Genomic DNA, 57671 nt, shown 5'->3' on the forward strand with positions numbered 1-57671 from the left:
CCGATGCCCAGGCCGCCGCGGTGCCTGTGACCGTGCTGGGCCGCGCTGACATCGAGCGTTCCGGCGCACGCACCACCACCGAGCTGTTGCAGCAACTGCCGGTGATGCAGGGCATGACGCAGACCACATCGGTGGTGGGCAATGACTCGCGTGGCTACGCCAGCGTGTCCATCCACAACCTGGGTGATGCCTACACGCTGGTGCTGCTCAACGGCCAGCGCGTGGCGCCCTTTGGTGGGCAGCTGAGCAACGGGGCCTTGTCGGGTGTGGACATCAACACCATCCCGCTGGCCATGGTCGAACGCATCGAGGTGCTGACCGATGGCGCTTCGGCGCTGTATGGCGCCGATGCCCTGGGTGGTGTGGTCAACATCATCACTCGGCGTGATGGCGATGCCAACGAGGCCACGGCCGGTGTGACCTGGCCGCGTGGCGGTGCCCGTGAATGGCGGCTGAGCGCCTTCAAGAGCGTGGGCAGCGTGGAGGATGCCGGGCAGAACCTGAGCCTGGGCGTGTCGGCCATGCGCCGCAGTGCGTTGCGGGCCACGGCGCGGGACTATGCGCGTGATGCCATCAAGGACTTCAACTTCGAGGGGCAGCGTTATCGCTTTGCGGATGTGCAGGATGCGGGTGCCCCTGCAACGATCTACGACTTCACCGGCACTTTTGGTTGGGCCAACCCCATGCTGAAACTGACGGGGCGGTGCCCAAGTGGTTCGTATGTCTATGACAACCCTTATGCCCCCTTTTTCTCGTATCAGTTTTTTCCGCTCTGCTCCTACAACTACGCGGGCGATCTGGACCTGGTGCCTGAACAAGCTCAGCACAGCTTGATGACCAGCTTTACCCGGCAATTCACGCCGGACAACAAGCTGCAGCTGGACCTCTTGCTCTCACGCAGCGTGGTCACCTCTCACCTGGCGCCAGTGGCGACGGGCTTTTACGGGCTGGATGTGCTCAGCAGCTCGCCGGCTTTTGCTGGTCTGGGTGTGGGCGACAACCCCGTCAATCTGAGCTACCGCTTCGTCGACCTCGGCCGACGCGGCTTCGAAGACACCTCCGACCTGGCTCACCTGGCTGCGCGTCTGGAAGGGCGTTTGCATGGCTGGTCCTGGTCGGCCGGCCTGAGCTATTCAGCCAGCTACCAGCGCAGCGACATCGAGCACGCCCTGAGCACCAACGCGGCCAAGCACCTGTTTGACGATGGCCTGGTCAACCCGGTGGTGGCACCCGGCCAGCAGACGGCTTCAGACCTGGCTGCGCAACGCGCCGCCAGCTACAACGGCGAATGGCTCAGTGGGCGCTCAACCCTGGCCGAACTGCAATGGCTGGCTTCACGCGAGCTGATGCCCTTGCCGGGCGGCCCGCTCAAGTGGGCGGTGGGCGCCAACCTGCGGCGTGAAGGCCTGCGCTTCCAGCCCAGCCTGTTTGCGCAAGGCATGTTGTCAGACCTCGGTGCAGGTACCATGGCCTCGTCCTTCGACGCCGGCAACCTGCGCCTGGGGGATACCGTGCCCATGCAATCTTCCAGCGCTTCTCGCTATGTGTGGGGCCTGCTCAGCGAATGGCAGGCACCTGTCGCCCCCGCGCTGACCCTGGGCGCGGCCGTGCGCACCGACCACGATGAATTCGCGGGCCAGGCATGGACGGGCAAGACCAGCGCACGCTGGCAGGCCGCGCCCAACCTGATGTGGCGCGCGTCGCTCGGCACGGGTTTTCGCACACCCACGCTCAACCAGATGCGCTCGCCCGGGCGCTCCGATGGGGTCACCAGCAAACCATATGACTGCACGGCCGATTTACAGGCTGTCGCGGTGTCTCTGGGGGCGGCGCCTTGCAGTGCCGCGGCCATCTACCCCCTGGTCGTCGGCGGCAATGGTGACTTGCAGCCCGAGAAGTCGGTGCAGGCCAACCTGGGCTTGAGGCTGGCGCCCGCAGCCGGTTATGTGCTGGGTGCCGACTTGTGGGCCGTGCACATCCATGACCGCATCGGCTCGGTGGACGAAGCCGTGGCCTTCGAGCACCCTCAGGCCGTGCCGGCTTCGACCTGGACCACGGTGGACACCGGCAGCGGCCCGCAACTGGCGCTGCAAGGGCGCCCGACCAATCTGGGCACGCTGATGTCATCGGGGCTGGACCTGTTGGCCAGCGCACGGCGCCCCACTGCCATTGGTGTGATCGACACCCAGATGCGTGCCACCGTCATGCTGCGCGAAGACAGCCAGGTCTACCCCGGTGGTCCCTGGTTCAGTGCGATCGACGACGGGCGCTACGGCGCCGCCACCTTGAAATGGCGTGCCAACTGGCGCACCAGCCTGATCCGTGCGGGCTGGACACACACCCTGACGGCGCGTTACCAATCCGGCTATGACGACGCGCCCATCACAGCCTACCCCGTGGACGCCAATGGCCAGGTCACCGGGCCGGGGCAGCAGATCCGCCTCAAGGCCGCGGATCAGGTCCTGTGGGACTGGCAGACCAGTTGGCAGCTCGATGGCACCCTGCAACTGACGGCTGGTGTGGTCAATATCTTTGACACCAAGCCGCCCTTGTCGCTCAACCAAGGCGGCGCAGGCAAGGGCCAGATGCTGGGTTACGACGAGCGCTACTTCGATGCCCGCGGCCGCATGTTGATGCTGGAAGCGCGGCTCACCTTTTAGGGCCACATCGCCTGCATGCGCCTTGCGGCGTCTGTGCGACGCATGCGTTACATGTGCACGGCGGTACCGCTGATGCCAGCGCGGGCACGCCCTTGACAGCCGCCATCGGGGCGCGCAAGGTGGCCACACAGGAGGCCTCTCATGCAGCCTTTGTCCCGCGTTGAACACGACGCCATGGGCGAGATCCTGGTGCCCGCATCGGCCCTGTGGGGCGCCCAGACGCAGCGCTCGCTCCAGCACTTCGCCATTTCCATCGAACGCATGCCCATGGCCCTGATCATGGCGCTGGCCCGCATCAAGCGAGCGTGCGCCCTGGTCAATGCCGGGCTCGGTTTGCTGGACGCCCGTGTGTCGGCCGCCATCGTGCAGGCTGCCGACGAGGTGCTCGCCTGCCAGCATGACGAGGCCTTCCCCTTGTCGGTGTGGCAGACCGGTTCGGGCACGCAGACCAATATGAACATGAACGAGGTGCTGGCCAACCGCGCATCCGAGCTGCTAGGCGGCGGCCGGGGCCCGGCGCGCCTGGTGCACCCCAATGACCACGTCAACCTGGGCCAGTCGTCCAACGACATCTTCCCCACGGCCATGCACGTGGCCGCGCTCTCGGCCTTGAACCTGGCGCTGCTGCCTGCCCTGAGCGCGTTGAAAGACACGCTGGCCGACAAGGCCGATGCGTATGCCGACATCATCAAGATCGGCCGCACCCACCTGCAGGACGCCACGCCTCTGACCCTGGGCCAGGAGATGTCGGGCTGGGTGGCGCAGCTTGCGCACGCGCAAACCGCCATCACCCACAGCCTGGATGCCCTGCATGCCCTGGCGGTGGGCGGCACCGCCGTGGGCACGGGCCTCAACACGCACGCGCAGTTTGGTGAGCGCGTGGCGAGCATGCTGGCCGAGGAGCTGGGCTGGCCGCTGTACACGGCACCCAACCGCTTTGCGGCCCTGGCCTCGCACGAACCGCTGGTGAGCGCGCATGGGGCGCTGAAGACCCTGGCCGTGGCCTTGAACAAGATCGCCAACGATGTGCGCTGGCTGGCCTCCGGCCCGCGATGTGGCCTGGGCGAGCTGCACCTGCCGGAAAACGAACCCGGCAGCTCCATCATGCCCGGCAAGGTCAACCCCACGCAGTGCGAGGCGCTCACCATGGTGTGCTGCCAGGTCATGGGCAATGACGTGGCGCTCGGCATGGGCGCGGCATCGGGGCACTTCGAGCTCAATGTCTACAAGCCGCTCATCGCGCATGCCTTCCTGCAAAGCGCGCGCCTGCTGGCCGATGGCATGGCCAGCTTCGATGTGCACTGCGCCCGCGGCATCGAGGCGGACCGCGCACGCATGGCCGAACTGGTGGGGCGCTCGCTGATGCTGGTCACCGCGCTCAGCCCGCACATCGGTTATGAGCGCGCGGCCCACATGGCGCAATACGCCCATGCCAAGGGCCTGAGCCTGCGCGAGGCCGCGCTGGAACTGGCTTACGTCACCGCCGAAGAGTTCGACGAATGGGTGCGCCCGCAGCGCATGGTGTGACCCCTTGTTCCCGGGGGTGATGTTTGTTCAATCGCGCACACAATGCCTGCGGGGAGGGCCGCTGCATCGCTGGATGCAGGCCTGGATGTCCATCAATTGAACTGAACTCGAATGACTTTCTCGAAGAGCCAGCGTGCCTCAACGCTGATGAGCTTGGCCGTTTTGTGGGGACTGTCGGCCTCTCAAGCCCATGCCGACAACAAGCTGTTTGTGACCGATACGCTGGACCGCGGCCAACTGGACCTGCGCATTTCCACGTATCACGGGGCTGCAAAGGGCGACATCACCCTTTTGTCCGATGGCAGCACCATCAGCAGCAAGTCACAAGGCAATGAGCTGGACGCGGCGGTGAGGTATGGCCTGGGAGCATCCACCCATATCGGGCTGTCCACGAGCTATGGCGTGAATCGCTCGCACCAGCTGGATGAATCCTCGGGCAACACGGGGGATTTCAAGGCCAAGGGCTTTCAGGGCGGCAGTGTCTGGGTCAGACATGGCTTCCTGACGGGCTCGGATTCGCCCTTGACCTTGTCTGGCGAGTTGGGTGTTGATGTTGCCACCGACAAGAACCTCTCCAACAGCTCATACAGCACGGCTTCATTGAGCGTGGCTGCCGGGTGGGACTTTGGTCAAGGTGTCAAAGGCTATACGGCGCTGGAATACACGGCAACCGAGCATGCTGATCAGGCCCGAAGCGTGAAAGTGAATGCAGGTGTGTGGCTGCCGTTGAACCGTCAGGTGACCATTGCGCCTGGCTTGACTTACCGGCGCCAGATGGAGACAACCTACATCAATGCCTATTCTGACTACACCTTGGGGTTGGCGGCCATGGTGCAAGTCGCACCTAGAACCTACATCAACCCGTCGCTGTTGTGGATGCGCAGTGAGGCGGTGGAGAGCAAGAACGGGCTGGCCCGGTTCAATGAAACCAACGGGCATACCGTGGGGGTGCAGCTCTATCAGTTGTTCTGATCCAGCAGGCACACACATGACAGTGTGGCGCTTCAAGCCACGAAGCGCCACACCGTGAAGAAGTGGCTGGCCGTGCCGCCCAGCACGAACAGGTGCCAGATGCCGTGCGCATGGCGCAGGCGTTTGTCCAGCACGTAGAACACGATGCCCACCGTGTAGAGCAGGCCACCGGCCAGCAACCACATCCAGCCATCGCCGCGCAGGCCGTTCATCAATGGCGTGGCCGCGGCGATCCCGCACCAGCCCATCAGCACGTACAGCGGCACCGAGGGCACCGTCTCGCGGCCCCACCACAGCTCCTTGCCGATGCCCACCAGCGCCAGCGTCCATTCAAAGGCGAAGATGCTCCAGCCCAGCTGGCCATGCAGCGTCACCAGCGTGAACGGCGTGTAGGTGCCGGCAATCAAGAGGTAGATGGCGCAGTGGTCCACCTTGGCCCACAGGGCCTTGCTGGCCCCGCGGATGCTGTGATACAGGGAAGAGGCGGCGTACAGCACGATCATCGTCAGCCCGAACACGCTGAAGCTGAGGATCTTGAGCAGGTCGCCGCCCTCGATGGCCTGGGCCACCAGCACGGCCGAGCCCACGATGGCCAGGGCCAGGCCCAGCAGGTGGGTGACGCTGTTGAGTCGTTCGCCGTGGTACATCGTGTGGGGCCTGTGTTGGAGCGTGGTGCGGTGGCAGATGGGCAGCCATGCTGGCAGGGCTGCAATACAACATGATGACGGCAGCAGCCTGACGTCTCCCTGTGCCAGATCAGGTGTGGGAACGGTTTTTCGCCAGATGGTTCCGGATGGTCTTCGTAAAGCTGCCGATTTCGATGGGTTTGGCGATGTAGCCATCGCAGCCCGCTTCCAGCATGCGCGCTTCGTCGCCTTTCATGGCGTAGGCCGTGAAGGCCACCACCGCCATGTGGCGGGTGCTGGGGTCGGCTTTGAGCTGGCGTGTGAGGGTGAGCCCGTCAATGTCGGGCAACTGGATGTCCATCAGGATCAGCTCGGGCTGGAAGCTGCGGATGTCACGCAGGGCCGAATGGGCATCCGGCACGGACACCACCTCGATACCGTCTGCCTCGAGCAGAAAGCTCACCAGCTCCAGGTTCATGAGGTTGTCGTCCACGATCAGGACACGTGGCATGTTCATGGTGCGTCCGTCCTTGCCGTGTCAATGTGCCGCGCGGGCCGCCAGCGGCGCAGGTGGTCGAGCAGGGCTTGCAGCGTACCGCCCCCTTTGCTCAAGATGGCTTGCGCCGATCGCGCCAGCAGCGCGAACTCCTCATCGGACAGGATCATGCTGGTCCAGATGAAGACGGGCGTGTCGCGCCAGCGTGGCATGCTGCGCAGCGCATCGAGCGCGGCGAAGCCATCGAACTCGGGCATCATCAGGTCCAGGATGATGGCGTCAGGCTGGTGCTGGTCCAGCGCTTGCAACGCCAGGCGGGCATCGCTCAGGCAGATGGCCTCCAGCCCGATTTGCTGCAAGGTTGCTTGCATCAAGGCCAGCGCGGCGGGGTCGTCATCGATCACCATGATGCGCCCGCCGGGCTGTTGCCCCAGCCCGATCTGCCTGAGAGCAAGCCCCACCTGCGCCGTCTCGATGGGCTTGAACAGCACATCCGTGATCTGGAAGTTGGCCGTGCCGTGCGGTGGGCTGGGCATGGTCATGGCCACCACGGGCGTGCGCTGGCTCAGGCCCTGGCGCCGGATCTGCCCCAGCACGTTCAGCCCATGATGATCGGGTAGCCGAAGGGCCAGCGTGATGGCGTCATACGGGCGTTGCTGCACGCAGGCCAGGGCCTGTTCACCGGTGGTGGCGGCGTCCACCAGGAAGCCGGCATCACGCAAGGCATTGCGGATGTGTGCCTGTTCCTGGCTTGCATCGTGGATGAGCAGCACACTGTGCTTGTCGTGCACATCGTGCCTGGTCGTGTGGACGCGCGGCAGGATCAGGTGGAACACGCTGCCCTGCCCGGGCGTACTGCGCACACCCACGTGGCCGCCCTGGGCCGTCACCAGTCGGCGGGTCAGCGCCAGGCCCAGCCCGGTGCCGGCGTGCTTCTTGGTGTAGACACTCTCCAGTTGCTGGAACTCGGTGAACAGCCTGGGCAGATTCTCTGCGGCGATGCCGATGCCGGTGTCCTCGACTTCAATGCGCATGTGCTCAGGCCCATCGGGCAGGGCGCGGATGGTGACCAGGCCGTTGGCCGGGGTGAACTTGATCGCGTTGGACAGGTAGTTGTAGAGCACCTGCCTGAGTCGCGCCGGGTCCAGCACCAGATGGGCGACCTCGGGGTCGAGTTCCGTGCGGATGCTCACCTGCTGTTTGCTGGCCGATGCATCCAGGATGTCGCACACCTCCTTGATCAAGGTGGGCAGGTGCAGGGCTTCGGGATGGAACTCGAACTTGCCCGCCTCCACCTTGGACAGGTCCAACACGTCATTGATCAGCTGCAGCAGGTGCCGCCCGCTGGTGCTGATGTGGCCCAGGAAGGCGGCGTACTTGGGCGAGTCCACCGGCACGGCACCCGTTTGCAGCAGATCGGCAAAGCCGATGACGGCGTTGAGCGGCGTGCGCAACTCGTGCGACATATTGGCCAGGAACTCGCTCTTGAGGCGGCTGGTCTCCTGGATCTGCCGGTTCTCTGCCGCCAGTTGCTCGCCCTGGGCACGCAAGGCTTCGGCCTGCTTGCGCTCCGTGATGTCGCGGGCGATCTTGGAGGCGCCGATGACCTGGCCCCGCGCATCGCGGATGGGCGAGATGGTCACCGAGACGTCAACCAGGCTGCCGTCCTTGCGCTGGCGTACCGTGTCGAAGGCCGGGATGCGCTGCCCCATCGAGATGCGAAACAGGATGCCCATCTCTTCGAGCGCCCGGTCGGGTGGCAGCAACATCTGTATGGGCCGGCCGATGGCTTCGGCCGCCGTGTAGCCAAAGATGGCTTGCGCCCCCTTGTTCCAGCTGGTGATGTGGCCGTCCAGGGTCTTGCTGATGATGGCATCGTGCGAAGACTCGACGATGGCCGCCAGCCGGTTGCTGTCAGCATGGGCTTCGTACAGCCGCGTCATGTCTCTGAACACCACGGCCATGCCCCGCTCGACCCCTTGAGGTGAGCGGATGAGTGAAGCCTGGCATTCAATCGGTATCTTCTTGCCGGTGCGCGAGATCAGCGTGAGGTGGTGAACCTGCTCGATGGAGCCCCCTTGCGCGATCAGCACATCCACAGGGTTGCGATCCGTGTGGCCCGCCGGGCGCTCCTGCGGGAAGAACACCTCCCAGTAAGAACGGCCTTGCGCTTCGGCCTGCGTCCAGCCCGTCACGGTTTCGGCGGTCTTGTTCAATCGGGTGACGTGCCCTTGCCGATCTGTGGCGATGAAGCCCGCATCAATGCTGGCCAGCGTGATGAACAAGGCTTCCTGGGTGTCTGCCAGATCGGTTTCGGCCGCGCGCCGTTGTGCCACCTCGGCTTCCAGCGTGGCGATGACCGCGGTCAACTGCGACACCGAGGGGATGGTCAGCGCCTTCGGGATGAGCTTCCACAAGAGGATGGCGGTGCCGACCGAAATCACCGCGGTCACGATCTTGCTGAGGGCTTGCAGGCTGTAGTCGGGTTGCCAGATGGTCCACACGTCCATCACATGGGTCAAGCCGCACGCGAAGATGAATGCACCAAACAGGGTCACCAGGCCGTGAAGCGAGGCGTCGCGCCGCTTCAAGGCAAAACGCCACAAGGCCAATGGAATGGAGAAGTAAGCCAGCGCGATCAGGGCGTCTGACGCCACCATGGACCACAGCAGGCCGGGTTGCCAGGTGAAGCAGTAGCCGTGCGGCAGGTAGCCATGTCGGCCCAGCAAGGATGCGATCTCGTCCACGTCAGCCCGTCCTTTCTTGTCTGGCGCAGCCCATCTTGCGAGCGATCTGCGCAATCAAGAAGCAGAGACATTGGTCCTCAGAGGGTTGAGGTGTGACAGATGCCGCGCGGTTTCGTTGCCTGTGAGCAACTGTTGAGGCCCGCTGTCACCAGGCCCCATCGACGATGTGCGGCGATGGCGGGCGACGCGGGGAAACCCTGTCGTCAGGCGCCGTCCAGCACGTCAGCCAGATCGACGCAGAGACGCAGACGCGGTGCTGACGCAGGCGGCTGACGCAGCACATGGCCACCAAACTGTGCCGTCAGACCATGCGCAAACGTGAACTTCTGTTGATCAACAGGGCGAGGAACATTGAGGCAGAACACCTCAAACAGCCCATCAATACTGCACAATAGCTTGCCCGACGATTGCGGGTGCAACTCGAACTTCGACTTATGAACAAGACCGATCTGATCCAGCACCTGGCTGACAAGCACACCCTGACCAAGGCTGAAGCCGGCCGCATCCTTGACACCCTGCTCGACGTGGTCGTGGCCAGTGTCAAGAAGGGCGACGCCGTCGTGATTCCTGGTTTCGGTTCTTTCAAGCAACACGCACGCGCAGCGCGCAACGGCGTGAACCCCAGCACCGGCGCCAAGATCAAGATCGCCGCCGCCAAGCTGCCCAAGTTCACTCCTGGCGCCACCTTCAAGGCTGCTGTGGACCCCAAGGCCGCTGCTCGCAAGGCTGCTGCCAAGCCCGCCGCCAAGCCTGCCAAGAAGGCCGCCAAGCCTGCTGCCAAGAAGGCCGCTGCCAAGAAGAAGTAAGCCGGTGTGTGCCGCACCATGCGGCCGCCAGTTCAACAGGGCCTTTGGGCCCTGTTTCTATTTGGGGCGGGCGCGCTCGGGTACTGCTCCTCCACCCAGTCGGGGTGCTTCCACAGGATGCGCAAGTCTTTGTGGCGCCAGACATCGGCCCACATGGCGAACCACTCGTCCAGGTTCAGTCGCAGCGGGTTGAGCGTGGTGGGCTGGCGCATGCTGATGCCATACACGATCGGGCCGGCATCACGCTCGTCCACGAAGGTGCCGAACAGGCGGTCCCAGATGATCAGCACGCCGCCGAAGTTGGTGTCGATTTGCGCGGGGTTGCGGCCATGGTGCACGCGGTGGTGCGAGGGCGTGTTGAAGATGGCTTCGTACCAGGCCGGCAGGCGCTTGATCGTCTCGGTGTGGATGAAGAACTGGTAGAACAGGTTCAGCTCGATCGCGGTCACCACCGCCATCTTGTCAAAGCCGATCAAGGCCAGGGGCAGGCACCACACGAACACCAGGCCACTGAGGTCGAACAGGAAGTTCTGGCGCAGCGCCGTCGAGAAGTTGTAGCGCACCGAGCTGTGGTGGGTGACATGCGAGCACCAGGCGTAGCGCAGCTTGTGCATCAGCACGTGCGCCACGAAGAACATGAAGTCGGTCGCGACAAACAGCAGCGCGTACCCCACCCACTTGTTGGCCGGCTTGTACTGCAGGCCCAGCCTGACGACGTCGTCATAGAACCGCGTGATGAATACGGCCACCACGGCGGCGTCCACCATCTTGTACATGAAGCCCGTGCTGATGTTGGCCAGCGACTCGCGCAGCTTGTAAGCGTCGCGCTTGCCCTGCCGGCGCAGGTAGGCGGCCTCGGTCAGGATGACGAGCAGGAAGGCCGTACCGGCGATCAGCACGAAGCCCAATGCGTGAAGAATGTCTTGCATGACGGCTGACTCCATCGACGTGATGGCATGCAATGTAAAGACGGGGGGTGCCCTTCGCATCGACAATCGATGTCGGCTTTTTAACGATCCATGACATATGAGCATGCTGGTGCGCGTCACAGGAGCCTGGACGCAATTGCTGACGGATTGGCTGGATGCGCAGCGCCTGCCCGCGCCGGCGATCAGGGCGCGCCTGGCTGCCTTCGCGCCCGACGACGCGGTGCCGCTGGCTGTCTGGAGCGAGGCGCTGACACAAGCGGCCGCGCTGCGCCCGGACCTGGTGGCGCCGGGGCTGTCGATCGGCGCAGGCGTCTTGCCCCGCCACGTGGGCGTGCTGGGCTACCTCGTGCTGGCCAGCGACAACCTGGCTGGCGCCATGGCCGCCTACCAGCGTTATGAACGCCTCTTCTACGGCGTGGACCTGGCCGAGGTCGTGATGCACCGTCAGGAGGTCGAGATCCGCTGGCCATCGCGCGCCAGCACCGGCATGCTGGCCGATGAAACCGCCATCGCCGCCCTGGTCACCTTCCTGCGCAAGCAGATCGACAACCCGCCGCCGCCCTCGCGCGTGGGCTTTGTCCACCAGGTGCCCGGTGATCGCGTCCAGGCCTGCGAGGCCTTCTTCGGCTGCCCGGTCGATTTTGGTGCCAACTACACGCGGGTGCGCTTTCCGATCTCGTACATGAGCATCCCGATGCCGCACCGCGAGCCCGGCTTGCGTGCCCTGCTCGACCGCCAGGCCCAGGCTCTGCTCGATGCGCTGCCCGACCCGAACGTTTTCGACAAGGCCGTGCAAGAGCTGCTGGTGCGCCTGCTGCCCGATGGTGAGGTCTCGGTGGACAAGGTCGCGCAGGCCTTGCACCAGTCCACCCGCACCTTGCAGCGCCGCCTGGCCGACAGCGGCATGACCTGGCAGCAACTGCTGGACCGCACGCGTGAACAACTGGCCCGCCAGTACCTGGGCGACCGCGCTTTGTCACTGGCTGAAATCGCCCTGCTGCTGGGCTACAGCGAGCAAAGCGCCTTTACGCGTTCTTTCAAACGCTGGACGGGGCAAACACCTTTGGCCTTCCGGACACAATCTGTTCATCTTTAAGGGCTCAGTCGGGGTGACAATCGAGGCTTACCGTTTTCACACGCCTGACTCATGTCCTCGACCTCCCCGGCGCCCGCCGACCAAGCTGCTGTACCCACCACGCCCGAAGCCCTCACTGCGCCTGCGGTGGCCGATGGCGTGGCCTCGCCCGTTGACGCGGCTCAGCAGCCCGGTTCGGCTGGTGCGGCCGACAAGCCTGCCGAAACGCCTGCGGCCACGGCCGCCCGCCTGGCCGAGCTGTTTCCCGCCCTGTTCAAGGGCCAGCCCAAGCCGCTGAAGCTGCGCATCCAGGTCGACATCCAGGAGCGCGCCCCCGGCGTGTTCAGCAAGCAGGCCCTGTCGGCCTTCTTCCGCCGCTACACCGGTGCCACGTCTTACCTGATTGCCGTCTCCAAAGGCGTGCAGCGCTTTGACCTGGACGGCCAACCAGCAGGCGAACTGACCGAAGAGCACCGCAAGGTGGCCGCCGATGAGCTGGCCCGCCGCCGGACCCTCACCAACGCCAGGCGTGAGCAGGATCAGGCCGAGCGCCGCAACCGCGCTTCGTTGCTGCGTGATTTCGAAACCACCAAGCTGACCACGGCCAACTTCTGCGCCCTCAAAGGCGTGGCACCTGAGGCCCTGGAAGGCCTGCTGGCCCAGGCCCGTGCCGAAGCACTGGAAGACGCGCAAAGGCCGCAACGCCCGCACCATGGCCATGGTGGGCGCCCCGAGCACGGCCGCCGTGAAGGCCAAGGCCGACCGGGTGGACAGCCCGGCCGCCCCGGCAACGGTGGCCCGCGTCGCGAAGGCCAGGGCCCCCGCCGTGAAGGCCAGCCGCGAGGTGATGCCCCCCGTGGCGATCAACGCCGCGCAGGCGGCCCCCGCGAAGGCGCGCCACGTGAAGGGGGGCGCCGTGAGGGTGGCCCGCGTGGCCAGGGTGGTGGTGAGCAGACCAAGGGCTGAGGATGTCGCTGGACGAGGCCAACGCCGCGCCCCTGTCGCGCTTTGCTGATCTGCTGACCCAGGCGCTGGCGCAAGGGCGCTGCGACAAGCTGGTGCTGGCCAACTACCAGGGTGACGACGCCCAGCTCGGGCCGGATCTCCAGCGCGTGCTGGCACGCCCGGTGCAGCTCAAGGGCGCGCCTCACCTGTCGCTGGTGCTGCGCTACCCCACCAAGGACATCACCAGGAACCTGCCGCTGGCCAACGGCATCCAGCAGGTGATGGCCTGGGCTCAGGCCCGGTCGTTCCGCAACGCCCACCTGCACACGCCCACCGAGGAGGTGCAGCTGGCCTTCAGCAAGAAGGGCAAGGCCAGCGTGCGCGTGGGCAAACCATCGAACGCCGAAGCCGCGCAAGCGCGTGCGGAGGCGGCTGCAGCAGGGCGCCCGGGTTCGGCCGCTGTCGTGTCGGCGCCTGTGGATACGACCAGCGCCGGCCACAACCGCGACAAGCACCGCTTCCTCGAACTCTCGCGCCCCTTCCTGCACGAGCTGGGCGTCACCGATGCCAATGGCCAGCTGATCCCGGCCATGTCGCGCAAGTGGAAGCAGATCAACAAGTTCGTCGAGGTGTTCGCCGCGGCACTGGCGCGCTCACCCCTGGCCGATCAGCAAGAAATCCACGTGGTGGATTTCGGCTCCGGCAAGGGTTACCTGACCTTTGCCATCCACGACTGGTTGCGCCACAGCATGGGCCGCGATGCCCGCGTGACCGGGGTTGAACTGCGCGACGAGTTGGTCCAGCTCTGCCAGCGCGTGATCGGCAAGCTGAAGCTTGACGGCATGGACTACGAGCAAGGCGACGTGCGCGACTACCACCCCGCCGCACTCAACGTCATGATCGCCCTGCACGCCTGCGACGTGGCCACCGACTACGCCATCCACCTGGGCATCCGCGCCGGCGCCGAGATCATCATGTGCTCGCCCTGCTGCCACAAGCAGATCCGCCCGCAGCTGTTGAGCCCGCACCCGCTGCGCCCCATCCTGCAGCACGGCATCCACCTGGGCCAGGAGGCCGAGATGCTGACCGATGGCCTGCGTGCCTTGCTGCTGGACGCGGCGGGTTACGACACCCAGGTCTTCGAGTTCATCTCGCTGGAACACACCAACAAGAACAAGATGATCCTGGCCGTCAAGCGCGCCAAGGCCAAGTCGCCCGACGAGGTCATCAACCAGATCCGCGACATCAAGGCCTTCTACGGCATCCACGAGCAGTGCCTGGAAAGCCTGCTCAAGGCGGATGGGCTGCTGCCGGCTTGAGTGATGGACAGCCTGCCTGTGCGCCCGCGTCTGCTGCTGCTGGAAGACGATCCGGCCATCGCGCAGACCGTGGTGTATGCCTTGACCCGTGAGGGCTTCGATGTCGAGCACGTGATGCTGGTGAGCCAGGCGCGCAGCCAGCTCATGCCGGGCGAACTTGCTTTCGCCGCAGCCATCCTGGACGTGGGGCTGCCCGATGGCAATGGCCTGGATCTCTGCCAGGCCTTGCGGCAGGCGGGCGGGCCACAGGCGGCTTTGCCGGTGCTGATGCTGACCGCGCGCAGCGAAGAGATCGACCGTGTGCTGGGCCTGGAGCTGGGCGCCGACGACTACCTCACCAAACCCTTCAGCCCCCGTGAGCTGTGCGCGCGGGTGCGGGCCTTGCTGCGCCGCGCCAGACTCACGGCATCACAAGCTGTGCCGGCGGTGCCCGCGGCAGCGGCCGGGCCACGCCTGGTCTGTGACGAGCCCGGCCAGCGCATCCGCTACGGCGAGCAGTGGCTGGCGCTGACCCGCCGTGAGCTGGGCCTGCTGATGCTGCTCTTGAAGTCGCCCGGCCGTGTCTGGCCGCGCGAGGCCTTGCTGGACGCCGTCTGGGGGCAGGACGCCGACAGCACCGACCGCACGGTGGATACCCACATCAAGACGCTGCGCGCCAAACTGCGTGATGCCGGCGCGCACACCGACCTCATCGTTACCCACCGAGGCCTGGGCTACGCCCTGGACCCCGCGCTGCTGTGAAGCTCGGCCTGCGTCTCCTGCTGGGCTTCTTCCTGATCACGGGCATCGCGGCCTTCTTCGTGATGCGTGTCTTCGTGTTCGAGGTGCGGCCCAGCGTGCGCGAGGTCATGGAAGACATGATGGTCGACACGGCCAACATCCTGGCCGAGCTGGCGCAGGACGACCTGGCCGCCATGCCGCCCACGGGCGATCTGCAGCAAAGCCGTTTTGCCCGGCGCGTGCTGGATTACGCGGCGCGCCCCATCGACGCGCAAATCTGGGGCCTGAGCAAGCGCTCGCTGGATTACCGCGTGTACGTCACCAACGAGCAGGGCCGGGTGGTGTTCGACACGGGCTTGCCGCAAGGGGGCAACGCGGTCGGGCAGGACTACTCGCAATGGCGGGATGTGGCGCGAACCTTGTCAGGTCAATATGGTGCCCGGGCCACCCGCTACGTGCTCAAGGACGACAGCTCGGCCGTGATGTATGTGGCGGCGCCCGTCAAGCAAGGCGAGCGCATCCTGGGCGTGCTCACCGTGGCCAAGCCAATGAGCGCGGTGCAGAAGTTCGTGGACCGGGCCGAGCGCGACATCCTCGTCAAGGGCCTGTGGTTGCTGGGTGCCTCGCTGGCCGTGGGCGTGCTGGTGACGGGCTGGATCGTCTGGTCCGTGCGGCGCTTGCGCCACTATGCCCAGCACGTGCAGTTCGGCCAGCGGCAACCGCCGCCGGTCTTGTCGGGTGAGCTGGGTGAACTGGCCCTGGCCATGGAGGCCATGCGTGATCGGCTGGATGGCCACGAGCATGTCGAGCAACTGGTGCGCGCCTTGACGCATGAGCTCAAGAGCCCCTTGACCGCCATCGAAGGCGCCGCCGAGCTGCTGCAGGATGCGCTGCCCGATGCCGACCGGCAGCGCTTCACCAGCCAGATCAAGGACCAGGCAGACCGCCTGCGTGAACTGGTCGAGCGGCTGCTGGAGCTGTCCAAGCTGGAGCACCGCCACAGCCTGGATCACCAGGTGCGGCTGGATCTGCGTGACTGCGTTCGGCGCGTGGTGGAAGGCATGCGGCCCCGGCTGCAACAACGCCAGATTCAGCTGGACCTGGAGCTGGGTGACCCGGTCATGGTCAAAGGTGAGCCGGACCTGCTGGACATGGCCATCAACAACCTGCTGGACAACGCGGTGGCGTTTTCGCCCAGAGGGGGCCGCATCGTGATCACGCTGTCCATGACCACAGGTCAGGCGATGCTGCAGATCCGCGACCATGGCCCTGGTGTGCCTGACTTTGCCCTGGCGCGTCTGGGTGAGCGTTTCTATTCCACGGCCCGCCCCGCGCAGCAAGGTGAAGTCCTGCGCAAGGGCTCCGGCCTGGGGCTGGCCATCGTGCGCCAGATCATGGCCCTGCACGGTGGGCGCCTGCACATCGAGCCGGCCGAGCCAGGCCTGTGTGTGCAACTGTGGTGGCCCAGCCCCGACTTCACACCCACTTCACACAGCTCATCAAGGCCTCACAAGGCGTGAGCACAGTGGCCCCGTTGACATTTCCAACGGGAGCCTGAAGATGAAATTTCCCCTCTTGAGCAAGGCGATGGCGCTGGCCGCCGTCGTGCTGGGCCTGCTGTGGGCGCTGTGGTCGGTGCAGTCCATCGTGCACGAGCGCCAGCAGCGCCAGAACGAAGCGCAGCGCAGCGTGGCCAACAGCCTGGCCGAAAGCCAGACCCTGATGGGGCCGGTGCTGACCCGTACCTGCACGGAGACCTGGGTGGCGGGCCAGACGGCAGGCCCCGAGCCCAGGCCCATCATGGACAGCAAGACCTACAGCGTCAGGCTGCCGGCCAACCAGCTCAAGCTGGATGCCCAGGTGGACATGACACCGCGTTACCGCGGCATGTTCAAGGTCAATGGCTACGGCATGAAATCCCAGATCGCCGCGCAATGGAGTGACGCGGCCTTGCTGACCGTGCGGCCGCAGAACGCCTCGGGCAAGGTGACCTGCGAGGCCCCGGTCCTGTCGGTGGCGCTGAGCGATGCACGCGGCATCCGCGTGGCCGAGTTGATGGCCAATGGCCAGCTGGTGCCGGTGCAGCCAGGCAGCGGCCTGGCGCATCAGCCTCGTGGCTTCCAGGCTCGCCTGGAGGGCGACAGCTGGCCCGGTACAGGTGCGGTGTCCGTTCAACTGACGCTGGAACTGGTGGGCACCCAGGCCTTGTCGCTGGCACCGGTGGCCAACACCACCCTGGTGCACATGCGAGCTGACTGGCCCCATCCTTCCTTTGGTGGGCGCTTCTTGCCCAGCGAACGGCAGATCGGCGAACAAGGCTTTGACGCCACCTGGAAGGTCACGTCGCTGGCCAGCACCGCCCAGCAGGAATGGGTCAAGGACGCGCCCTTGTGCCCCAGCATGAGCGGCGGGGACCAGACCTACGCCACCCGAGGTGACAACGGTGAGATCAAACAGACAGGCTGTATCGAGTCCTTCGGCGTGGACTTCATGGACCCGGTCAACCCTTATGTCCTGAGCGACCGGGCCACCAAGTACGGCCTGCTGTTCATCGTGCTGACTTTCGTGGGCGTGGGCCTGGTCGAGGTCTTGCGCCAACTGCGTGTGCACCCGATCCAGTACCTGCTGGTGGGCGCAGCGCTGGCGGTGTTCTTCCTGCTGCTGGTGAGCTTGTCGGAACACATGCTGTTTGCTTATGCCTATGCCGCGGCCAGCCTGGCCTGCACCGTCTTGCTGGCCTTCTATGGCAGCTTCGTGCTGCAAGGCTGGCGGGCGGGCCTGGGCTTTGGGGGCGGCATCGCCGGCCTGTTTGGCACGCTCTACGCCCTGCTGCAGATGGAGCAGCGCGCCCTGATGCTTGGCTCCGTGCTGCTGTTTGTGGTGCTGGCGGTGGTGATGATCAGCACCCGCAAGCTGGACTGGTATGAGCTGGTCGGCCAGATGCGCGGGCGGGATGACCGGCTGCCGCCCGCTGCGATGGACGCCTGAATGCGACCCGGTGGCCTCTCCCCTATACGGGTGAGGCCACTGTGTAGACGGGCGCCGGCCGCCAAAGATCAGGCACCATAGCGGATGGCCTGCAAACAGGCCACAGAAAATGAACAGGGAGATGGGTCATGTTGACCGTCGTGAACCAGAAGATCGGTGCGTTGTGGGGTGCTTGCGCGACGGCGTTGGCGCGTGTGGCAGGGCCCTTGCTGTTGGTGCTGCGTGCGGCATTGCAGTTTGCCTTGGGCGAGTGGCGTGCGCCGGCCTGGTTGCGTCTGGTGGGCCGGGCCCTGGCGGCGGTGCTCAACTGGTGCCGCTGGCACGGCGCACAGGTGCTCATCCTGCTGGCCTTGGGTGCGGCCATCTGGTTCAACCTCCCCTTGCTCAAGCGCTGGTGGCAGGGCCTGATTCCCGACCAGGGCGCCACGGCCGAACTCAGCTTCAAGGTGCACGAGCCCAGCCGCACGCGCATCGAGGACCAACTGCCGCCCGAGCCGCTGGTGGTCAGCTTCTCCGGCCACGCGGCCCCCTTGATCAAGGTCGGCAAGCCGGCCACCGACATCGAGATGGACCCGCCCGCCGCGGGCCAATGGACCTGGTCCGACGCCGATCACCTCAGCTTCCAGCCCAAGGAGGACTGGCCCGTCGGGCAGCGCTACACCGTCAAGCTGGGCCGCAAGGCGCTGGCGGCCAACGTCAAGCTCAAGGAGCGTGAGTTCAGTTTCAGTGCGCCCGCGTTCGAGATCACGGTCGACAGCGGCGAGTTCTACCAGGACCCGGTCCAGGTGAACCTGCGCCGGGTGGTCTACCAGCTGCGCTTCAGCCACCCCGTCAACACGCAGAAGCTGGAAGCCAACCTGCGTCTGGACTTGGGCGACCCCGACAAGCCCTTCCTGGGCATCGGCCAGGCGGCGAGCCGCAAGTTCGTGGTCAGCTACGACAAGTTCAAGCTGCAGGCCACGGTCATGTCCGAGCCCCTGCCCATTCCGGATCAGACCCAGTCCATGCGCCTGACGGTGGCGGCTGGCGTGACCGCACAGCGCGGTGGCCCAGGCACCGACAAGGACGTGGTGCAGTCCGTGGATGTGCCGGGGCTGTACAGCCTGGCCATCGCCGACATCAGCGCCAGCGTGGTGAGCAACCAGACGGGTGACCCCGAGCACGTGCTGCACGTGGGCACCAGCATGGCCGTGCACGAGCGCGAACTGGCGCGCGTGGTCAGCGCCTGGGTGCTGCCCGAATCCGACAAGCCGGGCGGCGAGCCCACGGTCTGGAGTGACCCCAATGAGGTGACGCCGGCCGTGCTGCAGCGTGCCACGCCCCTCAAGCTCGAGCCCATCGCGGGCGAGCGCGAGGTCAGCGAGGGCCTGTCCTTCCGCATGCCGCAGGCCGAAGGCGGCCGCTTCATCTACGTGAAGGTGGCCAAAGGCCTCAAGACCCCCGGTGGCTACCTGCTGGGCACCGAGCGCGCCGATGTCATGCAGCTCAAGACCTTTGCGCCGGAGCTGAGCATCGTCAGCCAGGGCTCGCTGCTCGCCCTGTCGGGTGACAAGAAGCTGCCCATCCTCGTGCGGGACCTGCCCGGCGTGCAGGTGGAGATCGCGCGCATGCTGCCGCAGCAGTTGCACATGCTGATGAGCCAGTCCTCGGGCGATTTCAGCAAGCCCAACTTCTACCAGGGCGTCACGCCCGACCACCTGGCCGAACGCTTCGAGCGCAAGATCCCGCTCAAGCTCAAACCCGGTCGCTCGCACTACGAAACCGTGGATTTTGGCGAGTACCTCAAGACCGATGGCGGCGAGCGCCGGGGCATCTTCCTGTTGACGGTCAAGGGCTACGACCCCAAGAACGACACGAACGCCCCGGTGGTTGATCAAAGCGACCAGCAGCAAGACGAGGGCAGCTACGGCGGTCGTTATGAAGGCGAAGGTGCCGAAGGCAGCGACATGCCTAACCCCGAGTCCATGGAGGACAAGCGCCTGGTGCTGGTCACCGACCTTGGGCTGCTGGCCAAGCGCACCATCGACGGTTCGCGCGACGTGTACGTGCAATCCATCAGCACCGGTTTGCCCGTGGGGCAGGCCACGGTCGAGGTCTGGGGCCGCAACGGCCTGGTCCTCGTGAGCCAGACCACGGATGCCACGGGCCATGTCCGCGTACCCAATCTGGCGGGCTTCCAGCGTGAAAAGACGCCGGTGATGCTGGTGGTGCGCAAGGAGGGCGACCTGAGCTTCCTGCCCTTCAACCGCCATGACCGCAACCTCGACGTGTCCCGCTTTGACGTCGGCGGCATCCAGAGCGCCGGTGTGCCCAATCAGATGACGGCCTACCTGTTCAGTGACCGCGGCATTTACCGCCCCGGTGACACCCTGCACATCGGCATCATCGTCAAGGCCGGCAACTGGGCCACCTCGCTCAAGGACATGCCCGTGGAGGCCGAGGTGGTCGATGCGCGCGGCATGGTGGTGCGCCGTGAAGTGATCAAGCTGGACGCCGGCGGGGTGGCCGAACTGGCCCACACCACGCAAGACAGCTCACCGACGGGCAACTACAGCATCAACCTGAGCCTGCCCAGGCAAAGCAGCCCCGGTGCGCCCGAGGTGCCCGCGCTGCAGCTGGGCAGCACCTCGGTGAAGGTGCAGGAGTTCCTGCCGGATCGCACCAAGGTCACGGCCAAGTTGTCGAGCGAATCGGCAGACGGCTGGGTGAGCCCGGATGGCCTCAAGGCCATGGTGTCGGTGCAGAACCTGTTTGGCACGCCGGCACAGCACCGTCGCGTGAGCGGCACGCTGACCTTGCGGCCGGCCTACCCCTCCTTCCGCGCCTACCCGGACTACAGCTTCTATGACGACCTGAGCGCGCGCCAGACCCATGTGGACGAACTCGGCGATCAGGAGAGTGACGCCCAGGGTGCGGCCACCTTCGATCTGCGCCTGGAGCGCTTCGAGTCGGCCACCTACCAGGCGCATGTGCTGGTCAAGGCCTTCGAGCCGGAAGGCGGCCGCAGCGTGGCCGCGGAGGTGCGCACGCTGGTCAGCGACCGCCCGTATCTCGTGGGCACCAAGGCCCAGGCGGACCTGAGCTACGTGACCCGCAACGCCGTGCGCGATGTGGACGTGATTGCCATCGACCCGCGTGTCAAGCTCATGGCCGTCTCGGGCCTGAAGCTGGTGCGCCTGGAGCACCGCACCTTGTCCGTGCTGGTCAAGCAAGGCAGCGGGCTGTACCGTTATGAGTCCCGCGCCAAGGACGTGACGCTGGAAGAGCTGCCCTATGCCATTGGGGCCAAGGGCAACAAGCTGCGCCTGAACACGGCCACGCCGGGCAACTTCGCCTACCAGCTCCGTGATGAAAACGGCCTGGTGCTGGCGCGTGTCGAGTACAGCGTGGCCGGTGCGGCCAACCTCAGCCGCTCGCTGGACCGCAACGCCGAGCTGCAGATCAAGCTCAACAAGAAGGACTACAACCCCGGTGAAGACATCGAGCTGAGCATCCAGGCGCCCTACACCGGCGCCGGCCTGATCACCATCGAGCGCGACAAGGTCTACACGCACACCTGGTTCAAGACCGACAAGACCGCGTCGGTGCAGAAGATCACCCTGCCCAAGGACTTCGAGGGCAATGGTTATGTGAGCGTGCATTTCATCCGCGACCCGGCCTCTGACGAGATCTACACCAGCCCCTTGAGTTATGGCGTGGTGCCGTTTGCCACCAGCCTGGCCAAGCGCACGGCCAACATCAAGCTCAGCAGCAACGAGTTGCTCAAGCCGGGCGAGACCCTGAAGATGACCCTGCAATCGGACAAGCCGACCAAGGCCTTCGTGTTCGCGGTGGACGAGGGCATCCTGCAGGTGGCCCGCTACAACAACCCCGACCCACTCAAGCACTTCTTCGACAAGCGTGCCCTGGAGGTTTCAACCTTGCAGACGCTCGACCTGATCCTGCCCGAGTTCAAGAAGCTCATGCAGGGCGCAGCCCCCGGTGGTGACGGCGAAGGCGCCTTGGGCAAGCACCTCAACCCCTTCAAGCGCAAGCGCGACAAGCCGGTGGCGTACTGGTCCGGCCTGGTCGATGTGCAAGGCAGCCGCGAGTTCAGCTACACGGTGCCGGAAAGCTTCAATGGCGCCTTGCGGGTGATCGCCGTGGCCGTCAACGACGACGCGGCCGCTGTGGCCACCACCAAGGCCACGGTGCGTGGTGACCTGATCCTGCTGCCCAATGTGCCGCTGGCCATCAGCCCGGGCGACGTGGTGGAGGTGGGCGTGGGCCTGGCCAACAACATCGCCGGCTCCGGCAAGAACGCGGCCATCAAGCTCAACCTGGCGGTCAACGGTGGCCTGGAGGTGGTGGGCGACAGCAGCCGCACGCTCAACATCAGCGAGCGTGATGAAGCGTCCACCGTGTTCCGCGTCCGCGCGCGTGCCGATGCCCAGGCGCAGCTGGGTTCGGCCAGCGTGATCTTCACGGCGCAGCGCGGTGGCAGCAACGCCCGCTTGAGCACGGATGTGAGCGTGCGCCCGGCCTCGGCCCATGTCACCCTGGTGCAAAGCGGCACCCTGGTGGGCAGTGGCGAGCTCAAGTCGAAAGCCACGGTCTACCCGCAGCTGGCGCACAGCGAGCTGGCCGTGTCGGCCTCGCCCTGGGCCTTTGCCTCGGGGCTCATGCAGTACCTGGAGCAATACCCCTATGGCTGCACCGAGCAGATCTCCAGCCGCACCGTGCCGGCCGTGTTGATGCTCAGCCGCCCCGAGCTGGCCAAGGAAGTGGCGCGTGGCCGCTCTGCCGCCGAAGTGGCGGCCATTGACCCGCAAAAGAGCTGGCGCAATTACCTGACGCAGCTGCGGTCGCGCCAGAACGGCGACGGCGGCATGGGCGCCTGGCCGGGCAGCGGCTCGGATGTGTACGCGACGGTGCAGGCCATGCAGGTGCTGCTGGAGGCCCGCGAGCGCAAGCTGGCGGTGCCGGCCGACATGCTGAGCAAGGCCTCTGATTACCTGCAGGGCCAGCTTGGTTCCGGTGGCGGCAACTACAGCTGGGCCTGGCGTGGCCGCGCCCAGAGTGCCTACCTGCTGACCCGCCAGGGCGTGCTGGTGCCGGCGGCGCTGGCCAATCTGCGTGAAGGCCTGCGTGCCAAGTGGGGCTCGGACGCCCGCCTCAACAAGGACCTGGGTGCCGTGTACCTGGCGGCCAGCTACCAGTTGCTCAAGCAGGATGCGGCCGCCAACGAGTTGCTGGACCCCGTCTGGAACGAGTTGCTCGAGCGCATGAAGACCCGCCAGTCGCGCCAGGTCTGGGACGGTTACTACGACCCGCTGGTGCATGACAGCACGCTGATTTACCTGGTGGCCCGCCACTTCCCCAAGCGTCTGGGCAGCTTGCCGACCGACACCTGGGAAGTGCTGGCCCGCATGATCCGCGCCGGCTGGTACAACAGCGCCTCCTCGGCCAGCACGATCTGGGCGGTGGATGCCTATGCCAGCGCAGCGGCGCAATCAGCCAAGGGCCAGATCAAGGTCAGCGCGCTCAATGCACAAGGTGTGGCCCAGCCCCTCACCCTGGGTGAGCTGCAGCCCATGGCCCGCACCACGGTGCCGCAGGGCAGTGCCAAACTCAAGCTCAGCACCGGTGGCAGCCTGCCCTTGTTCTACGCCTGGGCCGAGTCCGGCTTCGAGCGTGGTGTGCCCGACAAGCCCTTGAGCCAGGGCATGGAGATCATCCACGAGGTGCTCAACGACAAGGGGCAGGTCATCACCGAAGCCCGCCTGGGTGACGAGGTGACCGTGCGCGTGCGCGTGCGCAGCCTGGACCGTGCCAGCATCCCGCAGGTCGCTCTGGTGGACGTGCTGCCCGGTGGCCTGGAGCCCGTGCAGAACCCGGTGGACGCCACCGAGCAGACCGACGAGCCGCTGTGGCGTCGCCGGCTGGGCGGCAGCGGCAACTGGAGTCTGGACTTCGCCGACATCCGTGAGGACCGCGTGCTGTTCTTTGGCACGGTCAACAAGTCGATGATGGAGATCAGCTACAAGGCCCGAGCCACCAACACCGGTGAGTTCACGATGCCGGCCGCCTATGGTGAAGCCATGTACGAGCGCCGGCTGTTTGCCCGCTCGGCGGGGGGCCGTTTCACCGTCAAGCCGGTGGCGCCCAAGTAAGGTGCCAGGCAGGATGGGGTGGGCGCAGTACGAGGGCCGGATGTGGATCGTTTGAGGTTTCTGCACGGGTTGCGCGGTCTGCACGGTCTGCGTGGCATGCGCCGGTGGGCCAGGCACCCCATCTGGTCCTGGGCGCTGGCCATGCTGGCCTTGCTGGCCGGCCTGCGCTGGTGGCCGCATGAGCCCTTGAGCCAGCAGGTCGGCGGCTCGGTGGCCGTGCTGGCCCGCGACGGCACGCTCATGCGCCTGACGCTGGCCCCCGATCAGCAATACCGCTTGTGGGTGCCCTTGCAGCGCATCTCGCCCATCCTGGTGGACAGCGTGCTGCTGTACGAAGACCGGCGTTTTCGCTGGCACCCCGGCGTCAACCCGGCGGCCTTGCTGCGCAGCACCTGGCGCACCTTCACCGGTGCACGCCGCGAAGGCGGCTCCACCTTGACGATGCAACTGGCGCGCCGCCTGTACCGGCTGGACACGCGCCATGTGCCGGGCAAGCTGCGGCAGATCGCCGCCGCGCTGTGGCTCGAAGCCCGCTACAGCAAGGACGAGATCCTGGAGGCCTACCTCAACACCGCGCCCTATGGCGCCAACATCGAAGGCGTCGAGGCCGCCAGCCTCATCTACTTCCACAAATCGGCCCAGGCGCTCACCATGCCCGAGGCCCTGACGCTGGCCGTCATCCCGCAGAACCCGGTCAAGCGCGTGGCCAGCCGCGGGCGCAATGCAGCGCTGCAAGGCGCCCGCGACCGCTTGTGGGGCATCTGGCAGCAACTGCACCCGCAGGATGCACGCCCGCACGCGCCCGAAGCCCTGCTGGCCCTGCCCGCCCAAGGCCGAGCCAGCCTGCCTTTCCTGGCCCCGCACCTCACCGACATGCTGCTGGCCCAGACGGCCAGCGGCGTCACCGAGGTCCACACCACCGCGGACCTGCGCATGCAACGCACGGTCGAGCGGGTCATCAAGGCCTACATCCGTTCGCACGAGGACATCGGCATCCGCAATGCCAGCGCCATGCTGGTGGACGCGCAGACCATGGAGGTGCGCGCCATGGTCGGCTCGGCCGACTACCGCGATGCGGCCATCGAAGGCCAGGTCAACGGCACACTGGCCAAACGCTCGCCGGGCTCCACGCTCAAGCCCTTCATCTACGCGCTGGCGCTGGACCAGGGCCTGCTGCACCCGCGCACCATGCTCAAGGACGCGCCCACCTCCTTTGGGCCGTTCACACCCGAAAACTTCGACGGCCAGTTCGTGGGGCCTTTGAGCGCGCAGGATGCGCTGATCCGCAGCCGCAACATCCCCGCCGTGGCCGTGGCTGCCAAGTTGAGCAAGCCCAATCTGTATGGCTTCTTGCAGCTCAACCAGATCAGCAAGCTCGAAAGCGAGTCGCACTACGGCCTGGCCTTGGTGCTCGGCGGCGGCGAAGTGACCATGGAAGAGCTGGCCCGCCTGTACGCCTTGCTGCCCAATGACGGCTTGATGCGCCCGCTGGCCTACACCACGGAACAAGCCGCCGAGCACGACGCCGCCCTGCGCAAACAGGAGCTCTTGCAGGTCTTGAGCCCCGAAGCCGCCTTCATCACGCTGGACATGCTGCGCCAGTCACCCCGCCCCGACAGCGGCCTGCCCGCTCGCCCCGCCATCGCCTGGAAGACCGGCACCTCATGGGGCTTTCGGGATGCCTGGACAGCCGGTGTGTTCGGCCGCCATGTGCTGGTGGTGTGGATCGGGCGCTTCGATGGCGCCAGCAACCCCGCCTACATCGGCATCCAGGCCGCTGCCCCGCTGTTCCTGCGCATCGTGGATGCCTTGCGTGCCGAGGGCCTGGACCCGGGTGAGACGGCGCACCGTATCAGCCCCAACTTGCGCGAGGTCGAGGTCTGCACCGACACCGGCGGCCTGCCCGATGCCTTGTGCCCGGTGCGTAGCAAGACCTGGTTCATTGCCGGCAAGTCGCCCATCCTCCAGAGCACGCTGCACAAGGCCGTGTGGGTGGACGAGCGCACCGGCCAGGCCTTGTGCGGCCCGCATCCCGAGCAACAGCCCCACGCCAAGCAGATCCTGATCGAGCAATGGGGCAGCGACATGCGGCGCCTGTTCAGGCAGGCCGGCTTGCCGCGGCGCCAGGCGCCCGTCAACGGCTGCCAGGGTGATGACCCGAATGCCGCTGCAGGCAGTGCCCCCAGCATCACCTCGCCCTTGCGCGGGGTGAGTTATGTGCTGCGGGCCAGCCACCCACAAGCCCTGACCTTGCGGGCCGATGGCGCGGCCGGCGTCAAGGCCTTGTACTGGTTTGCCGATGACGCCTTGATTGCGCGCGTGTTGCCTGGTGAGTCCGTGAGCTGGGTGCCACCTCAGCCCCGGCGCTACACGCTGCGCGTGGTGGACGATCAGGGCCGGGCGGATTCGCGTGAGCTGGCGGTGGAAGAAGCGCCCTGATCCGCCCTGAACCGCGCTGAGCCGGCTTCAGCCGGGCAGCCCGTCCATCACCACCTGCCAGAGCTTTTCCGGGTAGCCCGCCATGCCATCGGCCGTGAACACGCGCTGGCCGATGCGCAGGCCCAGCTGCCGGTAGCTCTCCCACTGGGCTTCGTCGAAGAACTGGTCCATCGTGGTCTCTTGCGGGAAGCGCGCGTGCGTGTCGTGGTACTGCTCGATGTCCACCCCCACATGGGCCAGCAGCGTGGGCTTGATCAGGATGATGCGGGCAAACAGGGCGCCCGGCGCCACACCGCGATCCGCACTGCGCTCGGTCCCCAGCACGTCCAGCAGGATGGCGCAACGGCCACTGCGTTCGGGCAGCTGGCCATCGGCGCCGCGCTTGAAGTCTTCGGGGCGCGCAAACACCTGGTTGAGCAGGGCCTCGCCATGCGCGCGTTTGTGCACGCGGATCTCCAGCCCATGGTCGATGCGCACCAGACGCGTGAGGTTGGCCAGGTCTTCGAACTGGTAGTCCGGGTCGCAGCCGCAGTCGGCCACCACGATCAGGCGAACCTGCCTGGGGCGATCGGTGCGCAGCAACTCGTAGATGGCCAGGTTCTCGAAGTGCCCGCCGTCCGACAGGTACTGGTAGGGCCGGTGGTCGCCATAGAACAGGCCACGCAGTTCGTCGAACAGGTAGGTCTGGGTGGGGAAGGCCTTGCGCCACCCGCTCTCCTGCATGGCGGGCGTGGGCGGCAGGCCCTTCCACCAGCGGCCCAGGCGCACATTGGCAAAACCCATCGCCAGCGAGATGCCCAGATCGGTGCCCCGCCCCAGCCCGGTTGAAAACGCCGCGCCCGACACGCCCAGCCATTCACCAAACGACAGGGGGAAGGCCAGCTCGGACTCGTCGCTGCCATTGCCCAGCGGGTAGGCATCCTGGTCCATGTAGATGCCACCGGGCGCCACCACCAGGGGCTTGCCCTTGCGGTCACGCTGCACCAGTTGCTCACCGGGGCTCACGCTCTGGTTGACGCACACATTGACGTAGTGGATGGGTGCCAGCGGGTTGCGGTGGATCTCGGCGGTGGACAGGCTGTCGCCCTTGATGGGCTCGGCCACGTCCCGGGCTTCGTGCCCGGCATCCGGCGCAAAGCGGGTATGGTTGGTGGCACCCAGGTAAGCGCGCGTGATGCGCGAGCTGTAGAGGCTTTGCAGCGTGGACAGGTTCAGGAAACCAGGGAAGCGCCCCACCACCACGGCCATCAAGCTGAACAGGCCCAGGGCGCCCAGTGCATACACCATGGCCTGGCGCGCCAGCGCGGCGTTCCAGAACACATTGGGGTTGACCTGCCCGTTCGGCCAGGTGACCTTGAGCAGGGCGATGTCCAGCGAAGCAGCCAGGGTCAGCCACAACAGGCCACCCACCGCGCCAGCGATCAAGGGCACGGGCAGCTTCTGGAGCAGCCCGCCCTTGCCGGCTTTCTGCTCGTCACCCAGCTGTTGCGCGCCGGCCTTGAGCAGCCACACCAGGCCCGCCATCAAGGCCGATACCAGCGCCGCGTGCTTGTAGGACAGCCACAGCCAGGCCGTCTGCGCGATCGTCTCGACGCCGGCCAGCGCCGCCACGGCCAGCGCCACCATGAGGCTGGTGCTCAGCCAGCGGGTCAGCAGCACGCGTTGCAGCGAGATGGAGCCTTGCGGCGAATGGCGCGCGCGCCGCGTCGAGACCATGTACCAGCCAATCGACAAGACCGTGCTCGCACCCAGTACGAGCAGCACGGCGGCGAGAGGTGGCCATGAGGAATGGCCCTGCTTCACCACGCCGGCCAGCCCCAGCAGCACCACGCCGAGCAGCAGGCCCAGCACGGAAGCCCAGCTCCAGTACTGCGGCGGCGAGGCCAGGTGGTCGTGCAACTCGGCATCGCCGGCGCGGTTGCCTTGTTCACGCGAACTCATCACATTGAGCCGGTTGACGATGCGCATGGCACCCGTGCGTCCCGGTGTCGGGTGCGAGTACCAGTAGGCCATGCCCAGCGGGAGCCCCGCCAGCAGCAAGACCACGCCGCACAGGGCCCAGGTGGGGCTCCACCAGATCAGGGTGTCGCTGCCTTGGGCCTGGTTGAGCAGTTGCGCCTCCAGGTCATTGAAGGGCAGCCAGTAGGTGGCCAGCGCCCAGCGCACGGCCTGGAGCAAGGCCAGCACGACGAGCAGCACCGAGGCCACCACATACTGCGTGGCAAACCAGTTGCGCACGGCAATGGTGATGCCGTAGAACAGGTCGCCGGTGCCACTGGGCGCCATGTAGCGGCCGTTGTCGCGCAGCCAGGCCAGCGCCGTGCGGCCCGGGTGCCGGGGCTCGTACTGGCTGCTGCGGTGGATGCGACCGGGCGGTTCTTCCTTCAGGGCTTCATAGGCGCGTTGCGTCGTCTCCAGCGCCGTTTCATGGTGCGTGCCTGACAGGCGCCCGCGCACGAACAGGCTGCTGAAGAAACCACCGATGTAGCCCCCGCCACTGACCGTGCTCAAGAAGTCGAACTGCGCCAGCAAGGGCCAGCGCGGCTGAGCGGGCTGGGCACCGGCCGGGTCTTCGGTCTTGGCCAGGGCCTGCAGCACGCCCAGGCAGAAGGTGGCGCTGCGGATGCCGCCGCCCGACAGGGCCAGGGCCCATTGCGCACCGGGCGCGTGTGAAGCCGGCGCAGGCGTGGGCGCATCCCAGGTGGCCTCGTCGCCGCGCTCAGGGTGCGGCGCTTCGGGGCGAACAATGCCCAGTGCCGTACGCCGGGCCCGGGCCCGGCTGACTTCCTCATGTGCACTGGGGGCGTGGCCGGTGGGCGTGTGGTCTGTGGGCATGGCGGGCTCAGGCGGCGCGTGGGTCACCCAGCAGGTAGTGGCCGAACACCTGTTTGTAGGCGGCAGATGTCAGGTCACCCAGCTTGCCGTCTTCGCGCAGGAAGACGCCGGGGAACTGGTTGAGGAAGTGCTGCAAGGCGATGCCGCCGGGGGCCACCACCTTGGGGTTGTAGCGCAGCGCCGCACCCGGCCCGGCAATGGCATCGGCCAGCTTGGGTTGCGTCGTGTGCGAGGCCGCGTCCACCGCACCCTTTTCGGCGAGTCGGCGCAACAAGGCCGCGGCCCCGATCTGTTTGGACACGGCGGTGGGCGACCAGAGACCGTCCTTCACATACTTGCCGCACTTGTACTGGTTGGTGCTGGCCCACAGGTAGGGCGACTTCACCTCGGGGTGGTAGGTGCGGTAGCCCCAGCCGTTGTACGACTCCCACTTGAACAGGATGCCGGGGATGCTCCAGTCCGTCCACTGCGGGTAGCGGTCGAACGCGAGGGCGTCGTTGGCGCTGTCTTCCCAGCTGAAGGGCGGCTGGCCGGTCTTGGGCCGCCCCGCGGGCACGTTGACGGTGCGCCGGGTCAGCGGGTCGCCATTGTGCAGATGGCATTTGAAGTCCAGCCCCGCCTCCATGGCATGGATCACCCCCACCACATACCAGGGCACGCCGATGGGGTCGGCCACACCGCGGTAACGGGCTTCGCTGCCCATGATCTGGCTGGCCTGCTTGTTCACCACGGACGCGACGTCAGGGTTGATCTGGCAGGTGTCAAACAGCTGCTGGTATTCGGCGCGAAGGGCGGCGCTCAAGGTGGGCATGGGTCATCCTCTGAGTTGGGCTCGCTCAGGTCAGCAGGCTGAAGTGGGCGGCGTAGCTGATGTGTTCACCGTGCCTGACGGGCTCCAGGTACATGGCCACATCGCCGGTCTGCGCGTGCTGCAGCGTGTACAGGCCGGGCCGCAAAGGCAGCGCCCGGGGGCCTTCGAAAGACAAGGTGAACTGCTCGATGCCAGTGTGCGGCGCAGCGTGTGCGCTTTCGATGACATCGCTCAACATCAGTGCCACGGGCCGGCCCAGTGTGGTGCGGCAGTCAAAGCGCAGGCCTTGCAGCGTCTGCCATCGGGCGAGCTGGGGCATTGTGGTGAGGGCGCCTTCATATGGGGTGGCATTGGCCGGGGCCCGTGCCGCCCAGGCTGCGCCCATGGTGGCGCCGCTCAGCAGCACACCCCCGCCATGGACGAGAAAGTCACGCTTGTTCATGTTGGGTCTCCATCACAACAGTCGGTAGTCGGGTCATGGCCTGGTAGAGGCCTGCCGCGCCCTGGGTGTCAAAGCCCAGGCGGGCATACCAATGGCGCACGGGGTTGTCGATCATCACGTGCAGGTGGGTGGCGCGGCCCATCGCATCGGCCAGATGCAGCAGGGTGTGCAGGCAGGTGCGCGCCCCGCCTTGACGCTGGAAGGCGGGCAGCACGGTGATGTCCAGCACACGCACCCCGGCCTCGTCTTCATGCAGCCACAAGCGGCCGGCGACCTGGCCTTGATGGTGGATCAGCAGTTCCACAGCGCCCGGGTAATGCGCGGCCACCGAGCGGCGCTGGGCTTGCATCTGCACGGCGATGAACACGTCGCGCTGCACCTGGTCGGGTGGCAGCAGGCTCAGTTCGATCTGGCGCGTGCTGGCAAACACCTCGCGCAACACGGCCTGATCGGCCTGCGTGGCCCGGGTGCAGCGCCAGTCGCCCGTCAGAGACGACAGCAGCTGCGTGATCAGGCTGGCGTCTTCCTTCATCATCACTGGCGAGGCGGGTAGATCCCTTGCATCGCGATGATGAAGTTGAGCACCAGCGCGGGATGCTGGTTGTTGTGCGCCCAGCCTGCACCATTGCCCTGCACCGCGGTGCCGGCCATCGGGGCTGCGTTGCCCTGCGCGTGATACAGCGCGGTGTTGTCGCTGCTGCGCGCCCACATGGATTGAGGGCTGGGTTGTTTGCTGTCCGGTGCAACTGCGCTTTGCACGGCGTGGTTATGCTGGGGCATCTCGGACAGCGTCAAGGTATGTTGGGCTTCGCCGCTCGCCTCACCCAGATCGCGCGACGTCAGTCCAGGGCCACTACCGGCCCCTAGCGGCATCCGGCCTTGCAGATTGGGCAAGGCGAAGGTGCTCTTGCCGTCGCCGCCATACGTGGTGCCCAGAAGAGAAAACAAGGCTGTGTTCTGGGAGATGGGCAGCAACTGCCCGTTGCACAAGGCCCAGCCAGTCGGGGCAAAGTTGCCTGCAAACAGCCTGATCTCGCCGACAAAAGCATCACTCATCTGGAGTCCTTTCAGCCTTGTGACGGGAAGATGCCGAACAAGGAGATGATGAAGTTCAGGCCCAGGAAGGGCGCCATGTTGTTGTGCGGCTGGTTGCCGCCGGTGGCCATCAGGGCCTGGGGCGCCAGGGCACCGCCACCGGGCGTGCTGCCGTAGAAGTTGGTGCTCGCGGCCGCGCCGGTGAGGCTGCCGGCCACGCCATTGGCCGTGCTGGCGGGCGTCGTCGTGGCATTGAGCACGTGGTTGTGGCTGGGCATCTGGCTCGGGGTCAGGGTGACCTGCTCCACCCCCGCTGACTGCCCCATCACGCGCGGGCTCAAATTCAACCCTGTGCCCTGGTGCAAGGGCACGCGACCACGCATGTCGGGCAGCGCAAAGGTCGTTTGACCGTCTCCGCCATAAGTGGTGCCTATCAGATTGAACAACACCTCATTTTCAGCGATCGACAACATGCTGCCGTCACAGAAAGACCAGCCAACAGGAGCGAAATTACCCGCAAACAAGCGTATCTCGCCAACATAGGGTTCAGCCATGAGGTCTCCGTACTCAGTTGCGTGAGGGAAAGATGCCGGTCAGGGCAATGATGAAGTTGAGCGTCAGAAACGGCTGCATGTTTTCGTGCGGCTGGCTGGCGCCGCTTGGCGCGATCGCTTGCGGGCTCATGGGCTGGAGGGTCGAGGCCCCTGGCGCATAGATGTCCTTGCCACCTCGCCCCTTGGCTGCGAGCAAGTTGCCCTCCGGCGAGGTGTTGTTGGCCAGGTCGGTGCTACCTTGCAGGCCATGAGCATGCGCAGGGATTTCGTTGACTGTCAGCGTATGAGCCTCAGCACCGACGCTTTCTCCCAGCGTCATGGTTCCACCGGCGTGAGCCGGGCTGCGACCACGCAGGTCAGGCAAGGCAAAGGTGGTCTGACCATTGCCTCCGTATGTTGTGCCCAGAATGGCAAACAGCGCCTGATTCTGCGAGATCGGCAGCAACTGTCCATTGCACAAGGCCCAGCCCTTGGGCGCAAACCCAAAACTGGTTTGACGGATTTCGCCCAGAAAGGGTGTCCCCATGACGCGCTCCTGCCTCAGGACTGGCGCAGTTTGCGTGTCAGCCCCAGGGCCATCAACCCTGCAAGCACCAATGCGCTGACAGCAGGCTCTGGTACGGGAGCCGTCTGGACGTTGATGCGGAAGTTGGCGAAATTATTGGAGTCACCCTGACCACGATCTGCAAACTGGATTTCATCGAGGTCCATCACCACGCTGTGGCTGGAGGCCAGGCGAATGAAATTGTGGCTGCTCAGCGTTGCCAGGTTGGACACCCCGACAAAGCCGCTGGCACCAAAATTGTCGAATGGTGTGTAGGTGACGCCGGTGATCACCGAACCCGCTACGTTCAGGTTGTCAAAGACATAGCTGGCATGCTGACCGCCAGCCCCCAGATAACCGGTGGTGCCGTTGCTGGCGCCCTGCGCAATGCTCACCAGAATGCTGGTGCCGCTGAGCGTAACCGACTCTAGCGGCAGCATGAACCCACCGATGTCCGTCCCGTCGCCGGGCAGAATCTGCCCGGAGGGGCTGACCGACTGCTGAAGGGCAAGCGGCGTGGCATTGAGGGTGACGCCATCGGTGGTCCCTCCGGGTGCCAACAACGACACGTCGACCGCATTGCTGAAAGAAGCAGCCTGAGCCAGACCGGCAACCGTCAGTGCGAGCGCCACTGCCAGGCGCTTGGAAGCGATTTTGAATTGCATAGGAACTCCTGAGATAGAAATATGTCAGTTTCTCATCTGGCCACAAACAGCCTCTATCTGCCTATCCCTAATTCAATTACACGGGCTGTGCAGATGACTTTTTTCAACTGTATCGGGCACCATGTAGTGTGATCATTTATGCGAGTCGGGTGCCAGCGCGTGTGTTGCCTGGCGCTTGGTTCGTTGCACCTAAAACCCCCATGAACGCGGACCCTCCCTCCAGCACCACGCACCGAGCTGTCCCGGACGATGTCCGGGGCGTGTGGCGCCGCACCTTGCTGCAAACAGGCACCGATGCCGACGAGGCCCCGCAGGAGGACGACAGCAGCTGGGTCCGTTGGATGCAGACCAGCTTGTGGCATGCCGACCTGCGCGTGCCCCAAAGCGCCCTGGAAGGCCGCGAAGCCCTGCCCCTGAACCAGCTCAGCCCCGTGCAGCTTGCGGCCCTGGCGGCCCAGCAGGGCTTTGCCGGCGTCACCCAGTTGGACAACCTGCCCGAAGGCCAGATCTGCAACTGGCTGCGCCGTACCGACTACCAACCCCCGGCCTTGCAGCCCGACGCCGGCTGGCTGATTTTCGATCGGCCGGACCGGCTCATCGAAATCGGCGTGCACGACAGCTACAACGAGATCTGGGAGCGCCTGCCGGACTCCGTCGGGCGTTTCCTCACCCTGGCCGAACTGGCCCAGGACGGGCGCGACACCGGCGCACGCATCCTGGTGGCAGGCGACTACATGATGGCTGTGCGCCCTCGCGCAGCACGCTGGCCACGTGGCATGAACCCCGGCTACACCCTCACCGACGTGCTGCTGCACAGCCCGGACCAGGCGCTGGACTGGCTGGCCTGCGAGGTCTCCTTCGGGCGGCTCGGGCAAGGCCAGTGGGCCATCGAGCGCTCGACCCTGCCCGAACGCGAAGGCCAGATCCTGGGCTGGGGTGTGCAACGCGTGGACGAGCACCATGCCCAGGTGCAACAAGGCCCAGCCCGCACGGCCTGGCAGATCCTCGAATGGAGCTGCGACACCGATCAGCTCGGCGCCTGACGGCCTGTGCGCGACAATCAGGGCATGCCGACCCTGCGCCCGCTTGCTCCTGCCACCTCTCCCGACACCACCGCCTTGGGCGAGACCCAGGGTGCCGCAGGTGCCGACTCGTCTGGGCCGGCCAAGGGCCAACCCGCCAATCCGCAAAAGTTCAAGGTTGACGTAGGCCCCAGTGCCATCGACGGGCAAGGCGCCTTCGCGGGCGAGCCCATCCCGGCGCGCCGCAAGATCGGCGAGATCCGTGGTGAGTTCATCGACATGGCCACCGCCCGTGCACGCGCCCGCGAGGCCGAGCGCAGCACAGGCCGCATCTTCATGGTGGCCATTTCGGACAAACGCGCCGTGGACGCCACCCATTCCACCGACCCGCTTCGCTTTGCCAACCATTCCTGCATGCCCAATATGGTGCTCAAGGTGCAGCAAGGGCGCGTGGCCTTTTATGCCCTGCGCGACATCGACGCCGGTGAAGAGCTGACCGCGCGTTATGGCGAAACCCACCACGCCGGGCGCCTGCGCTGCTGCTGTGGCGCTCCCAACTGCATTGGCCGCCTGTAAGGCCTAACCCTGGCGCGTGGCCGCTGGGCCCCCCCTGTTCTCGCCAGGGGGCGGGCGAAAACGCGCCCTGTGCAAGCGCCATCAAGCGCAAACCCAGATGGGCCGGGCTTGAACGCCCGCCGATACTTGGGGTGCATCCAAGCACAACCACCATGAACCCCAGCAGCCTGTCACAAGCAGACCGCGCCACACAACAAACCAGGGACCAGGCCGATCTCCAGACCCAGTTGTGGTCCGAGCGGGTCCGCATGCTGTGTGTGCACGTGCCCACCGTCATGACGATGGCTGTGGGCTTTGCGCTCGCGCTCGGCTGGCTGCTGCACGACCAGGTGCCCCCCACCAAGATCGCGTGGTGGTTCGGCGTGCGCCTGATCGTGGTGCTGACGCGGGTGGTGCACGCGCACTACTACATGCGTTCCGAGGACAAGACCAACCGGGCCTGGTACAGGAGCTTTGTGGCGCTGGTCATGCTCGACGGCCTGCTGTGGGGCGCGGCCTGGTGGTGGCTGGTGCCTGTGGACCGTCTTGACCTCACCGCCATCACGCTCACCGCCATCCTGGGCGTGGCCTCGCTGTCGGCCTTCATCCTGCACGCCGATGTGGTCGCCACGGCCTGCCACGTGCTGTTCATGTTGTTGCCCTGCGCGGTCTACAGCCTCACCCGGCATGATTCCTACGGGCTCTTTGGCGCACTGAGCCTCACCGCTTTCACCGCCTTGCTGCTGCTCGAAGCCCATCGGGCCTATGTGCGGCTGGTTGAATTGCTGACCCTGCGTTTTGAGCACGAGCGTGTGCTGCAGGAGCGTGAACATGCGCTGGCCCTGGCGCAGCACCACAGCGAGGCCAAGAGCCGCTTCCTGGCCTCCATGAGCCACGAGATGCGCACCCCGCTGCACGGCATCCTGGGCCTGAGCCGCCTGCTGCGTGATGACGAGATCCGCCCCGTGGCCCTGCGCCGCCTGGAACTGCTGGAGCGCTCGGGCGACCACCTGCTCACCGTCATCAACGACGTGTTGGATGTCTCCAAGATCGAAGCCGGCCACGTCCACATCGACCACAGCTGCTTCGACCTGAACCAACTGGTGGACGAGGTGGCGGGCGTGTCCACCGTGACCGCCAACCGCAAGGGCCTGCAACTGCGCGTGCGCTCCGAGTTGCCCGACAGCCATGCCGTGCTGGGTGACGCCATGCGCCTGAGGCAGGTGCTGCACAACCTGCTGGGCAACGCCATCAAGTTCACCGACCAGGGCAGCGTCACCCTCAGTGTGCTGCTGCTGGAGGACGGGCAGCAGGTGTCCTTCCTGGTGCACGACACCGGCATCGGCATGTCGGTGGAGGAGCAGCAGCACATCTTCGACGCCTTCCACCAGGTCGACAACGGGCTGGGCAAGCGCCACGGCGGCACCGGCCTGGGGCTCACGATCTCGCGCCAGCTGTGCCGCGCCATGGGCGGCGACCTGCGTTGCATCAGCCAGCGGGGCATGGGCTCCACCTTCGAGTGCGTGCTGCCGCTGCCTGCCAGCGCCGAGCGGGCGCCGGTGCCCACCCACGCCGAGCCCACCGGACACACGGGCGCCGTGGGCCTGGTGCTGCTGGTCGAGGACAACCCCATCAACGCCCTGGTGGCCGAGGCCGCCCTGCGCAAGATCGGCCTGGACGTGCACACGCTGGACGACGGGCGCAAGGCGCTGGACTGGCTGGCGCGCCACCGGCCTGACCTGGTGCTGATGGACTGCCAGATGCCCGTCATGGACGGCTTCGAGGCCGCCCGCCAGATCCGCGTGCAGGAGATGCAACTGGGCATCGCCCCCGTGCCCATCGTGGCCCTGACCGCCAACGTGTTCCCGGCCGAGCGTCACCGTTGCCAGGAAGCTGGCATGAACGACTACCTGGGCAAGCCCTTCAAGCGCGAAGACCTGCACGCCGTGCTGGCACGCCACATCGGCCCCCAAAAGCAAACGGGCCGCGCGATGCAGCCCGTGGTGGGTCAGCTGGACGACGGCGGGGCGGCGTCCATGGCGGCTTGATCAGCGCGCCTGACGACGGCGGGCCATCACCAGGCCAGCAAGGCCCAGGCCCATCAGGGCATAGGTCGAGGGCTCGGGTACCTGGCCGACATACCAGGGCGGAGGCGTCATGTTGTCGCCGTCCATCAACATGTGGACGGTGGTCGCCGTGATGGTGCCAAAGTCGGTGACGCCCAACAGTGCCGACTTGCCCAGGTTCAGCAAGCCCAGCGATTGCGAAAAGGCATTGAAGCCTTCGGTGGTCAGCGACAAGCCTGTCAGCGTGGTCGACAGGGAGCTGACCAGGACACTGGTGCTGCCCGTGACACCCGAGAAATGCCACAGCGCCAGGTGATCCAGCGTGCCCACATTGTTGCCGCCGATGACCTTGGCATAGACCGTGTGGGTGCTCAGGTCTGCGTTCAGGTCGGTCACGGTGAGCTGCCCGCCACTGGACACGCTCTTGAGCACGGGCGCTGTCAGTGTCACGCCACCCACCGAGCCCATCCCCAGCAAGGCGTTGGACACGTTGTCATACGTGATGGTGCTGATCGGCGCGACGGCCTGCACCTCGGTGTAGAAACCGTCGGTGTCCTGGTGAACGATGGGCGGCGTGGCGTAGCCGTAGCTGGCGATGGTCACTTTGCCGGTGTCCAGGGCCCCCAGCAAGGCGGCGCTGAAGGACAGCGTGGCGCTGCCGGCAATTTCAAGGTCCCAGGCCTGAGCGGTGACCGTGGCGGCCTGTGTGGCGCCTGTTGCGGCCAGCAGTGCCGCGGCCAGAATGTGTTGCGTGTTCCATTTCATGGGGTGTTCCTCTCCTGTTGATGGGCTTGATGCCGGGTGTGACGAAGTAGTGCGACGCTCACGCCGAACGGCGGCGCTTGGCTGCCATCACCAGGCCTGCGAGGCCCAGGCCCATCAGAGCGTAGGTTGATGGTTCAGGCACGCTGGTCACGGACCATGGAAAGTTTGGCGCATCCATCATCTCAATGGTCGAGGTGATCGTGCCGTAATCCGTGACACCCATCAGCGCTGACTTGCCCAAGGTCAACAAGCCCAGCGACTGGGTGAAGGCGTTGAAACCCTGCTGCGTGATGGTCAGCCCGGTGATCGCGACGGACAGCCCGCTGAAGGACGTGTCGATGGTCTGGTAGCGGGTGTATCGCTGGCTGCTGAGCCCGCTGAAGTGCCACAAGGCCATGTCGCTGATGGTGCCGACCCCATTACCGCCGATCACGGTGGCATAGATGGTCTGGGCACTCAGATCAGCGCGCAGATCCGTCACCGTCAGCGACCCGCCAGACGACACGTTTTTGAGGATGGGTGCCGTCATGGTGAGGCCACCGGTGGAGCCCATGCCGAAGATTTCGAAGTTGGCGGGATCGTAGGTGAGCGTGGTCAGCGGGGCCGATACCGTTCCGCCTGTGTAGAAACCGTCGTTGTCCTTGGTGATGGTTGATATCGCAGCACCATACGCCGTCACGGAGACCTTGCCCGTATCCAGTGCACCCAGCAGGTCGCCGCTGAAGCTCAGCGACGCTGCACCCGACAGGGGAATCTGGTCGATTGGCGTGGTGATCACACTCGCCTGGGCTGTGGCCAGGCCCAGCAACAGAGCCGATGCGGTGGCGATGTCTCGAAATTGAATGGCGCGTTTCATGGCTCTGCCTCTCTGTGAATTTGTTTATGGACAGACAGCATAGGCAACCAGCCCGGCTCGCCAACCGGGTTTGCCTGTGCGGCGCGCCGCCATGCAACACGCAGAAACAAAAACCCCCGGATGCAGGGGCGCACCCGGGGGTTTGGCCAGGCTCTCAAACCTGGCGGGTTGATCAAAGCGCGATCAGGCAGCGCGGCGGCGCTTGGCAACGGCCACGCCGATCAGCCCCAGGCCCATGAGGGCGTAGGTCGAGGGCTCGGGTGTGGGGCTGACATACCAGGGGGGCGTTAAGGGAGGGTGCGACAACAGAGGGGGCTCGGTGTTGACGTATGCGGTTAAGGTGCCGAAGTTCGTCACCCCCATCAGCGCCGACTGGCCCAGCGTCAGCAAGCCCAGAGACTGCGTGAAGGCGTCGAGGCCTTCGCTGGTCAACGACAAGCCAGAAAAAGTGGTGATCGCGGGGCCGCCATACGTACCGTAGAAGTTGGTGCTGCCGGTGATGCTCGCGACATGCCACAGGGCGAGGTGTGACAGCGTGCCCACACCATTGGCGCCGATGATGTCGGCGTAGATGGTCCGGGTGCTCAAGTCCGCGTTCAAATCGGTCACCGTGAGCTGCCCGCCGCTGGACACGCTCTTGCGCACGGGCGCCGTCAAGGTCACGCCCCCTACCGTGCCTATCCCCAGCAAGGCCGTGGACACGTTGTCGTACGTGAGGGTGCTGACCGGGGCCGTGACAGACACTGCGTTGTAGAAGCCGTCAGTGTCCTGTTGCACGATGGGCGGGTCGGCATATCCGTAGCCGGCAACGCTGACTTTGCCGGTGTCCAGCGCCGACAGCAGGTCGGCACTGAAGGACAACGTGGCGGTGCCTCTGATATAGAGGTCCCAGGTCTGGGCCGTGACCGTGGCGGCCTGCGAGGCGCCTGCTGCGGTCAGCAGTGCGGCAGCCAGAACGTGTGGGATGTTCCATTTCATGAGTGGGTCCTCTCTTTTTTGGTTGGCTTGATGTGGTGGTGTACCGACGTGAAGGGCGGTTCAAGCCGAACGGTGGCGCTTGGCTGCCACCACCACAACCGGGTTTGCCTGTGCGGCGCGCCGCCATGCAACACGCAGAAACAAAAAACCCCCGCATGCAGGGGCGCACCCGGGGGTTTGGCCAGGCTCTCAAGCCTGGCGGGTTGATCAAAGCGTGATCAGGCAGCGCGGCGGCGCTTGGCAACGGCCACGCCGATCAGGCCCAGGCCCATCAGGGCGTAGGTCGAAGGCTCAGGCACGGCCGTGGCGACGATGGTCGAGCTGATCGTGCCGTAGTCGGTGATGCCCTGCATGGCCGCCTTGCCCAGGCTCAACAGGCCCAGGGCTTGCGAGAACTTGTTGAAGCCGTCCGTCGTCAGGCTCAGGCCGGTGATGGAGTTGTTGTAGGTGCCAGGGCCTGCGATGGTGGTGCCACCGGTCAGCGTGGCGAAGTTCCACAGCGCGAAGTTGGTGATCGTGCCCACGCCATTGCCGCCGATGATGGTGGCGTAGATGGTGTTGTTGGTCAGGTTGGCGCTCAGGTCGGTCACGGTCAGCGAACCGCCGCTGGACACGCTCTTGACCACGGGGGCGGTCAGCGTCATGCCGCCGGTGGTGGCCACGCCCAGCACGTTCAGGGTGGTGTCGTCAAAGGTGATGGCGGTGCCAGGGGCAGCGGCGGAGGCGCTGACGTAGTACCCGTCGGTGTCCTTGGTGATGTTGGAGACGGCTGCACCATAGTTGGCCAGGGCGATCTTGCCGGTGTCCAGGGCACCCAGCAGGTCGGCGCTGAAGCTCAGCGTGGCCGAGCCCGTGGCGGTCAGGCCGTTCCAGCTGCCGCCGACGTTGATGGTGACGGAGGCTGCCTGGGCAGCACCAGCTGCAACGAACAGGGTGGCGGCGGCGATTTGCTTGAATGTCAGTTTCATATTGTTTCCTCTTGCTCTCTGGGGGTGGCACGTGCTGCCCGTGTTGGCGACTGGCTGGTCAGTGATGACAAGCACCATGGCGTCAGATTAACGGCGGCGTTCCAGCTGACCATCAGGGTTGACGCGGATCAACCGCGTAAACGAGGGGGGCAATTCATGACCGGACACATCTGCTTGCGAGGGTTATCGCGAACTGTCGCAAAATCCGCCGCGATTCAAACCGGCGCCTTCATGCGCCCACCCTGGAGAGACTCAGTGAACAAGAAATGGCAATGGGCTGCCGTGGCGGCCCTGGTGGCATCCAGCCCTGTGATGGCGGCCAAGCAGCATGTGTGCATCTTCGACATCCTCGGCACCGGCGGCGACGGCTACAACTCGGCCAAGGACTACGCCATCGAGATGCAGAAGTTCGGCACCGACATGGAGCTCAAGGCCTATGTGGACGAGCGTGTGGCGGTGGAAGACTTCCGCACGGGCCAGTGTGACGCCGTCATGGCCACGGCCCTGCGCACGCGTGCCTTCAATGCCCTGACCGCCGCGCTGGACTCGGTGGGCGCCTCCACGGTGGTGCGCAACGGCAAGCTGGACATGAACGCCAGCCTGGAAGTGGTGCGCAAGACCATCCAGACCTTCTCCAGCCCCAAGGCTGCCTCGCTGATGGTGCAAGGTGCATATGAAGTGGGCGGCATCGTGCCCCTGGGCGCGGCCTATGCCTTCGTCAATGACCGCCAGATCAGCAACCTCGAAGCTGCCAGCGGCAAGCGTGTGGCTGCCTTCGATTACGACAAGGCCCAGTCCCAGCTGATCCAGCGCGTGGGCGCCCGCCCCGTGGCCGCGGACGTGACCAACTTCGGCACCATGTTCAACAACGGCAATGTGGACGTGGTGATGGCGCCTTCCATCGCCTTCAAGCCGCTGGAGCTGTACAAGGGCATGGGCACCAAGGGCGCGGTGCACCGCTTCCCCATGACCATCCTGACCTACCAGATGATCTTCAAGCGCGACAAGTTCCCCGAAGGCTTCGGCCAGAAGTCGCGTGAAGCCTGGGCGGGCCGCTTCGACAACGTGGTCGAGCTGATCAAGCGTGCGGACGCCACCATCCCGGCCAAGTTCTGGCTGGACCCGACCGAGGCCGATGCCGAGCGCTATGTCAACCTGATGCGTGATGGCCGCATCGACATGGCCGAGAAGGGCTTCTACGACAAGAAGGGCTTGAAGATCATCAAGCGCATCCGCTGTGACGTGAACCCTTCTGCCCCCGACTGCAGCCAGCCGACCGAGACCTGGTAAGCGCCCGTCAGGCGCCCTGCCTGCGCCGCTTGCCGATCAGCAGGCCGGCCAGGCCCAGGCCCATCAGGGCCGGGGTGCCGGGCTCGGGCACCACGCCCATGGTGATGGTGCCGAAATCGGCGGGACCATCGAACGCGGCCCAGCCCAGTTGCGACAGGCCCAGGGCCTGTGAAAACTGCGTGTAGCTTCCAGAGGTGAAGCGCAGGCCCGTCAGCGTCATGCCCGGCGCCAGATATTGGCAATCGTTGTAGGCGCCGCAGTGGCTGTCAAAGCCTGTGATCAACTCGGGGCCCGTCACGCTGCCGATGTCCCACAGGTAGGCGTTTTTCACGGTGCCCAGGCCGTTGCTGCCGATGAGGGTGGCGTAGACCTTCTTGTTGGCCAGATCGATGTTCAGGTCCGTCACGGTCAGCGAGCCGCCGGACGAGATGCTCTTGAGCGCGGGCATGCTCAGGGTCAAGCCACCTGCTGTGGTCACGCCCAGAGGTGCAATGGCCACCGTGTCGATGGTCAGTGAACTCACCGGCATCGCCACCGATGCCTGTGTGTAATAGCCATCGGTGTCTTTCTGTACCGTGCCGACGGCGGCACCGTAAGCGCCCATACTCGCCCGGACGGTGTCCAACGTGGCGAGCATGTCCGAGCTGAGGCTCAGGTTGGCAACCCCGCTGACTGTCGCGCCGTAGAAGGGGGTGCCGTAGTAGGGCGTACCGGCCGGTATCGTCACACTGGTGGCATGGGCCAGACCCGTTGCCATCAGCATGGAGGCCACCAGGCCCCATTTGAATTGCTGTGTCATGTGCTTCACCTGATTTAGGAATGGAACCGCCGGACGATGCTGTCCGGTGTGGCCAAGTTTGCGGTGCGCCCTTCAGGCCAGCATTGGGGCAAGCACGGCCCCCGTTTCGAAGACGGCGTAATTCACGACCGTTGCGGCTGCGCGCCCATGAAAAATGCCTCCCGCAGGAGGCTTCTTGATGCGGGGATCGGGCGCCGTCAAGCGCGCTGCCTGCGCCGCTTGCTGATCAGCAGGCCCGCCAGGCCCAGGCCCATCAAGGCCGGGGTGCTGGGCTCGGGCACCGCGCCCATGGTGATGGTGCCGAAATCGGTGATGCCCGTGAGCGCCGACTTGCCCAGGCTCAACAAGCCCAGTGATTGAGCAACCTTGTTGAAACCGTCGGCGGTGAGGCGCAAGCCGGACAGCGTCATGCCAGGCGCGACGTAGAGGCAATCGTTGTAGAAGCCGCAATGGCTGTCGTAGCCGGTGATCAGCCCGCTGCTGGTGACGCTGCCCACGTTCCACAGCGCGATGTTGTTCAAGGTGCCCACGCCGTTGCCGCCAATGAGCGTGGCGTAGACCTGCTTGTTGGCCAGGTCGACGTTCAGATCTGTCACGGTCAGCGAGCCACCGGAGCCGACGCTCTTGCGCGCAGGGGCCGTCATGACGATGCCACCGGCTGTGGCCACCGACACGATGTCGGTGCTCTGGGTGTCAAGACTCACCGAGGTGATGGGCGCAGCAACAGACACCTGCGTGTAAAAGCCGTCGCTATCCTTCATCACGCTCGCCGCGGCGGCCCCATAGCTCGTCACGCTCGTTTGGATAATGTCCAGCGTCATCAGCACATCGGGACTCAAGCTCAGCGTGCTCACCCCGTTGATGCTTGTGCCGTAGTAGGGTGCGCCGTAGTACTGCGCACCGGCTGGTATCGTCACGGAACTGGCGTGCGCCAGGCCAACGGCCATGAACATGGACGCAGCCAGGCCTGATTTGAAGATTGGTTTCATGGGGGGGGCACCTGATTTTGGACTGGTGGACGATGCTGTCCGGTGTGGCCAAGTTTGCGGCGCGCTCTTCAGGCCAGCATTGGGGCAAGCACGGCCCCCGTTTCGAAGACGGCGTAATTCACGACCGTTGCGGCTGCGCGCCCATGAAAAATGCCTCCCGCAGGAGGCTTCTTGATGCGGGGATCGGGCGCCGTCAAGCGCCCTGCCTGCGCCGCTTGCTGATCAGCAGACCCGCCAGGCCCAGGCCCATCAAGGCCGGGGTGCCGGGCTCGGGCACCGCCACAACGGTGATCGTGCCGAAGTCCGTGACCCCTGTCAGCGCACTCTCGCCAAAGTTAAACAGGCCTAAGGACGTCATGACTTTGTTGAAGCCCTCCGTGGTGATGGACAGCCCCGTCAGGGTGGTGATGTAGGTGCCTGAGTTCTGGGTGCTGGTGGAGCCGGTGATGGAGCCAATGTCCCACAAGTAGACGTTGTTCAACGTGCCCACGCCATTGCCGCCGATGAGGGTGGCGTAGATCTTCTTGTTGGCCAGGTCGATATTCAAATCCGTCACGGTCAGCGAGCCGCCGGAAGACACACTCTTGAGCACGGGTGCGGTCATGGTGACGCCACCCGTTGTGGAAAAAGACAGCACCTGTTGGGTGCCCGTATCAATGGTCAGCGACGTGATGGGGGCCGCGTCGGTTGCCTCTGTGTAGAAACCGTCTGAGTCCTTCAACACCGTGGCCGTGGCAGCACCATAGCCCACGACGTTCGTCTTGCTGGTGTCCAATGCGGCCAGCAAGTCGACACTGAAGTCCAGCCTGGCGGCCTGGGGCTCAAGGTAGAAGCCGTTGTAAAGGGTGTTCGTGGGGACCGTCACACTGGCGGCACTGGCCAGGCCAGCAGCCAGGAACATGGACGCAACCACGCCCTGCTTGAATCGCAATCTCATGAGCTTCACCTGATTTTTGATGGGGGACGACGTAGTCCGATGCCATCAAGGTAGCAGCGCCTGAATCAGGCAGGCATTGGGGCAAGCACGGCCCCCGCCTAGAAGACGGCGCAATTCACGACCGCTGTAGCGGCGCGCCCATGAAAAAAGTCTCCCATAGGAGGCTTCTTGATGCGGGTATCGGGAACCACCGTCAAGCGCCCTGCCTGCGCCGCTTGCTGATCAGCAGGCCGGCCAGGCCCAGGCCCATCAGCGTGCTGCTGGTGGGCTCGGGTACCACGGTGGCCGTGAGCGTGCCGTAGTCGGTTGTGTATTGGTAGAGTTGTCTGCCCAAGATCATCAGCCCCAGGGATTTTTCGAGTACCGCGTAGCCTGTTGCGGTGATCTTCAGCCCCGTCATGCTGGCCACGGTAGTGCCAGGACCGGTTGGATTGGTGAGGCCTGTCACGCTGCCGATGTCCCACAGATAGACGTTGTTGAGGGCGCCCACACCATTGCCCCCAATCAGGTTGGCATAGACCTTCTTGTTGGCAAGGTCGATGTTCAGGTCGGTCACCGTCAAGGAGCCCCCTGTGGACATGCCAAAAAGTTGGGGTGACTGCACGGTGATCCCCCCTGTTGTGGCCAGAGACAGCACCTCGTTGGTGTGGTCATCGATGGTCAGCGAGGTGAGGGGGGCGCTGAAACCCGCGCTTTCGTAAAAGCCATCCGAGTCCTTGGTCACGGTGGCACTGGCGGCGCCGTAGCTGCTCAGGGTGGCTTTGGTGCTGTCCCATGTTTGCAGCAAGTCAATGTAAAAGTCCATGTTGAGCGCCCCGCCACCAAAGGCGATGCCCTGGTATTCGGTGCCGCTTGGGATGGTCACGGAGGTGGCGTGAGCCAGTCCGATGCCCATGAACATGGATGCTGCAAAGCTGGGCTTGAACCATGAGGTCATCTGTTTCTCCTTGAGTTTTTAATGATGTCCGGGGGGCGACCGGTGTCGCCAGGCTGGACGCGTCCAACCCCATGAAAAAAGCCTCCCGCAGGAGGCTCTTTGGTGGGGGACCGGAAACCGATCAGCCCAGGGCAGCCAGGTCGGCGCCGACCTTCTGCAGCATTTCTTCGGTGATCAGGCCACCGGAGAACTTGGCGACCATCGACAGGGCGAAGCCCTTGCCCATGCCGATTTGCGGGTGGGTGGAAATGCCGGGCATGTGCTTTTCCAGGATGGCCTTGGTGGCTTCGTTGTCCAGCAGGTCGCCGAGTTTGGATTCGATCGAGAAGCTCATGGTTGTCTCTCTAAGGATGATGGGTTGACTCAGATAAGCGCACCCAGCATGTCTGCAGGCGACCTGCTTTGGGCGCATCCTCAAGCATAACAAGCTTCAAACGGGTGTTTGCGGCCAGGGCGGGATTTTCCTGCCCCTGAAGCGTGTGTGTGGTGTGGCCCTTGCCCTGAACACGGCTTGCGGTAACACAAATTCCGCGCGATTGCGGCACGGGAGCGGCGCAATTTTTGTGTTAACCCACCTGACTTATCCCCAAAAAAGGGCGAACGACAAGGCCCTTGTCCGCTTTGACGGAGGCCCCTGCGCAAATCACGGGCATACGTCTTAAGTGCTTGATTTTGAAAGAAACTTTGACTTTGCCTGTTCTTGGTGCAGATCAGGATAAACCCCAGGCGGACAAGCAGTTAGCGCGGGTGTGCATAGGTTTCCCACAAAGTTATCCACAGAAACGGTGCACAAGTTCAGATGTAAACAAATCAAGCACTTAGCGGGCACTGCTTCCGTCTGACTTTGATAGTTTTCAGCAAGTGGCCGTTCGCGCCGGGGCCTCGGGCGCCAAATTGGCGTGCTCGGCCAAAAGTGCATGAAAGAATCGGCCGGGCAACCCTGTTCAGTCCGTGAACAATGTCACAGTGTCTGACAAAGTGTGTAAGGCTTTGAGCAACTAGGGATTACCCTCGAAATTGACAGGCGATACCACACTTATCCCCATGAATGCGAACCCATGTGCACACAGATGGGGCAAAGCCGGCAGAACGGTCAGATGCCCGACAATCGATGCTAAGTTGTTGATTTATATAGAACGCCCTTGATTGCCTCATCTTGAGGCAATTTGATCCAAACGACCGTCTGACAAGCATTTAGCGCGCGTTTACAAAGCTTTCCCACAAAGTTATCCACAGTCCCCGTGGATAAGGGTGAAGCCCAATCGAATCAAGCACTTGCCTGCATCAGTTCATATCCTTGTAAGAATTTCGGAGACAAGAACGCATGTCAGCTCATCCCCCCTCGCCATCCCGCGTCGCGGTGGTGGTGGAGGCGCCTCAGCACAGCGGCCTGTGGGGGGCGCTGGACTACCTGAGCACGCAGCCGCTGCAGCCGGGCACCCTGGTGCGGGTGCCGTTGGGCCGCCGGGTGGTGACGGGTGTGGTGTGGCAAGCGGGGGCTGACAGCGCGGCGGGCGAGGTGGCCGAACAGGATCTCAAGGCCGTGATCGAGGTGCTTGATGGCCTGCCACCGCTGCCCGATGCCTGGCGGCAGCTTGTCAAGTTTGCGAGCGCTTACTACCAGCGTAGCCTCGGTGAAATGGCGCTCATGGTGCTGCCACCCGAGTTGCGTCAGCTGGATGCCCTGCAGTGGGGGCGCCGGCTCAAGCGCCTGGACAAGGTGATCTCGCCGCCCGAGGCCACGCCCAAGCGGCGGCGCAAGGCATCCGCGGAGGTGCCCCCCGAGCCGGCCTGTACGCAGGAGCCGCCCGCCTCGGCGGCGGTTCCCCTTCCGCCCGTGCCGCTGCCGGTCCTGACCGAGCAGCAGGCGCAGGCCCTGGCGCAACTGGCCATCGCAGGGGGCCCGCCTGGGGACAAGCCCTTCCTGCTGTGGGGCAGCACCGGCAGCGGCAAGACCGAGGTCTACCTGCGCCAGGCCCAGCGCGCCCTGGACGAGGGCCGCCAGGTGCTGATGATGGTGCCCGAGATCAACCTCACGCCGCAGCTGGAGGCGCGCGTGGCCGAACGCTTTGCCGGGCGCCACATCGTGTCCTTGCACAGCGGCCTGACGCCGGCCCAGCGCCTGCGCAACTGGCTGATGGCGCACTACGGGCATGCCGACCTCATCCTGGGCACGCGCCTGTCGGTGTTCACGCCGCTGCCCCGGCTGGGCCTGATCGTGGTCGACGAAGAGCACGACCCCAGCTACAAGCAGCAAGATGGCGCCCGCTACTCCGCCCGGGACCTGGCCGTCTACCGCGCCCGGCTGGAGAAGGTGCCCGTCATCCTGGGCTCGGCCACGCCGAGCCTGGAGAGTTGGTACAACGCCTTGCCCGAGGCCGAAGGCGGCGCGGGCCGCTACGTGCGCCTGGCCATGCCGGCCCGGGTGGGCGATGGCGACATGCCGCGTGTGCGCGTGCTGGACTTGTCGCGCGCCCCCAAGCTGCCGCGCGGGCAGGAGCCGCCCCCGGTGGCGCGTGAGCTGCTCGCCGCCATCACCCAGCGCATCGAACAGGGCGAGCAAAGCCTGGTGCTGCTCAACCGGCGGGGTTACGCGCCCGTGCTGCATTGCAGTGACTGTGGCTGGAAGAGCGGCTGCCCGCATTGCAGCGCCTGGCGCGTGTTCCACAAGGTGGACCGCACCCTGCGCTGCCACCACTGCGGCTTCACCGAACGCGTGCCGCGTGCCTGCCCGGACTGCGGCAACACCGACATCCACCCCGTGGGCCGGGGCACCGAGCGCCTGGAAGAGCAGCTCGCCGAGGCCCTGCCGGGCGCGCGTGTGGGGCGCATTGACGCCGATGTCACCAAACACAAGGGTGCGCTCGAAGAACGCCTGGCCACTGTGCACGCCGGCGAAGTGGACGTGCTGGTGGGCACGCAGATGGTGGCCAAGGGCCACGATTTCCGGCGCATCACCCTGGTGGCGGCGGTGAACCCGGACGCGGCCTTGTTCGCCAGCGACTTCCGCGCGGCCGAGCGCCAGTTCGCGCTCTTGCTGCAGGCCGCAGGCCGGGCCGGGCGCGATGCCGATGTGGCCGGCCACAGCGAGATGTGGGTGCAGACCTGGCACCCCACGCACCCGCTCTACCAGGCGCTGAGCCGTTATGACTACGCCGATTTCGCCGCGCAGCAGCTCAAGGAGCGCGAGATGGCCGGCCTGCCGCCCTACGCCAGCCTGGCCATGCTGCGCGCCGAAGCCAAGACGCAGGAGGCCGCCGTGGCCTTCCTGAACGAAGCCATCGAGGCCGTGGCCCACCTGGCCGAGGCACTGGGCGGCATCACCCTGTACCCGCCGGTACCTACGCCCGTGCAGCGCGTGGCCAATGTCGAGCGGGCGCAGCTGATGGTCGAGTCGCCCTCGCGGCCGGCCCTGCAGCGCTTTTTGAGCCAGTCGCAGGCCGTGTGGCTGGCGCTGGCGCAAAAAAACCGCCGCAGCGGTTTGATCCGCTGGGCGGTGGATGTGGATCCGCTGTCGATTTAGCTGATCATGGCTTCCAGGCCTTCGGCCAGCTCGGACATGGGCGGCATGTCCTTGAGCAGCACGTCGGGCTTGAGGCCCAGCTTCTGGCAGACATCTGCGGGGATGGTCGAGGCCAACTCTTCGGCGGACAGCTGGTTGTGCTCGGCACGGGCGCGCCACACGGCCAGGTGGATCACACCGGCGACCGGGTCGAAAGGCGCAGCGGCCAGCGGCGCGGGGAACTTGCTGATGGCGTCCACGAAAGTCACGGGGAAGCGCCATTGGCGGGCCAGCTCGGCGCCGACATTGGCGAAGCTGTAGCCAAAGGAGGTGGTCTCCATGTCGATGCGGCGTGGGTCCATCGGCGAGGCCAGCTTGTCCAGATGCAGCATCTGCTCGGGCATGGCGGCGTGCATCACCAGTTGGCCGATGGCGTGCATCAGGCCCACGGTGAAAGCCTGGTCCACATTGACCGAGGCCTTCTTGGCCAGCCAGCCGGACACGGCCGCGGTGTGCATGCTGTAGCGCCAGAACTGCGACAGGTCCATGCCGGGCATGGATTTGTAGCCGCCGGTCAGGCCGGAGCTGATCACCAGGGTGCGCACGGTGACGAAGCCCAGCATGGACAAGGCGTCGTTGACGGTGCCCACGCTGCGTGACACATGGTAGTAAGCCGAGTTGGCCAGGCGCAGCAAGCGCGCGGACAGCACCGGATCGGCCGCCAGCTTCTTGGCGATCTCGTCGATCGACACGTCGTCGCTGTTGAAGCTGTCAATCAGCTCGTGGACGATCTTGGGGATGGCCGGAAGGGCCTGGGGTTGCTTGAACAGGGCTTCGAGCTGCATGTTTGCCAGCCTCCATCTCGATTAAAACCAGTCGGTTCTGCCGAAATCCTGCGCGAACGCGTACTGGGTTTGTGGCAGATTGATCGCATATCGTCCCTTTCGGGAACGACTTGAGCATCGCCGATGAAAAGATATTTCGAGCGATGGAAATAAAGCACGGCTTGCCCTTTGTTGCAAGCTTGGAAACGGCTTCATCGGTGTGAAGGATGTCACGATGCGAGAAACATTGAAAGCCATGGGCACCCGAAGTGGTTTGCCCGGCGGGCGGCTGTCTGCACTGGTGCTGGGGGCCTGCCTGGTGGGGCAGACGGGCCAGGCGGCATGGGCAGAAGGCCAGGGCGGCCTGCCCCAGCGCAACCTGCTGGTGGAATGGCGCATGGGTGGCCAGGGCCAGACCCAGCAGCGCAACCAGGGCATCCGCACCGGGCAGATCATCGTGGACAGCCGTGGCGGCGTGGTCGGGCGCACCAGCATCGGCATGGAGACGATCCAGACCGAAAGCCAGACCGACACGGTGCAACAGGTGCAGGTGCTCAACGGCGGCAAGGCCCGGTTGTTCGTGGGCAAGAGCCAGCCCTATACCGTGTGGCAGTGGGCCTGGACGGGCCAGGGCGGCGGGGGCCTGGGTGTGATCGGGCCGCAGGCGAACAATGCGGGTACCAACGCGGGGGGCGCCACGGCCGGGGCCTCGGGCAACACGCCTGCCGGTGGCAATGGCCAGGCAGGCAACTATCCAGTCAACATGGTGCCCCAGACCGTGTGGATCGACCTGGGCCAGGGCCTCAATGTGCGGCCGCGCTGGGCGGGTGGCCACGCGCCCGTCATCGTCGAGCTGGAGGCACAGGCCCGCCAGCCCGCGCAACTGGGCTCACAGATGGGCGGCGTCTACGGTGGCCAGATCGACCCGGACGGCCAGACCCGCCGCATCGAGGTGGCCAGCACCTTGTCCGTGCCGCTGGGGCAATGGGCGGTGGTGGCGCGCAGCGGTGGGCGCGTGCAACGCCAGCAATCGGGTAGCCTGTCGACCCGTGACCTGGATGACAGCCAGTCCGAGCAGCTGGAAATCCGCATCACGGCGCCGTGAATCAAGCGCTGAACCCCGCCCTGAACCGAGTCCTGGACTCACCCTTGTACGAAAGACAAGCCAAGTGCCCGCCGAACAAGACAAGCCGCAAGCCAACCCTCATGCTGCCCGTTTTTCGCGCCTGACCCGGCTGCTGCTGGACAACGTCAAGCGCGCGGGCTTCACGCCCATCCACAAGCTGCCGGTGCAGCAGGCCCGCCTGGCGTATCAAGCCGGCGTGGCGGCCTCCGAGTTGCCGCATGCGCCCCTGGCACGGGTGGAAGACTTCCACATCCCCGGGCCGGCCGGCCCCATCCGCGCGCGCCTGTGGGCCAACAGCCATGAGCCCGAGCAGCCCGTGCTGCTGTACCTGCACGGCGGCGGCTTCGTGATCGGCAGCATCGAGACCTGTGAATCCATGTGCCGCCAGATCGCGGTGCAAAGCGGCGCGGCCGTGGTGGCGATCGACTACCGCCTGGCGCCCGAGCACAAATACCCCGCCGGCCTGCAAGACTGCTGGGCGGCCTTCACCTGGTTGGTCGAGCATGGCCGCAGCATGGGGCTCAACGGCCAGCGCATCGCCGTGGGCGGCGACAGCGCGGGCGGCACCTTGTCGGCCGCCGTGGCCCTGATGGCGCGTGATGCCGGCCTGCCGCTGGCCCTGCAGGCTCTGGTCTACCCCTCGGTGCAGACACGCAGCGTGACCGAATCCTTCAAGGCCTTCTCGCAGGACACCTTGCTCAGCGCCGAACTGATGAACTGGTTCGAGCGGCAGACCATGGGTGATTCGCTGGACCACGACTGGCACCGCGAGCCGCTGCATGCGCCTGACCACCGTGGCGTGGCACCCGCCTGGATCGGCCTGGCCGAGTGCGATGCGCTGACCGATGAAGGCCATCAGTACGCGCAAAAGCTGCGTGATGCCGGCGTGCCCGTCGAGGTGCGCGAGTGGCCGGGCGTCATCCACGACTTCATCAACATGGGGCGCTTTTTGCCCGAAGCGCTGGAGCTGCACAAGGCCATGGCCGCCGCCATCAAGCACGCGCTGGTGGATTGAGCCGGGGGCAGGTCGGTACGATCCTTGCTGGGCATGAGGCTCTTGTGAATCAACATGGAGCTGAGCATGAACCGAGAAGACGTGACCGACCTGATCGTGCAGGCCAAGGTCAAGAAGGGCCTGAAGTGGGCGGATGTGGCCAGCAAGGTGGGCCTGAGCAAGGAATGGGTGACGGCGGCCTGCCTGGGGCAGATGACGCTGACAACCGAGCAGGCGGCGGTGATCGGCGACATCTTTGATCTGCCGGATGAGGCCAGGTTGTGGCTGCAGGAGGTGCCTTACAAGGGCTCGCTGCCCACTTCGGTGCCGACTGATCCTTTGATCTATCGCTTCTACGAGCTGATCAGCGTGTACGGCACCACGTTCAAGGCGCTGATCCATGAAGAGTTTGGTGACGGCATCATGAGCGCCATCGACTTCAAGATGGACCTGCAGCGCGAGCCCGACCCCAAGGGCGACCGCGTGAGCATCACCATGTCGGGCAAGTTCCTGCCTTACAAGACGTATTGATCTTTGGTGCTTTGTCCGTGGTGCTCTGTCGGGGGAGCGCGGGGCGCGGCCGAGGTGGCCTGCGTCAGGGCTTCATGTTGACGGTCCTGCCCTTGGCAGGACTACCCTGCGATGCTCGTGACGAGGTGGGGCCCTTCAACTCGCTACGCGGCTGCGCCGCTGCGCTCAAACATATCGGGCCAGTCAGATGACGAAGCACGCTGCGCGTGCCCACCTCGCCACTGCGCGTCTCGGCGTCCCCAAGGCGCCCCGCCGCAGGCCACCTCGGCCTTTGATCGCCCCGCTGGTGTGCCGCCAAGATGGTGGGGGCCGCGCAGAGCCTGCGGTCTGTGCATGGCACAAGCGAGTCGGAAAAGGGCTGAGCCGGTAGCGGGCGGGACCGTCCACAATGAAGCTCCGCCCGCTACCGGCTCAGCCCCCGCCTCGCGCTCCCCCGCCAAGCCGCGCAGGACTCAGCCCTGCTCATCACCCACCCGTTGCCGACGCATCCGAGACCGGGTCTGCCACCAGCTTGGCGCGGGTGTGCTCGGCCCAGCGCTCCTTGATCTCCAGGATCTGCGGCAGCACCTGCACGAACAACTCGACGAGCTTGGGGTCGAAGTGCTGGCCTGCGTCCTTGTGCAGCACCTCCAGCGCGGCCTCCACCGTCCAGGCCTTCTTGTAGGGCCGTTCGGTCGTGAGCGCGTCGAACACATCGGCCACGGCCACGATGCGCGCCTCGATGGGGATGTCCTCGCCCATCAGGCCATTGGGGTAGCCCGCGCCGTTCCACTTCTCGTGGTGGCACAACGCAATCTGCCGCGCCAGCTTGAGCAGCGATGAGCTGTGCTCGCCAATGATCTCGGCGCCAATGATGGGGTGGCGCTTCATCACGTCCCATTCTTCCGGCGTCAATGGGCCGGGCTTGAGCAGGATGTGATCGGGGATGCCGATCTTGCCGATGTCGTGCATGGGCGCGGCTGTCAGCAGCTCCTCGGCGGAGGCCGCGGTCCAGCCGGCGGCCAGGGCCAGGGTCTTCGAGTAGTGGCTCATGCGGATCACATGCAGGCCCGTCTCGTTGTCCTTGTACTCGGCGGCCAGGCCCAGGCGCTGGATGATCTGCAGGCGGCTTTCGCGCAGCTCGTCGATGCGCACCAGCGAGAGGTGGTTGCGCACGCGGGCCTTGACGATGGGCGGGCTCACCGGCTTGGTGATGTAGTCCACCGCGCCCAGCTCGAAGCCGCGTGTCTCGTCGGCCACGTCCGACAAGGCCGTCACGAAGATCACGGGGATGTGGGCCGTGGGCGGGTTGCGCTTGATCGCCAGGCAGGTGTCGTGGCCGGTCATGCCCGGCATCATCACGTCCAGCAGGATCAGCTGTGGCTTTTCAGCGGCGGCCAGTTCCAGCGCCTTGTGGCCATCGCGGGCGAACAGCAGGCGGTAGTCGTCCTGCAGGATCTGGCGCAGCACCTGGAGATTGGTCGGCTCGTCGTCCACCACCAGGATGGTAGGGCGCACTTCGCGGTCAGAGTGGGGCATCGGGGGTCTCCAGTTGCAGCAGGCCATCGGCGATGTCCTGCGTGCACCTTGCAGCGGCGTCGAAATCGAAAGCCTCCACGGCCTCAGCCAAAGCGCTCAGCTTGCTGGCATCGGCGTAAGGGGCACAAGCCTGTTGGACCTTGGTCAGCAGGTTGTCCAGGCATTCACCGCGCTGGAAGGCGGCCTTGAGCTGGCCCAGCTTGCGGTGCAGCGTGGCCACGTCCATCTCGACGGCGGGCGGGGTGGCGAGGTTCGGGCCTGGCGACTGCGCGGCCAGGTGGGCGATTTCCTGCGTGGCGGCAGCCAGGCTGTTCAACAGCGCTTGCCAGGCGCTTGCCAAGGCTTCACCCGCTGGTTGACGCGCCAGCGTTTCCACCTGCAAGGCGGCCTGCTCGATCTGGATCAGGCCCAGGTTGCCCGCGGCGCCCTTGAGTCGGTGGGCTTCGCTGAACGCCACTTCGTTGTCGGGCACGGGGGCCTGCTGTTGCGCGGCCAGCCAGCTGCTGCGATCGCTGGCAAAGCGTTGCAGGGCTTGCAGATAAGCCGGCCAGGCCTGCCACAGCTGGAGGCCGCGTGGCAGGTCAACGATGGCCGCATCGGCCTGGACGCCCGCCGCCGTCGGCGCAGCAGCCTGGATGGGGATCAAGGTCAGGCCGGTCACACGGGCCATCTCGGCCATCAGCTCGCCCATCTCGATGGGCTTGGTGGCAAAGCCGTCCATGCCCGCGTCGATGGTGGCCTGGCGGTCTTCCTGCAGCACGCTGGCTGACAGCGCCAGCACCGGCGTGCGCCGCGCGCCTTGCTGCAGCTCGCGCTGGCGCAAGGCCCGGCAGGCGCTGAGGCCGTCCATCACGGGCATCTGCACGTCCATGAGGATGAGGTCGAACTCACCTTGCGCCGCGCAGGCCAGGGCCTGTTCACCATTGCTGGCGGTCGTCACGCTGTGGCCCTGCTTGCTCAACAGCACGGTGATCAATTCCAGGTTCTGCTCGACGTCGTCCACGGCCAGCACACGCATGGGCGGTAGCGCCATGTTGATGGCGGGGTGGGTCAGGCCTTGTGCCCGCGCCGCGTCACCCGGCTCCAGCGGGATCAGCACATGGAACACGCTGCCTTGCCCCGGCTCGCTGGTGGCCCAGATGCGGCCATGCATGAGCTCGGTCAACTGTTTGCTGATGGTGGTGCCCAGGCCGGTGCCGCCAAAGCGGCGGCTCATGGAGGCATCGGCCTGTGTGAAGGCATCGAAGATGTGCGGCAGGCGATCCGGCGCAATGCCGATGCCGGTGTCCTGCACCATGAAGTGCACGCCCTCGGCTTCGCGTTGCGCACGCACGCTCACGCGACCGGCTTCGGTGAACTTGATGGCATTGCCCACCAGGTTGAGCAGGATCTGGCGCAGGCGGTGCGGGTCACCCTTGACGTAGTCGCCCACGCTGGCGTCCACCTCGCCGTGCAGGCTCAGGTGCTTGCGCTTGGCCTGGACGGATTGCTCGGCGCACAGCTGCTGCACCAGGTCGGTCAGCGAGAAGTCGAGGTGCTCGAGTTCAACGGCGCCGTGCTCCAGCTTGGAGGTGTCCAGGATGTCGTTGAGCAGGTGCAGCAGGCTGCGGGCCGATTTGTGCACCGTCTCCAGGCGCTTGCGTTGCTCGGCTTGCAGGTCACCCGACAGCACCACGTCCGTGAAGCCCATGATGGCGTTCATCGGGGTGCGGATCTCGTGGCTCATGTTGGCCAGGAAGGTGCTGCGGGCCTGGGCAGCGGCTTCGGCGCGTTCCTTGGCCACGCGCAGGTCCTCTTCCATCTGGCGGCGCTCGGTGATGTCCAGCAGCACGCCGTCGATCCAGTCCACGGTGCCGTCCTTGCTGCCCACTACACTGCCGTTGCCCCACATCCAGCGCAGGCTGCCGTCACGGTGGCGCAGCTGGAACTCCAGCACGAAGTGGCGGTTCTGTCTCAAGGACTCGCGCACCACGGCGGCGATGCGGGCCACATCCTCCTCGGGCACCAGGTCGGTGAAGCGCACGCTGGCCATGGGCCCCAGAAAGTCGCCCGCCGGGAAGCCGGTGATCTTCTCCACCGCGTCGCTGATGAAGACCATGGGCCAGCCCGGCTCCATGCGGCAGCGGTACGAGATGCCGGGGATGTTGGCAATCAGCGTGCGGAACTGCTCTTCGCTGTCTTGCAGCTCACGCGCCATGCGCATGCGCTCGGTGATGTCCGACACGAAGGCCACATACAGGTTGGCACCGGTGATGCGCATGCGGGCCATCACCAGGCGGATGGGGATCAGGTGGCCATCGCGGTGCCAGCCTTCGGTGTCGCGTTCTTCGTCGATGAAGCGGCTGGCTTCGCGCAGGAAGGCATCGAAGTCGGTTTCGGCCAGGGCCTTGCGTTTGGGCGGCATCAACCGGGACACGTGCTGGCCGATGAGCTCATGGGCCGCCCAGCCATAGATGCGCTGCGCACCCGGGTTGAAGTCCTGGATGGTGCCCTGGCTGTCGAACACGATGATGCCGTCCAGCGCCGAGTTGGAGATGGCGCGCAGGCGGGCGCCCTGGCTTTCCAGGCGTTCGATGAGCTGGCGGTAGCGCGACAGGCCGGTGGCACCGGCCACCAGCACCGTGGCCACCATGGTCACCAGCGTGATGGACAAGGCGATGGCCACCGGGTCTTGCAGCGCGTTGCTGCCGTTGCCTAGTGGCTTGCCAATGAAGCGCGCCGCGGCCATGCCCGTGAAGTGCATGCCCGAGATGGCCAGGCCCATGACGCTGCCACTGATCATGGACTGCACCAGCCGCGACTGCATGCCCAGCACCGAATCCTTCACGCCAAAGCGCACCCACAGGGCCAGCACGGCCAGGCTCACCGCCACCACGATGGACAGCGCGAACATCAGCGGGTCATAGCGCAAGGCAATGGGCATCTGCATGGCGGCCATGCCCATGTAGTGCATGGTGCCGATGCCCGCGCCCACGAGGGTGCCGCCCAGCCACAGCTGGGCCTTGCTCACTCGTGCGCGGCTGAGCAGGTCCAGCGCCACCCAGGAGGCCACCGCGCTGGGCACGATGGACAACATGGTGAGCTGCGCGTCGTAGTGCACGGTGGTGCACAACTTGAACGACAGCATGCCGATGAAGTGCATGGCCCACACGCCGCAACCCAGTGCCAGCGAGCCGGCCAGCAGCGTCAGCTGGCGCATGCTCCGCGTGGGCATCTCGCCGGCCTGGGCCGCTGCCTGCAGGCCCATGGTCGACGAGAACACCGACACGGCCAGCGCCAGCGCGACCAGCCAGGGGTCATAGCTGCCGTACAGCAGCAGGCTGGGGTCGGTCTGCCAGACGAAAAATGGGGACAACACAGACATGGGGCGTCCTGCGCACAAATGTGGACGCCCCACTTTGTCTCAATTTCCGAGACCCTTATCGCTGCATGAGTCGCGGTATTCGTGCTCAATTGGGCCTGTTCAGCCCAGCATGACCTCGTTGATCCGGGCAGACAGCCTGTCCGCAATCTTGCGGTAGCCATCCAGATTGGGGTGGATCTCGTTGAGCCAGTCATTGCTGTTGCCCACCTCGCCCGGGTTGGCCATGACCAGGGTGTTGCGGGTGTCGATGACATGCAGGGCGGGCAACTGCTTGCCAGGCTTGCCGTGTTCGCAGTCCAGCTCCAGCAGGCTTTCGGCCAGGGCGTCCATGATGCGGTTGACGATCAACTGCTGCAGCTGCAC

The 57671-nt window shown here is 65.5% G+C and carries 46 protein-coding genes (2 of these 46 cut by a window edge); 20 read left to right on the top strand and 26 right to left on the bottom strand.

Translation table 11 applies throughout. The features are described from left to right. From JY96_RS24135 to JY96_RS12030, 3 genes are all read left to right on the top strand, one after another. On the top strand, positions 1-2660 hold the 3' portion of the coding sequence (locus JY96_RS24135; protein ID WP_035037712.1) for a TonB-dependent siderophore receptor. It extends 190 nt beyond the left edge of the window; the window shows 2660 of its 2850 coding nt (coding positions 191-2850); its start codon lies beyond the left edge, outside the window; its stop codon occupies positions 2658-2660. A gap of 141 nt (positions 2661-2801) precedes the next feature. Beyond that, positions 2802-4187, top strand: coding sequence for a class II fumarate hydratase (gene fumC, locus JY96_RS12025; protein ID WP_035037715.1), 1386 nt, complete (start codon positions 2802-2804; stop codon positions 4185-4187). A 111-nt stretch (positions 4188-4298) separates the two neighbouring features. Then, entirely contained in the window at positions 4299-5159 is an 861-nt protein-coding gene (locus JY96_RS12030; protein WP_035037718.1) for a hypothetical protein, read from the top strand. Positions 5160-5191: 32 nt separating this feature from the next. Here JY96_RS12030 and JY96_RS12035 read toward each other — a convergent pair whose 3' ends face one another. The 4 genes from JY96_RS12035 to JY96_RS23200 form a co-directional block, all read right to left on the bottom strand. Then, complete coding sequence (locus JY96_RS12035) at positions 5192-5806, bottom strand: hemolysin III family protein (protein WP_035037721.1); 615 nt, start codon at positions 5804-5806, stop codon at positions 5192-5194. A 109-nt stretch (positions 5807-5915) separates the two neighbouring features. After that, positions 5916-6302 (bottom strand): response regulator, encoded by a 387-nt coding sequence (locus tag JY96_RS12040; RefSeq protein ID WP_235333909.1) that lies wholly within the window; start codon positions 6300-6302, stop codon positions 5916-5918. Next, the gene (locus JY96_RS22265) at positions 6299-9028 is read right to left on the bottom strand and encodes a PAS domain S-box protein (protein ID WP_052162451.1); all 2730 of its coding nucleotides are present in this window, start codon (positions 9026-9028) and stop codon (positions 6299-6301) included. Before JY96_RS22265 ends, JY96_RS12040 begins: the two co-directional genes overlap by 4 nt. Positions 9029-9231: 203 nt before the next feature. Next, positions 9232-9489 carry a hypothetical protein gene (locus JY96_RS23200; RefSeq protein WP_152606479.1) on the bottom strand — a complete coding sequence of 86 codons (258 nt, stop codon included), beginning with the start codon at positions 9487-9489 and terminating at the stop codon, positions 9232-9234. Between JY96_RS23200 and JY96_RS12050 the strand changes: the two genes are divergently transcribed. Continuing rightward, positions 9463-9834, top strand: coding sequence for an HU family DNA-binding protein (locus JY96_RS12050; RefSeq protein ID WP_035037723.1), 372 nt, complete (start codon positions 9463-9465; stop codon positions 9832-9834). The two genes, JY96_RS23200 and JY96_RS12050, sit on opposite strands and share 27 nt — an antisense overlap. Before the next feature lie 32 nt (positions 9835-9866). Here the strand turns inward: JY96_RS12050 and JY96_RS12055 are convergent, their stop codons facing one another. Further along, a complete protein-coding gene (locus JY96_RS12055) occupies positions 9867-10763 on the bottom strand; it encodes a sterol desaturase family protein (RefSeq protein WP_035042518.1) in 897 nt (298 codons plus the stop codon). A 97-nt stretch (positions 10764-10860) separates the two neighbouring features. Between JY96_RS12055 and JY96_RS12060 the strand changes: the two genes are divergently transcribed. From JY96_RS12060 to pbpC, 8 genes are all read left to right on the top strand, one after another. After that, complete coding sequence (locus JY96_RS12060; protein WP_035037725.1) at positions 10861-11859, top strand: AraC family transcriptional regulator; 999 nt, start codon at positions 10861-10863, stop codon at positions 11857-11859. A gap of 51 nt (positions 11860-11910) precedes the next feature. Then, positions 11911-12804: a ProQ/FINO family protein gene (locus JY96_RS22270; protein ID WP_081961215.1), complete on the top strand. Its 894-nt coding sequence runs from the start codon at positions 11911-11913 to the stop codon at positions 12802-12804. A gap of 2 nt (positions 12805-12806) precedes the next feature. Continuing rightward, entirely contained in the window at positions 12807-14102 is a 1296-nt protein-coding gene (locus JY96_RS12070; RefSeq protein WP_035037728.1) for an SAM-dependent methyltransferase, read from the top strand. A gap of 3 nt (positions 14103-14105) precedes the next feature. Further along, positions 14106-14843 (top strand): two-component system response regulator CreB, encoded by a 738-nt coding sequence (gene creB / locus JY96_RS12075; protein WP_035037730.1) that lies wholly within the window; start codon positions 14106-14108, stop codon positions 14841-14843. After that, positions 14840-16342, top strand: a complete 1503-nt coding sequence (creC, locus tag JY96_RS12080; protein ID WP_052162452.1) for a two-component system sensor histidine kinase CreC — start codon at positions 14840-14842, stop codon at positions 16340-16342. Before creB ends, creC begins: the two co-directional genes overlap by 4 nt. A 40-nt stretch (positions 16343-16382) precedes the next feature. After that, positions 16383-17810 (top strand): cell envelope integrity protein CreD, encoded by a 1428-nt coding sequence (creD, locus tag JY96_RS12085; protein ID WP_052162453.1) that lies wholly within the window; start codon positions 16383-16385, stop codon positions 17808-17810. A 128-nt stretch (positions 17811-17938) separates the two neighbouring features. Further along, positions 17939-23962 (top strand): alpha-2-macroglobulin, encoded by a 6024-nt coding sequence (locus JY96_RS12090; RefSeq protein ID WP_035037733.1) that lies wholly within the window; start codon positions 17939-17941, stop codon positions 23960-23962. A gap of 51 nt (positions 23963-24013) precedes the next feature. Beyond that, positions 24014-26401 (top strand): penicillin-binding protein 1C, encoded by a 2388-nt coding sequence (gene pbpC, locus JY96_RS12095; RefSeq protein ID WP_235333910.1) that lies wholly within the window; start codon positions 24014-24016, stop codon positions 26399-26401. A 27-nt stretch (positions 26402-26428) separates the two neighbouring features. On the opposite strand, the gene JY96_RS12100 is transcribed toward pbpC, so the two are convergent. Genes JY96_RS12100 through JY96_RS12140 form a run of 8 tightly spaced genes read right to left on the bottom strand, consistent with a single transcriptional unit; the run spans position 26429 to position 33287 of the window. Then, the gene (locus JY96_RS12100; RefSeq protein WP_152606480.1) at positions 26429-29236 is read right to left on the bottom strand and encodes a hypothetical protein; all 2808 of its coding nucleotides are present in this window, start codon (positions 29234-29236) and stop codon (positions 26429-26431) included. 7 nt (positions 29237-29243) lie between these two features. Further along, a complete protein-coding gene (locus tag JY96_RS12105) occupies positions 29244-30047 on the bottom strand; it encodes a hypothetical protein (RefSeq protein ID WP_035037735.1) in 804 nt (267 codons plus the stop codon). Positions 30048-30072: 25 nt separating this feature from the next. Beyond that, positions 30073-30489 (bottom strand): hypothetical protein, encoded by a 417-nt coding sequence (locus tag JY96_RS12110; protein WP_035037738.1) that lies wholly within the window; start codon positions 30487-30489, stop codon positions 30073-30075. After that, on the bottom strand, positions 30476-31024 hold the full coding sequence (locus JY96_RS22275; protein ID WP_052162455.1) for a GNAT family N-acetyltransferase: 549 nt from the start codon (positions 31022-31024) through the stop codon (positions 30476-30478). Before JY96_RS22275 ends, JY96_RS12110 begins: the two co-directional genes overlap by 14 nt. After that, the gene (locus JY96_RS12125; RefSeq protein WP_035037740.1) at positions 31024-31545 is read right to left on the bottom strand and encodes a phage tail protein; all 522 of its coding nucleotides are present in this window, start codon (positions 31543-31545) and stop codon (positions 31024-31026) included. Before JY96_RS12125 ends, JY96_RS22275 begins: the two co-directional genes overlap by 1 nt. 11 nt (positions 31546-31556) lie before the next feature. Continuing rightward, on the bottom strand, positions 31557-32078 hold the full coding sequence (locus JY96_RS12130) for a phage tail protein (protein WP_035037741.1): 522 nt from the start codon (positions 32076-32078) through the stop codon (positions 31557-31559). A 13-nt stretch (positions 32079-32091) separates the two neighbouring features. Next, positions 32092-32604: a phage tail protein gene (locus JY96_RS12135; RefSeq protein ID WP_035037743.1), complete on the bottom strand. Its 513-nt coding sequence runs from the start codon at positions 32602-32604 to the stop codon at positions 32092-32094. A 14-nt stretch (positions 32605-32618) separates the two neighbouring features. After that, complete coding sequence (locus JY96_RS12140) at positions 32619-33287, bottom strand: PEP-CTERM sorting domain-containing protein (protein ID WP_035037744.1); 669 nt, start codon at positions 33285-33287, stop codon at positions 32619-32621. 200 nt (positions 33288-33487) lie between these two features. On the opposite strand from JY96_RS12140, the gene JY96_RS12145 reads away from it, so the two are divergent. The 3 genes from JY96_RS12145 to JY96_RS22280 all read left to right on the top strand — a co-directional run bounded on the left by JY96_RS12145 (position 33488) and on the right by JY96_RS22280 (position 36912). Next, positions 33488-34330, top strand: a complete 843-nt coding sequence (locus tag JY96_RS12145) for a hypothetical protein (protein WP_052162456.1) — start codon at positions 33488-33490, stop codon at positions 34328-34330. A gap of 24 nt (positions 34331-34354) precedes the next feature. Then, on the top strand, positions 34355-34885 hold the full coding sequence (locus JY96_RS12150) for an SET domain-containing protein (RefSeq protein WP_081961635.1): 531 nt from the start codon (positions 34355-34357) through the stop codon (positions 34883-34885). A 152-nt stretch (positions 34886-35037) separates the two neighbouring features. Then, complete coding sequence (locus JY96_RS22280) at positions 35038-36912, top strand: ATP-binding protein (RefSeq protein WP_052162457.1); 1875 nt, start codon at positions 35038-35040, stop codon at positions 36910-36912. Here JY96_RS22280 and JY96_RS12160 read toward each other — a convergent pair whose 3' ends face one another. From JY96_RS12160 to JY96_RS12175, 4 genes are all read right to left on the bottom strand, one after another. Continuing rightward, positions 36913-37695 (bottom strand): PEP-CTERM sorting domain-containing protein, encoded by a 783-nt coding sequence (locus JY96_RS12160; protein WP_035037745.1) that lies wholly within the window; start codon positions 37693-37695, stop codon positions 36913-36915. Positions 37696-37753: 58 nt separating this feature from the next. Next, positions 37754-38551: a PEP-CTERM sorting domain-containing protein gene (locus JY96_RS23750; RefSeq protein ID WP_035037748.1), complete on the bottom strand. Its 798-nt coding sequence runs from the start codon at positions 38549-38551 to the stop codon at positions 37754-37756. Between the two features lie 183 nt (positions 38552-38734). Further along, positions 38735-39529 (bottom strand): PEP-CTERM sorting domain-containing protein, encoded by a 795-nt coding sequence (locus tag JY96_RS12170; RefSeq protein ID WP_035037750.1) that lies wholly within the window; start codon positions 39527-39529, stop codon positions 38735-38737. Between the two features lie 218 nt (positions 39530-39747). After that, on the bottom strand, positions 39748-40497 hold the full coding sequence (locus tag JY96_RS12175) for a PEP-CTERM sorting domain-containing protein (protein WP_035037752.1): 750 nt from the start codon (positions 40495-40497) through the stop codon (positions 39748-39750). Between the two features lie 255 nt (positions 40498-40752). On the opposite strand from JY96_RS12175, the gene JY96_RS12180 reads away from it, so the two are divergent. After that, a complete protein-coding gene (locus JY96_RS12180) occupies positions 40753-41787 on the top strand; it encodes a putative solute-binding protein (protein WP_235333911.1) in 1035 nt (344 codons plus the stop codon). 7 nt (positions 41788-41794) lie between these two features. Here JY96_RS12180 and JY96_RS12185 read toward each other — a convergent pair whose 3' ends face one another. From JY96_RS12185 to JY96_RS12205, 5 genes are all read right to left on the bottom strand, one after another. Beyond that, positions 41795-42586: a PEP-CTERM sorting domain-containing protein gene (locus tag JY96_RS12185; RefSeq protein WP_035037754.1), complete on the bottom strand. Its 792-nt coding sequence runs from the start codon at positions 42584-42586 to the stop codon at positions 41795-41797. 197 nt (positions 42587-42783) lie between these two features. Then, a complete protein-coding gene (locus JY96_RS12190; RefSeq protein ID WP_081961217.1) occupies positions 42784-43575 on the bottom strand; it encodes a PEP-CTERM sorting domain-containing protein in 792 nt (263 codons plus the stop codon). Positions 43576-43768: 193 nt separating this feature from the next. Next, positions 43769-44512, bottom strand: a complete 744-nt coding sequence (locus JY96_RS23980; RefSeq protein ID WP_081961218.1) for a PEP-CTERM sorting domain-containing protein — start codon at positions 44510-44512, stop codon at positions 43769-43771. 193 nt (positions 44513-44705) lie between these two features. Further along, complete coding sequence (locus JY96_RS12200; protein WP_035037759.1) at positions 44706-45449, bottom strand: PEP-CTERM sorting domain-containing protein; 744 nt, start codon at positions 45447-45449, stop codon at positions 44706-44708. 121 nt (positions 45450-45570) lie between these two features. Continuing rightward, entirely contained in the window at positions 45571-45783 is a 213-nt protein-coding gene (locus JY96_RS12205) for a hypothetical protein (RefSeq protein WP_052162459.1), read from the bottom strand. A 990-nt stretch (positions 45784-46773) separates the two neighbouring features. On the opposite strand from JY96_RS12205, the gene priA reads away from it, so the two are divergent. Further along, on the top strand, positions 46774-48972 hold the full coding sequence (gene priA / locus JY96_RS12210) for a primosomal protein N' (protein WP_035037762.1): 2199 nt from the start codon (positions 46774-46776) through the stop codon (positions 48970-48972). Here priA and JY96_RS12215 read toward each other — a convergent pair. Next, positions 48969-49796, bottom strand: coding sequence for an HDOD domain-containing protein (locus JY96_RS12215; protein ID WP_035037765.1), 828 nt, complete (start codon positions 49794-49796; stop codon positions 48969-48971). The genes priA and JY96_RS12215 overlap by 4 nt on opposite strands. A gap of 235 nt (positions 49797-50031) precedes the next feature. Between JY96_RS12215 and JY96_RS12220 the strand changes: the two genes are divergently transcribed. From JY96_RS12220 to cynS, 3 genes are all read left to right on the top strand, one after another. Further along, positions 50032-50880, top strand: a complete 849-nt coding sequence (locus tag JY96_RS12220) for a hypothetical protein (protein WP_035037768.1) — start codon at positions 50032-50034, stop codon at positions 50878-50880. 64 nt (positions 50881-50944) lie between these two features. Next, positions 50945-51916 (top strand): alpha/beta hydrolase, encoded by a 972-nt coding sequence (locus JY96_RS12225; protein ID WP_035037770.1) that lies wholly within the window; start codon positions 50945-50947, stop codon positions 51914-51916. A gap of 66 nt (positions 51917-51982) precedes the next feature. After that, positions 51983-52426 carry a cyanase gene (cynS, locus tag JY96_RS12230; protein ID WP_035042564.1) on the top strand — a complete coding sequence of 148 codons (444 nt, stop codon included), beginning with the start codon at positions 51983-51985 and terminating at the stop codon, positions 52424-52426. A gap of 465 nt (positions 52427-52891) precedes the next feature. Here the strand turns inward: cynS and JY96_RS12235 are convergent, their stop codons facing one another. The 3 genes from JY96_RS12235 to JY96_RS12245 all read right to left on the bottom strand — a co-directional run. Further along, positions 52892-53944, bottom strand: coding sequence for a two-component system response regulator (locus JY96_RS12235; RefSeq protein WP_052162460.1), 1053 nt, complete (start codon positions 53942-53944; stop codon positions 52892-52894). Then, on the bottom strand, positions 53931-57308 hold the full coding sequence (locus JY96_RS12240; protein ID WP_035037772.1) for an MHYT domain-containing protein: 3378 nt from the start codon (positions 57306-57308) through the stop codon (positions 53931-53933). The genes JY96_RS12235 and JY96_RS12240 overlap by 14 nt, the downstream gene beginning before the upstream one ends. 99 nt (positions 57309-57407) lie before the next feature. Beyond that, a protein-coding gene (locus JY96_RS12245) for a hypothetical protein (RefSeq protein WP_035037774.1) crosses the window boundary here: on the bottom strand, positions 57408-57671 show its 3' portion. It continues 630 nt past the right edge of the window; only the last 264 of its 894 coding nucleotides appear in the window; its start codon lies beyond the right edge, outside the window — the gene reads right to left on this strand; it ends in the stop codon at positions 57408-57410.

This window comes from Aquabacterium sp. NJ1, from assembly GCF_000768065.1.
Lineage (GTDB): Bacteria > Pseudomonadota > Gammaproteobacteria > Burkholderiales > Burkholderiaceae_C > Aquabacterium.

Bases quoted from the DNA above. Each gene is read 5' to 3' on its own strand.
- fumC (WP_035037715.1), top strand. From the start codon at position 2,802: ATGCAGCCTTTGTCCCGCGTTGAACACGACGCCATGGGCGAGATCCTG.
- JY96_RS12030 (WP_035037718.1), top strand. From the start codon at position 4,299: ATGACTTTCTCGAAGAGCCAGCGTGCCTCAACGCTGATGAGCTTGGCC.
- JY96_RS12035 (WP_035037721.1), bottom strand. From the start codon at position 5,806: ATGTACCACGGCGAACGACTCAACAGCGTCACCCACCTGCTGGGCCTG.
- JY96_RS12040 (WP_235333909.1), bottom strand. From the start codon at position 6,302: ATGAACATGCCACGTGTCCTGATCGTGGACGACAACCTCATGAACCTG.
- JY96_RS12050 (WP_035037723.1), top strand. From the start codon at position 9,463: ATGAACAAGACCGATCTGATCCAGCACCTGGCTGACAAGCACACCCTG.
- JY96_RS12055 (WP_035042518.1), bottom strand. From the start codon at position 10,763: ATGCAAGACATTCTTCACGCATTGGGCTTCGTGCTGATCGCCGGTACG.
- JY96_RS12060 (WP_035037725.1), top strand. From the start codon at position 10,861: ATGAGCATGCTGGTGCGCGTCACAGGAGCCTGGACGCAATTGCTGACG.
- JY96_RS22270 (WP_081961215.1), top strand. From the start codon at position 11,911: ATGTCCTCGACCTCCCCGGCGCCCGCCGACCAAGCTGCTGTACCCACC.
- JY96_RS12070 (WP_035037728.1), top strand. From the start codon at position 12,807: ATGTCGCTGGACGAGGCCAACGCCGCGCCCCTGTCGCGCTTTGCTGAT.
- creB (WP_035037730.1), top strand. From the start codon at position 14,106: ATGGACAGCCTGCCTGTGCGCCCGCGTCTGCTGCTGCTGGAAGACGAT.
- creD (WP_052162453.1), top strand. From the start codon at position 16,383: ATGAAATTTCCCCTCTTGAGCAAGGCGATGGCGCTGGCCGCCGTCGTG.
- JY96_RS12090 (WP_035037733.1), top strand. From the start codon at position 17,939: ATGTTGACCGTCGTGAACCAGAAGATCGGTGCGTTGTGGGGTGCTTGC.
- JY96_RS12100 (WP_152606480.1), bottom strand. From the start codon at position 29,236: ATGCCCACAGACCACACGCCCACCGGCCACGCCCCCAGTGCACATGAG.
- JY96_RS12105 (WP_035037735.1), bottom strand. From the start codon at position 30,047: ATGCCCACCTTGAGCGCCGCCCTTCGCGCCGAATACCAGCAGCTGTTT.
- JY96_RS12110 (WP_035037738.1), bottom strand. From the start codon at position 30,489: ATGAACAAGCGTGACTTTCTCGTCCATGGCGGGGGTGTGCTGCTGAGC.
- JY96_RS22275 (WP_052162455.1), bottom strand. From the start codon at position 31,024: ATGATGAAGGAAGACGCCAGCCTGATCACGCAGCTGCTGTCGTCTCTG.
- JY96_RS12125 (WP_035037740.1), bottom strand. From the start codon at position 31,545: ATGAGTGATGCTTTTGTCGGCGAGATCAGGCTGTTTGCAGGCAACTTT.
- JY96_RS12130 (WP_035037741.1), bottom strand. From the start codon at position 32,078: ATGGCTGAACCCTATGTTGGCGAGATACGCTTGTTTGCGGGTAATTTC.
- JY96_RS12135 (WP_035037743.1), bottom strand. From the start codon at position 32,604: ATGGGGACACCCTTTCTGGGCGAAATCCGTCAAACCAGTTTTGGGTTT.
- JY96_RS12140 (WP_035037744.1), bottom strand. From the start codon at position 33,287: ATGCAATTCAAAATCGCTTCCAAGCGCCTGGCAGTGGCGCTCGCACTG.
- JY96_RS12145 (WP_052162456.1), top strand. From the start codon at position 33,488: ATGAACGCGGACCCTCCCTCCAGCACCACGCACCGAGCTGTCCCGGAC.
- JY96_RS12150 (WP_081961635.1), top strand. From the start codon at position 34,355: ATGCCGACCCTGCGCCCGCTTGCTCCTGCCACCTCTCCCGACACCACC.
- JY96_RS22280 (WP_052162457.1), top strand. From the start codon at position 35,038: ATGAACCCCAGCAGCCTGTCACAAGCAGACCGCGCCACACAACAAACC.
- JY96_RS12160 (WP_035037745.1), bottom strand. From the start codon at position 37,695: ATGAAATGGAACACGCAACACATTCTGGCCGCGGCACTGCTGGCCGCA.
- JY96_RS23750 (WP_035037748.1), bottom strand. From the start codon at position 38,551: ATGAAACGCGCCATTCAATTTCGAGACATCGCCACCGCATCGGCTCTG.
- JY96_RS12170 (WP_035037750.1), bottom strand. From the start codon at position 39,529: ATGAAATGGAACATCCCACACGTTCTGGCTGCCGCACTGCTGACCGCA.
- JY96_RS12175 (WP_035037752.1), bottom strand. From the start codon at position 40,497: ATGAAACTGACATTCAAGCAAATCGCCGCCGCCACCCTGTTCGTTGCA.
- JY96_RS12185 (WP_035037754.1), bottom strand. From the start codon at position 42,586: ATGACACAGCAATTCAAATGGGGCCTGGTGGCCTCCATGCTGATGGCA.
- JY96_RS12190 (WP_081961217.1), bottom strand. From the start codon at position 43,575: ATGAAACCAATCTTCAAATCAGGCCTGGCTGCGTCCATGTTCATGGCC.
- JY96_RS23980 (WP_081961218.1), bottom strand. From the start codon at position 44,512: ATGAGATTGCGATTCAAGCAGGGCGTGGTTGCGTCCATGTTCCTGGCT.
- JY96_RS12200 (WP_035037759.1), bottom strand. From the start codon at position 45,449: ATGACCTCATGGTTCAAGCCCAGCTTTGCAGCATCCATGTTCATGGGC.
- JY96_RS12205 (WP_052162459.1), bottom strand. From the start codon at position 45,783: ATGAGCTTCTCGATCGAATCCAAACTCGGCGACCTGCTGGACAACGAA.
- priA (WP_035037762.1), top strand. From the start codon at position 46,774: ATGTCAGCTCATCCCCCCTCGCCATCCCGCGTCGCGGTGGTGGTGGAG.
- JY96_RS12215 (WP_035037765.1), bottom strand. From the start codon at position 49,796: ATGCAGCTCGAAGCCCTGTTCAAGCAACCCCAGGCCCTTCCGGCCATC.
- JY96_RS12220 (WP_035037768.1), top strand. From the start codon at position 50,032: ATGGGCACCCGAAGTGGTTTGCCCGGCGGGCGGCTGTCTGCACTGGTG.
- cynS (WP_035042564.1), top strand. From the start codon at position 51,983: ATGAACCGAGAAGACGTGACCGACCTGATCGTGCAGGCCAAGGTCAAG.
- JY96_RS12235 (WP_052162460.1), bottom strand. From the start codon at position 53,944: ATGCCCCACTCTGACCGCGAAGTGCGCCCTACCATCCTGGTGGTGGAC.
- JY96_RS12240 (WP_035037772.1), bottom strand. From the start codon at position 57,308: ATGTCTGTGTTGTCCCCATTTTTCGTCTGGCAGACCGACCCCAGCCTG.